At 56.9% G+C, this 56,342-nt stretch carries 45 protein-coding genes and 1 pseudogene (1 of these 46 only partly in view); 25 read left to right on the top strand and 21 right to left on the bottom strand.

The annotated features are described in order from the left end of the window. The first annotated feature begins 52 nt into the window (after window positions 1–52). The 10 genes and pseudogenes from GS614_RS20225 to GS614_RS20180 all read left to right on the top strand — a co-directional run bounded on the left by GS614_RS20225 (window position 53) and on the right by GS614_RS20180 (window position 10,683). A complete protein-coding gene (locus tag GS614_RS20225; RefSeq protein WP_371807921.1) occupies window positions 53–1,471 on the top strand; it encodes a mannose-1-phosphate guanylyltransferase/mannose-6-phosphate isomerase in 1,419 nt (472 codons plus the stop codon). Between the two features lie 52 nt (window positions 1,472–1,523). Continuing rightward, a complete protein-coding gene (locus GS614_RS20220) occupies window positions 1,524–2,807 on the top strand; it encodes a glycosyltransferase family 1 protein (protein ID WP_171727177.1) in 1,284 nt (427 codons plus the stop codon). A gap of 11 nt (window positions 2,808–2,818) precedes the next feature. After that, a pseudogene (locus GS614_RS20215) lies at window positions 2,819–2,941 on the top strand (transposase); the annotation flags it as partial. Between the two features lie 220 nt (window positions 2,942–3,161). Continuing rightward, window positions 3,162–3,929, top strand: coding sequence for a glycosyltransferase (locus tag GS614_RS20210; protein ID WP_216601227.1), 768 nt, complete (start codon window positions 3,162–3,164; stop codon window positions 3,927–3,929). 257 nt (window positions 3,930–4,186) lie between these two features. Beyond that, a complete protein-coding gene (gene gmd, locus GS614_RS20205) occupies window positions 4,187–5,224 on the top strand; it encodes a GDP-mannose 4,6-dehydratase (RefSeq protein WP_367397138.1) in 1,038 nt (345 codons plus the stop codon). After that, window positions 5,224–6,117, top strand: coding sequence for an NAD-dependent epimerase/dehydratase family protein (locus GS614_RS20200; protein WP_171120436.1), 894 nt, complete (start codon window positions 5,224–5,226; stop codon window positions 6,115–6,117). Before gmd ends, GS614_RS20200 begins: the two co-directional genes overlap by 1 nt. Before the next feature lie 184 nt (window positions 6,118–6,301). Beyond that, the gene (locus tag GS614_RS20195; RefSeq protein ID WP_171120437.1) at window positions 6,302–7,465 is read left to right on the top strand and encodes an FkbM family methyltransferase; all 1,164 of its coding nucleotides are present in this window, start codon (window positions 6,302–6,304) and stop codon (window positions 7,463–7,465) included. Between the two features lie 90 nt (window positions 7,466–7,555). Further along, entirely contained in the window at window positions 7,556–7,747 is a 192-nt protein-coding gene (locus GS614_RS20190) for a hypothetical protein (protein ID WP_171120440.1), read from the top strand. 70 nt (window positions 7,748–7,817) lie between these two features. Next, entirely contained in the window at window positions 7,818–9,005 is a 1,188-nt protein-coding gene (locus tag GS614_RS20185; protein WP_171617596.1) for a glycosyltransferase family 4 protein, read from the top strand. A 214-nt stretch (window positions 9,006–9,219) separates the two neighbouring features. Beyond that, the gene (locus GS614_RS20180) at window positions 9,220–10,683 is read left to right on the top strand and encodes a glycosyltransferase family 39 protein (protein WP_171727176.1); all 1,464 of its coding nucleotides are present in this window, start codon (window positions 9,220–9,222) and stop codon (window positions 10,681–10,683) included. A gap of 10 nt (window positions 10,684–10,693) precedes the next feature. Here the strand turns inward: GS614_RS20180 and GS614_RS20175 are convergent, their stop codons facing one another. The 6 genes from GS614_RS20175 to GS614_RS20150 form a co-directional block, all read right to left on the bottom strand. Continuing rightward, window positions 10,694–11,692, bottom strand: coding sequence for a glycosyltransferase family 2 protein (locus GS614_RS20175; RefSeq protein WP_171727175.1), 999 nt, complete (start codon window positions 11,690–11,692; stop codon window positions 10,694–10,696). Between the two features lie 52 nt (window positions 11,693–11,744). Then, a complete protein-coding gene (locus GS614_RS20170) occupies window positions 11,745–13,364 on the bottom strand; it encodes a glycosyltransferase family 39 protein (protein WP_171727174.1) in 1,620 nt (539 codons plus the stop codon). 221 nt (window positions 13,365–13,585) lie between these two features. Next, window positions 13,586–15,436: a glucosyltransferase domain-containing protein gene (locus GS614_RS20165; protein WP_171727173.1), complete on the bottom strand. Its 1,851-nt coding sequence runs from the start codon at window positions 15,434–15,436 to the stop codon at window positions 13,586–13,588. Window positions 15,437–15,484: 48 nt separating this feature from the next. Beyond that, on the bottom strand, window positions 15,485–16,312 hold the full coding sequence (locus GS614_RS20160; RefSeq protein WP_216601226.1) for a class I SAM-dependent methyltransferase: 828 nt from the start codon (window positions 16,310–16,312) through the stop codon (window positions 15,485–15,487). Window positions 16,313–16,487: 175 nt separating this feature from the next. Continuing rightward, a complete protein-coding gene (locus GS614_RS20155) occupies window positions 16,488–17,201 on the bottom strand; it encodes a bifunctional 2-polyprenyl-6-hydroxyphenol methylase/3-demethylubiquinol 3-O-methyltransferase UbiG (protein WP_170346957.1) in 714 nt (237 codons plus the stop codon). Window positions 17,202–17,470: 269 nt separating this feature from the next. Further along, entirely contained in the window at window positions 17,471–19,567 is a 2,097-nt protein-coding gene (locus GS614_RS20150; protein WP_171727172.1) for a right-handed parallel beta-helix repeat-containing protein, read from the bottom strand. 506 nt (window positions 19,568–20,073) lie between these two features. Here GS614_RS20150 and GS614_RS20140 point away from each other — a divergent pair. Then, the gene (locus GS614_RS20140; protein ID WP_171172421.1) at window positions 20,074–21,303 is read left to right on the top strand and encodes a right-handed parallel beta-helix repeat-containing protein; all 1,230 of its coding nucleotides are present in this window, start codon (window positions 20,074–20,076) and stop codon (window positions 21,301–21,303) included. Between the two features lie 115 nt (window positions 21,304–21,418). Next, a complete protein-coding gene (locus tag GS614_RS20135; RefSeq protein ID WP_171727170.1) occupies window positions 21,419–22,777 on the top strand; it encodes an O-antigen ligase in 1,359 nt (452 codons plus the stop codon). On the opposite strand, the gene GS614_RS20130 is transcribed toward GS614_RS20135, so the two are convergent. Genes GS614_RS20130 through GS614_RS20115 form a run of 4 tightly spaced genes read right to left on the bottom strand, consistent with a single transcriptional unit; the run spans window position 22,774 to window position 26,660 of the window. After that, window positions 22,774–23,454, bottom strand: coding sequence for a polysaccharide deacetylase family protein (locus tag GS614_RS20130; protein WP_171364623.1), 681 nt, complete (start codon window positions 23,452–23,454; stop codon window positions 22,774–22,776). The two genes, GS614_RS20135 and GS614_RS20130, sit on opposite strands and share 4 nt — an antisense overlap. Continuing rightward, the gene (locus GS614_RS20125; protein WP_171120468.1) at window positions 23,451–24,494 is read right to left on the bottom strand and encodes a GNAT family N-acetyltransferase; all 1,044 of its coding nucleotides are present in this window, start codon (window positions 24,492–24,494) and stop codon (window positions 23,451–23,453) included. Before GS614_RS20125 ends, GS614_RS20130 begins: the two co-directional genes overlap by 4 nt. Before the next feature lie 7 nt (window positions 24,495–24,501). Continuing rightward, on the bottom strand, window positions 24,502–25,704 hold the full coding sequence (locus GS614_RS22530; RefSeq protein WP_171617587.1) for a GNAT family N-acetyltransferase: 1,203 nt from the start codon (window positions 25,702–25,704) through the stop codon (window positions 24,502–24,504). Further along, complete coding sequence (locus GS614_RS20115) at window positions 25,701–26,660, bottom strand: glycosyltransferase family 2 protein (protein ID WP_171206925.1); 960 nt, start codon at window positions 26,658–26,660, stop codon at window positions 25,701–25,703. Before GS614_RS20115 ends, GS614_RS22530 begins: the two co-directional genes overlap by 4 nt. Before the next feature lie 156 nt (window positions 26,661–26,816). Here GS614_RS20115 and GS614_RS20110 point away from each other — a divergent pair, with 156 nt between their 5' ends. From GS614_RS20110 to GS614_RS20100, 3 genes are read left to right on the top strand one after another with little or no spacing between them, the layout of a single operon-like run. Then, complete coding sequence (locus GS614_RS20110; protein ID WP_371809421.1) at window positions 26,817–27,914, top strand: lipid II:glycine glycyltransferase FemX; 1,098 nt, start codon at window positions 26,817–26,819, stop codon at window positions 27,912–27,914. Between the two features lie 27 nt (window positions 27,915–27,941). Beyond that, window positions 27,942–28,574, top strand: a complete 633-nt coding sequence (locus tag GS614_RS20105; RefSeq protein WP_171206926.1) for a GNAT family N-acetyltransferase — start codon at window positions 27,942–27,944, stop codon at window positions 28,572–28,574. 14 nt (window positions 28,575–28,588) lie between these two features. Continuing rightward, on the top strand, window positions 28,589–29,752 hold the full coding sequence (locus GS614_RS20100) for a DegT/DnrJ/EryC1/StrS family aminotransferase (protein ID WP_171172434.1): 1,164 nt from the start codon (window positions 28,589–28,591) through the stop codon (window positions 29,750–29,752). Window positions 29,753–29,759: 7 nt separating this feature from the next. Here GS614_RS20100 and GS614_RS20095 read toward each other — a convergent pair whose 3' ends face one another. Then, entirely contained in the window at window positions 29,760–31,307 is a 1,548-nt protein-coding gene (locus tag GS614_RS20095) for an oligosaccharide flippase family protein (protein ID WP_171120482.1), read from the bottom strand. A gap of 375 nt (window positions 31,308–31,682) precedes the next feature. Here GS614_RS20095 and GS614_RS20090 point away from each other — a divergent pair, with 375 nt between their 5' ends. Beyond that, window positions 31,683–32,945 (top strand): nucleotide sugar dehydrogenase, encoded by a 1,263-nt coding sequence (locus GS614_RS20090; RefSeq protein WP_171120493.1) that lies wholly within the window; start codon window positions 31,683–31,685, stop codon window positions 32,943–32,945. Beyond that, on the top strand, window positions 32,932–34,188 hold the full coding sequence (locus GS614_RS20085; RefSeq protein ID WP_253284307.1) for a glycosyltransferase family 4 protein: 1,257 nt from the start codon (window positions 32,932–32,934) through the stop codon (window positions 34,186–34,188). Before GS614_RS20090 ends, GS614_RS20085 begins: the two co-directional genes overlap by 14 nt. Window positions 34,189–34,194: 6 nt before the next feature. Here GS614_RS20085 and GS614_RS20080 read toward each other — a convergent pair whose 3' ends face one another. The 7 genes from GS614_RS20080 to GS614_RS20050 form a co-directional block, all read right to left on the bottom strand. After that, window positions 34,195–35,295, bottom strand: a complete 1,101-nt coding sequence (locus GS614_RS20080) for an acyltransferase (RefSeq protein WP_171617584.1) — start codon at window positions 35,293–35,295, stop codon at window positions 34,195–34,197. Between the two features lie 44 nt (window positions 35,296–35,339). After that, entirely contained in the window at window positions 35,340–36,887 is a 1,548-nt protein-coding gene (locus tag GS614_RS20075; RefSeq protein ID WP_171617583.1) for a hypothetical protein, read from the bottom strand. A gap of 178 nt (window positions 36,888–37,065) precedes the next feature. Continuing rightward, entirely contained in the window at window positions 37,066–38,616 is a 1,551-nt protein-coding gene (gene xrtD / locus GS614_RS20070) for a VPLPA-CTERM-specific exosortase XrtD (RefSeq protein WP_253285470.1), read from the bottom strand. A 201-nt stretch (window positions 38,617–38,817) separates the two neighbouring features. Then, window positions 38,818–40,245, bottom strand: coding sequence for a hypothetical protein (locus tag GS614_RS20065; protein ID WP_171727167.1), 1,428 nt, complete (start codon window positions 40,243–40,245; stop codon window positions 38,818–38,820). Between the two features lie 156 nt (window positions 40,246–40,401). Further along, window positions 40,402–41,013, bottom strand: coding sequence for a polysaccharide biosynthesis/export family protein (locus tag GS614_RS20060; protein WP_170346999.1), 612 nt, complete (start codon window positions 41,011–41,013; stop codon window positions 40,402–40,404). A gap of 122 nt (window positions 41,014–41,135) precedes the next feature. Then, a complete protein-coding gene (locus GS614_RS20055; RefSeq protein ID WP_171727166.1) occupies window positions 41,136–43,589 on the bottom strand; it encodes a tetratricopeptide repeat protein in 2,454 nt (817 codons plus the stop codon). Window positions 43,590–43,658: 69 nt separating this feature from the next. Continuing rightward, the gene (locus GS614_RS20050) at window positions 43,659–44,249 is read right to left on the bottom strand and encodes a sugar transferase (protein ID WP_367397139.1); all 591 of its coding nucleotides are present in this window, start codon (window positions 44,247–44,249) and stop codon (window positions 43,659–43,661) included. Window positions 44,250–45,003: 754 nt separating this feature from the next. Here GS614_RS20050 and GS614_RS20045 point away from each other — a divergent pair. The 4 genes from GS614_RS20045 to GS614_RS20030 are packed head-to-tail and all read left to right on the top strand — an operon-like array spanning window position 45,004 to window position 49,128. Next, the gene (locus GS614_RS20045; protein ID WP_171120590.1) at window positions 45,004–45,861 is read left to right on the top strand and encodes an ExeA family protein; all 858 of its coding nucleotides are present in this window, start codon (window positions 45,004–45,006) and stop codon (window positions 45,859–45,861) included. A 1-nt stretch (window position 45,862) separates the two neighbouring features. Then, window positions 45,863–47,404 carry a lipopolysaccharide biosynthesis gene (locus tag GS614_RS20040; RefSeq protein WP_171120508.1) on the top strand — a complete coding sequence of 514 codons (1,542 nt, stop codon included), beginning with the start codon at window positions 45,863–45,865 and terminating at the stop codon, window positions 47,402–47,404. Window positions 47,405–47,435: 31 nt separating this feature from the next. Continuing rightward, window positions 47,436–48,263: a CpsD/CapB family tyrosine-protein kinase gene (locus GS614_RS20035; RefSeq protein WP_171172442.1), complete on the top strand. Its 828-nt coding sequence runs from the start codon at window positions 47,436–47,438 to the stop codon at window positions 48,261–48,263. After that, complete coding sequence (locus GS614_RS20030; RefSeq protein ID WP_171727165.1) at window positions 48,244–49,128, top strand: glycosyltransferase family 2 protein; 885 nt, start codon at window positions 48,244–48,246, stop codon at window positions 49,126–49,128. Before GS614_RS20035 ends, GS614_RS20030 begins: the two co-directional genes overlap by 20 nt. Before the next feature lie 59 nt (window positions 49,129–49,187). Here GS614_RS20030 and GS614_RS20025 read toward each other — a convergent pair whose 3' ends face one another. Next, window positions 49,188–49,754, bottom strand: coding sequence for a VPLPA-CTERM sorting domain-containing protein (locus tag GS614_RS20025; RefSeq protein WP_171120516.1), 567 nt, complete (start codon window positions 49,752–49,754; stop codon window positions 49,188–49,190). 632 nt (window positions 49,755–50,386) lie between these two features. Here GS614_RS20025 and GS614_RS20020 point away from each other — a divergent pair. The 3 genes from GS614_RS20020 to GS614_RS20010 all read left to right on the top strand — a co-directional run bounded on the left by GS614_RS20020 (window position 50,387) and on the right by GS614_RS20010 (window position 53,807). Further along, complete coding sequence (locus GS614_RS20020; RefSeq protein ID WP_171233828.1) at window positions 50,387–51,097, top strand: methyltransferase domain-containing protein; 711 nt, start codon at window positions 50,387–50,389, stop codon at window positions 51,095–51,097. A 200-nt stretch (window positions 51,098–51,297) separates the two neighbouring features. After that, window positions 51,298–52,785 carry a hypothetical protein gene (locus GS614_RS22525; RefSeq protein ID WP_216601225.1) on the top strand — a complete coding sequence of 496 codons (1,488 nt, stop codon included), beginning with the start codon at window positions 51,298–51,300 and terminating at the stop codon, window positions 52,783–52,785. Further along, window positions 52,782–53,807: a glycosyltransferase gene (locus GS614_RS20010; protein WP_171617578.1), complete on the top strand. Its 1,026-nt coding sequence runs from the start codon at window positions 52,782–52,784 to the stop codon at window positions 53,805–53,807. Before GS614_RS22525 ends, GS614_RS20010 begins: the two co-directional genes overlap by 4 nt. Before the next feature lie 38 nt (window positions 53,808–53,845). On the opposite strand, the gene GS614_RS20005 is transcribed toward GS614_RS20010, so the two are convergent. After that, window positions 53,846–55,231 carry a sensor histidine kinase gene (locus GS614_RS20005; RefSeq protein ID WP_171727163.1) on the bottom strand — a complete coding sequence of 462 codons (1,386 nt, stop codon included), beginning with the start codon at window positions 55,229–55,231 and terminating at the stop codon, window positions 53,846–53,848. After that, the gene (locus tag GS614_RS20000) at window positions 55,221–55,886 is read right to left on the bottom strand and encodes a response regulator transcription factor (RefSeq protein WP_171120414.1); all 666 of its coding nucleotides are present in this window, start codon (window positions 55,884–55,886) and stop codon (window positions 55,221–55,223) included. The genes GS614_RS20005 and GS614_RS20000 overlap by 11 nt, the downstream gene beginning before the upstream one ends. A gap of 157 nt (window positions 55,887–56,043) precedes the next feature. Here GS614_RS20000 and asnB point away from each other — a divergent pair, with 157 nt between their 5' ends. Continuing rightward, a protein-coding gene (gene asnB, locus GS614_RS19995) for an asparagine synthase (glutamine-hydrolyzing) (protein ID WP_171172394.1) crosses the window boundary here: on the top strand, window positions 56,044–56,342 show its beginning. It continues 1,648 nt past the right edge of the window; only the first 299 of its 1,947 coding nucleotides appear in the window; the start codon lies at window positions 56,044–56,046; its stop codon lies beyond the right edge, outside the window.

Below are 56,342 nucleotides of genomic sequence, written 5' to 3'. Positions count from 1 at the left end.
GGTGTTAAGTTGAGAGTAGAAACCTCTATTTACTGGCAAAGGTTGTTTGATCGTGTCCATCACTCCTGTTCTTCTCTGCGGCGGTTCCGGCACCCGCCTTTGGCCGCTGTCCCGGAAATCCTACCCAAAGCAGTTTGCCGCCATTACCGGGGAAGAGACCCTGTTTCAGGCCTCGGCCCGGCGCCTGTCCGGAGAGGGGTATGGCGTGCCCTTGGTGGTGACCGCGTCTGATTTCCGGTTCATCGTGACTGAACAGTTGCTGGCAGCGGGTATTGATCCAGGTGCCATTCTGATCGAGCCGGAAGGGCGCAATACCGCGCCTGCGGTTCTGGCTGCGGCCCTGCATGTGGCGGCATCCGACCCCGAGGCCCTGTTGCTGGTCGCACCATCCGATCATGTCGTGCCTGATGCAGATGCGTTCCGCGCCGCTGTGGCCGCAGGCGTGCCCGCGGCCCAGGCCGGGCAATTGGTGACCTTTGGAATCATGCCGGACCGCCCTGAGACCGGATATGGGTATCTCAAGCTGGCGGGGGCGCCTGACGGCACCGCGCCCGTCAAGCTCGACAGTTTTGTCGAGAAACCGGATGTGGATACGGCAACGGCGATGTTGGCCGATGGCAAACATCTGTGGAATGGCGGTATCTTTCTGTTCCGGGCCAATGATGTCATCGCCGCCTTTGAAACCCACGCGCCGGCGCTGATGGCCCCGGTCAAGGCAGCTTGCGAGGCAGCCACGACGGATCTTGGTTTCCTGCGGCTGGACCCTGAGGCCTGGGGGCAGGTCGAGGATATCTCGATCGACTATGCCGTGATGGAGAAAGCCGACAACCTGAGCGTCGTGCCGTTTTCCGCTGGCTGGTCTGATTTGGGTGATTGGGACTCGGTCTGGCGTGAAGCGGGCCCCGATGAAAACGGGGTTGTGGCGGCGGGCAGCGTTACGGCTATTGACTGCAGCGACACGCTTTTGCGTTCAGAGGCGGGCAATCTGGAAGTGGTGGGTATCGGCCTGAAGGACGTCATCACCGTGGCAATGCCTGACGCGGTTCTGGTGGCGGATAAATCCCGCGCGCAGGACGTGAAGAAAGCCGTCGAAGCGCTTAAGGCCAAGGGCGCAAACCAGGCCACTATATTTCCCAAGGATTTCCGTCCGTGGGGCTGGTATGAAAGTCTGGTTATTGGTGGACGCTTCCAGGTCAAACGCATCCATGTCCACCCCGGCGCGGCCCTGTCCCTGCAAAGCCATCACCACCGTTCCGAACACTGGATCGTGGTCGAGGGCACTGCGAAGGTCACGGTCGACGGCGACGTCAAACTGGTCACCGAAAATCAGTCTGTATACATCCCGCTTGGCGCTGTGCACCGCATGGAAAACCCCGGCAAAGTGCCAATGGTTCTGATCGAGGTGCAAACCGGAAGCTATCTGGGCGAAGATGACATCATCCGCTATGAGGACGTTTATTCCCGGGTCTAGAACGCTCCGGGAAGACAGCCTCAACTGAACGGATGATCGAACGGAAACGGGAATGGTGAAAGAGCTTAATGCAGCCGAAAAGCAGCAGGTTGTCTATGACCTGACTGAGGTTCTTTTGGCCTCAACCGGTAAGCTGCGCTACTACGGGATTGCCAGGGTCGTTGCCGAGATTGGCGCAGAACTGAAAAAACAGGGCACCGCCGTCAGGTTCGCCGTTTTCTCACAAGGTCATGATGAGCTGTTTGAAATCTTCCCAAGTCTGCGGGCAGATGGCGGGGTGGACCTGAACGTTCCCAGCGGAATCCGGCAAGTGCGTGTGCGCAGTCACCACTATACCAAATCCGTGTTGCGGGATCTGGCGCTTGCAGCTGTCCGGCCGCTGGTCATGCGCAGAAACCGCAAGGCCTGGGAAGCGATCGCACCGGGCATGACGCCCATAGACATGTCCGGCAAAACCCTGGTGAGCTGCGGGCGACCCAAGCTGATCGTCGAGATTCTGTGCGCACTGGATCGCAAGGACGTGTCTTGCGACATCATTCCCATGCTGCATGACATGATCCCCTTGCACGATTTTGAACACCGGCTGGCAAGCTTTCCGCGCAACTTCATCGGGGACAACCAACTGCTGGTTTCGCGGTCCAAAGCCTTGTTGGCCAATTCCGAGTTCACGCGGCAGGAGATTCTGGATTTTTCCCAAAAAGATATCCTGCCTGAAGCGCCAGAAACCTTTGCTGTGCCTCTTGTGCATGAATGTCCGGAAGGAACCGAACAGGCTGAGCAGGACGCCCCTGAGCAGCCCTATATTCTGACCGTTGGATCAATGCTGGGCCGTAAGAACCTGGATGTGGTCTTCGAGGCGATGCGCATTCTGAAACGGGATGGAAAAGACGTTCCCACGCTGGTTCTGGCCGGGGCGTTGCGCCACAAGACCACGGCCTATCTGCAATCGGATGAATGCAGCACAATCCGCGATCATGTGGTTTTTCGCGAAAACCCCAACCAGACGGATTTGGTAAATCTATATCAAAATGCACTGGCGCTTATCATGCCCAGCCGAATGGAAGGTTGGGGTTTGCCCGCAGGCGAAGCGTTGTGGTTCGGCACGCCAGCGCTCTGCTCTACCGCGGCCGCTCTGAAAGAAGTGTGCGGAGACCTTGGCGTTTATTTCGACCCGGATCGGGCCGATCAGCTTGCAGATCACATCACAAGGTTGCTGACGGATCCGGATTTCACCGAACAACTGCGCACGCGCATTACCGCACATAAACCGCAGCTTCGCACCTGGACGGACGTTGCCGTGGACTTGCGCGGGGTGTTGCAAAAACTGGGTTACTGAAACCGCCCGGGGCGGAGTGCCTGAACGCCCACTGGTTCATGAGCCTTGCGGATGCTCGGGAAAAGTTGGAGGATTGGCGTAGGCACTACAACGAGGACAGACCCCACAGCGCTATTGGATACAACGTCCCGATTGCCTGCATTATCCCGATGGCGTTACCAGCCCGTCATCATGAGACAGCCGGAAAATTCCAGCTCCCGGCGGTCCAAGGTTGGGGAGCAGAGCAACCAAACCCAAGGGCTCTCCGCCAGGTGGAGGAAACTTGGGGCTCAGGTCACGCAGCTTACAGCTGGAAGCATGCCTTACATATTCTATGACTGGCTTTTGACCTCTCGGGAATATACGAGCCGCTATATGACTATTTCCGAAGCCACCCGGCGCGATCTTTTACGCTTTTTTCAGGCGCATGACATCCGGCACAACGCAACAGCTATTCCTTTGGCGCAGGCGGGACTGTCCAAAACCGAACCCGCAGAGATCGAGGTGCAACAGCAAGGCCCCGTGTCTTCCCGGATTTCGTTTGACGCATACCCTCAGCTTGAAGATGCTCGCCACCTCAATGCCCATTTGCGGAAAATTGTTGGTGAACCCTACGCCCTTTGTGTTGGCACGGTGGAACTGCGCAAGAATATCTGGCGCACGGCGATGGCATGGAAATATCTGGTTGATCAGGGTCATACGGACCTGCCAAAGCTGATATTTGCCGGTCGCAGGGGCTGGGTGACGACAGAGTTTGATCTTCTGATGAAGGGGACGGGCGATGTGTACGGTTATGTCAGCGAAGTTAAGGGCCCAACGGACGAAGAGCTTCACGTTCTCTACAAGAATTGCCAGTTTGTATTGATGCCCAGTGTCTACGAAGGTTGGGGCCTGCCTGTGGGCGAGGCGTTGGCTTACGGAAAGTCCGCAGTTGTCGCCGAGAACAGCTCGCTTGTCGAAGTTGGAATGGATCTGGTTGAATATTGTGATGCAATGAGTGTCAAAAGCATTGCCGAAGCTGTCCTGAGGCTCAATGATCCCTCTCACCGGGCAACCCTGGAAGACAAAATCAAAGTCGCGGATCTGCGCAGCTGGTCTGATGTGGCTCAGGATATGGGGCAGGCTATGTACGCACCCAGATAATTCAACGCATATTGGAGAGTTTCAGGCGTTTGAGCCGGTCAGCCCTTGATCGAAAAGTTCGCCCCCCGGTTCAAAGTCCGGCTCAGAACGGTTCCCCTCCGATGCAAAATTTTGAAGGTCGCTTGTTCCGCAACGGGAGTTAAGCGAAATCACACCGCAGCGGCCATGTAGACATGGCGAAGTTGACAAAAAAGAGTATTGCTCATGTCGAGGTGTCTCATCCGATGGGCAATCGACAAAACAGAAAGGGATTAGGAGTGACAAAAACTGCGATCGTTACAGGTATCACCGGGCAGGATGGTGCTTATCTCGCACAGCTGTTGCTGGACAAAGGATACAAGGTCGTTGGCACCTTTCGCCGGGTTGTTTCCACGAATTTTTGGCGCATTGAAGATCTGGGAATTCGCAATCACCCCAATTTGGTTCTGTCCGAGCTTGATCTGACGGACATGGGGACGATGATCCGGCTTATTCAGCAGGTAGAGCCGGACGAAATCTATAACTTGGCCGCTCAAAGTTTTGTGGGCGTTTCGTTCGAACAACCGCACACGACGGCGCAGATTACCGGCATCGGTGCCCTGCATCTGCTCGAAGCCATCAGGATTGTGAACCCCAAGATCCGGTTCTATCAGGCGTCCACTTCCGAAATGTTCGGCAAGGTTCAGGAAGTGCCACAGCGCGAGACGACCCCGTTCTGGCCGCGCAGCCCGTATGGTGTTGCCAAGCTTTATGCGCACTGGATGACGATAAACTACCGCGAAAGCTATGGTATCTTTGGCAGCTCGGGCATTCTCTTCAACCACGAGAGCCCTCTGCGGGGGTTGGAATTTGTGACCCGCAAGATCACCGACGCAGTCGCCAAAATCAAATTGGGCCAGCTTGACTGCCTTGAGCTGGGCAATCTCGACGCGAAACGCGACTGGGGTTTTGCCCGGGATTACGTGGACGGCATGTGGCGTATGCTGCAAGCCGATGAACCCGACACGTTTGTGCTGGCAACCGGTCGTACCGAGACCGTACGGGATTTTGTCTCCATGGCATTCAAGAGTGCGGGAATCGAGCTGCGTTTCGAAGGCGAGGGCGAGAAGGAAGTGGCCGTCGACGCCGAAAGCAACCGTGTTCTCGTGCAGATCAGCCCCAAATTCTACCGGCCTGCCGAAGTGGATTTGTTGATTGGTGACGCAAGCAAGGCAAAACAAGAGCTTGGCTGGGAAGCCTCGACGTCCCTGGAGGACCTTTGCCAGATGATGGTTGAGGCAGATTTGGCGCGTAACGAGAAGGGCGTGTCCTTCTGATGTCTGCGCTCCGAGTTTTGATTACCGGACGCCACGGGTTTACCGGACGCTACGCCGCGAAAGAGCTTGCAAGGGCGGGATGGGATGTTTGGGGGACTGGGGCTCATCCGGCCCCTGAACCCGATCCCAATTACCTGGAAGCGGATTTAACCGATGCTCGCAGCCTTGAGCGGGTTATCACCAATGTTGCGCCGGACGCAGTGCTGCATTTGGCGGGGGTCGCTTTTGTGGCGCATGGGACAGCAGAGAGCTTCTATCAGGTCAACCTGATGGGGACGCGGTGCTTGCTTGAAACGCTGGCCAACACCGGGCACGGAAGCAAGGCCGTTGTTCTGGCCAGCAGCGCAAATATCTATGGCAACGCCACAGAGGCGTCCATCCGGGAAATCACTCGTCCGGCGCCGGTTAATGATTACGCGGTTTCAAAACTTGCCATGGAGCACATGGCCCGGCTGTTTGACGACCGCCTTCCTATCGTGATCGCGCGGCCATTCAATTATACGGGCAACGGGCAGGACCCCAAATTCCTCGTACCGAAGATCGTTTCACATTTTCGTCAAAAGAAGCCGCAGCTGGAGCTGGGTAATCTGGACGTCGCGCGGGATTTTTCGGATGTGCGCGACGTGGCGCGGATATACAGGTTGCTGCTTGAAACCGCGCCTCGGGGTGAAACCGTGAATGTCTGCTCGGGCAAGGCAACGGCGCTGGGAGAGATCTTGGATATGTGCCGGACCATCACCGGCCATGAGATCGAAGTGGTGTCCAACCCTGCTTTTGCGCGTGCTCAGGAAATAAAAATTCTGATGGGCGATCCAACACATCTGGAAAGTCTGATCCCGGTGGGCGTTCGCCACAAGCTGGAAGAGACGCTGCAATGGATGCTGAATACGTGATCCGTGATACCACCCTGAGTCAAATGAGGCCGGGCGCGGATATTCACCGGGCGTTGGCCATCCAAGACAAGGCTGTCGTTGCAGTGGGCAAAAGGGCTGGATGAAGATGTGCCGCTGAGTGCGAAAGTATCAGCGGTGCGCGGCAAAACCGATGAACTGCAAAAAAGAACTGAAGGCACTGTGAATGCAATCTGAGCGCAACATTCTGGAACGCCTGCTGTTCCGACCCTCAAACGGACGTCCAATACGTGCTTTGCGGAGGGTACTGTTTCACACCAATGGGAAACCGCGTGGGGTGTTTCGAAACTGGATTCTTGAGAGCGACGGATCCCCGAAGCACCCGTTCCGGCAGTGGATGAACAGCCCGGATTATCTGATGTTGCCCTGGCCTGCGAGCCAACATCCCGGCGCGTCGCCTGAACCGGCAACAGTGGCCAGCAACGAGACATCCTCTCTTTCGGAAGGCACAGACATCTCTGCACCATTCGAGCCCTTCGTGCAGAGCTCGGATCTTGTCATATCCCGTGGCGCGGCGGGAGGGTATTGGATCACGCACCGCAGTGATGCCGTAATTGGCTGGTCTATGCGTCAGGAAGGCCGTTTCCAGGAACAGGCCATCGACGATGTGATTCAAATGCTCAGGGAAAACGGACATGATGTTGCAACATCATGTTTCGTGGATATCGGCGCGAATATCGGATCCCATTCGATGCATGCGGCGCGACGCGGCTTTGACCGGGTTATTGCCTTCGAACCTGATCCGCAAAATTTTCGCCTTTTGCGCGCGAACGCGCTGCTGCATGACGTAGAGCATAAAGTAACCTGCCATCAGATGGCTGTGTCGAACCGGAACGGAACGATGCAGATGGAACTTTCTCCGTCCAATTTCGGAGATCACCGTCTGCGCGTTTCCGACGACACAGCCGCAAACCTGCATGACGAAGGTGACTGGAACCTTCAGGATGTGCCGGTTCGTACCTTTGACAGCCTGGTACAAGACGGCCTGCTGCCCGAAAACGGGCCAGACCTGATCTGGGTCGACACGCAGGGGCATGAAGGTCACGTGCTGAGCTGTGCACAGAGCCTGACCAGAATGCGTTGTCCGGTTGTGCTGGAGTTTTGGCCCTATGGTCTTGAGCGTTCAGGTGGCTACAAAATGCTGCGGGACGCGCTCGCGTTACGCGACGACGTGCAGATCATCGACCTTGGTGCCTCCGGCCCGGGACGCTTGGCTCATCGTTCTCTTGAAGCGCTTGATCAGATGTATGACGATTTGCGGCAAAGTGAATCCAAATCCGGATCTCCACATACTGACCTTCTGCTCATGCCAATCCACTCAAGCTCCTGATTGATCTTGCTGCTGTTTTCAGTTCAGCGAATACGAGTTCATTGAGTGGCTCGTCTCGCAGGGCAGGGCACTTGAAGTGGTCTGGCTTATATGACGGCACCTAAACCCCCTGAAAGGCGGGAAATCCGGGCGCTGCTGCATTCATTCCCCTTTATCGACGTCCCCAATGCCGACGATACCTTTGACGTATTGCGCACCTGCCATATGATGGCTGTGTTTCAACATGGCTCGGCCTCGTACCATATCAGATCAACGGTGCTGAACCTGCAATCGATTTGGTAAAACCTTTCCGGGTGGCGGGTTTGTATGACGTCCGCATGTGCCCCGGACAAGGGGGTAAGGGGTTTCGTCCATGGCCTATGTTTCAGGGCAACCAGAGCAGGATCTGGATATTGCAACCGGACGTTCCACCCGGCCGCTACGCGTTCTGCAATTGGGGCCAGCATTCGAACGAGGTGGAATTCAGCGCCATATTCTCGACCTGACAGATCATCTGCGGGATCGGGGGCATCATGTCGAACTGGGCGGATCGCCGGGCCCATGGGGCCGGGAAGGGCGTGATGTCGGGTTTCATGCGTTGGACCTGAAACGTGTATCGGAAGATGAGCGTCTCAGCATGACGAGACGGCTTGGAGCCGCCATGGGGTGCGCGCAAAAACTGCGAAAGATCGTAGCCCGCGGCCGTTTCGACCTTGTTCATTCCCACGAAACCGCCCCTGCACTTGTCGCCCGGCTGGCGCTTGCCGGTCAGCCGACCCGTCGCCTTTTCACCTTCCATGGTTCGACGCCCGAACGGTATGGCGGGGTGGCGCGCAGTGCTCAGTTCGCGGCGCATGTCACCGCCTGTCCCAGCCGTAAAACCCTTGATGAACTGATTGCGCGTGGTCTGCCACGGGCGCGCACCGCCCAGCTTGGGCTTGGTGTGCCGCCGCCACCGGATCAGGATCCCGCCGCAGTTCTGGCGCTGAGACAGGAGCTTTTGCGCGATGGGGAAGGCGTGCTGATTTTCAGTCCGGCCCGGTTGGATCCGCAAAAAGGTATCGACGTGATGATCGATGTTTTGGCCCGGCTGGTGAAGGTCCGGCGCGATATCGTGATCGCATTGGCTGGCCACGGTCCTCTGGCGGACGTGCTTTCGGACTGGATTGCTTCGGCCGGGGTTGGTGACAACATCCGGGTTCTGGGGCCGATCGATACCGTCCCCCTGCATATGGCCGCCGCGGATTTCATGCTGCTCACGTCCCGGTGGGAGGCTCTGCCGATTTCAATCGTCGAGGCCTTTCACGCCGGTTTGCCCGTGATAGCGACCGATTGCGGCGGTGTGAGTGAGCTTGTGTCGGACCGGGTTGGGCGGCTTTGCCCTGTCGGTGATGTCGAAGGGCTGACCGCTGCCGTTCTGGAACTGGCAGGGGACGAGGGGCTGCGTAAAACCTTGGGGGCCAACGCCCGCGCATTGGCACGTGAGGACCGTTTCGACCCAACCCATGTGCATGAACGGATCGAACAGATTTATCGGCAGATGCTGGATGGGGTGGCCTGACAGAGCGCAGGAAGTGGAAACAATAAGGGGATGTTTTGTATATTATCGAGTATTTGGGCTGCTTTGAGGTGAAACCGCCTGCATCCGAGCCTTGTGTCAGTATGCGCCCCGGATACGGTGGGATGCGAAAGAAGGACCGGCACCTGCATGCGCCGTGTCCAGGCCGACGATTTTGCCGGGTGCCTGACCTGAACCGAGTGGACTGGAGAAGCCCATGAAACAGCCTTCCCCCGCGCTTGACCGCAACGATCTGGCAATACTCCTGTTCATTCTTCTTCTTGCCGCAGTCCTCAGAAGCGCCGGGCTGAACGCGCCCTTGTGGTATGACGAAATCCGGACCGTCGATACGCATGTCAGCCTTCCGTGGAATGAGATGATGCGCGAATATTCGATGAACCATCATTACTTTTTCAGCATGAAGGCAAAGCTGGTTTCCCAGATCTTCGGAGATCAGGCCTGGGCATACCGGTTTCCGGCCGTCCTGTTTGGCGTCGGTCTAGTCGGGGTAATCTGGTGGCTGGCAAAAGAGGTTGCAGACAGTACGATTGCGCATGTTTCTGCCTTGCTGGTGGCCTTGTCCTATCATCAGGTCTGGTTCTCTCAGAACGCGCGCGGATATACCGAGCTTGCATTCTGGAGCACGCTTGGCTTCATTTTCTTTCTGCGGGGGATGCGCCAGCCAGCGACCGGCACCTGGGTTGCATTCGGCTTTACCGCCGCGGCCGCTGTTTTCACCCATCTGACCGGTGCATTTTTCTTTGTTGCACTGGGTCTCATCTGGCTGCTTTCCCTGGTGACCGGGTTCGGCCGGGGCACTTTGACCCGCGAATGGGTGCTGCATCCGCTGGTGGGTGTTGCGGTTGCGCTGGTTCTGGTCCTGTTCGCGTATCTGCCGATCTTGCCAAGCATAGCGGGCACGGTGAGCGAGGTTTCGGCGACATCCGCCGTGGACCCCATGCAGGAATACCAGAACCCGCTCTGGACAATTGTCGAAGGTTTGCGGACCGCGGTTGGGGATACCGGCCCGCTGATGTTGTTCATCGCGATCGGTGGGCTGGCCGTCATCGTCTTCGGTGCCGTGGGGGCGCATGCGACGCAGCCGTTGTTTTTCCCGTCCATCGCCATGCATATCGCCGTGACGCTGCTGCTTCTGCTGTCGCTTGAGATGCGGATCTGGCCGAGGTTCTTTTTCGTCGATATCGGGCTGATCATTATTCTGGCCGTTGTGGGGTGTCGATACGGTGCTGATGCGGTGGCACGGTGGGCTCAACAGCCCCGGTTTGGATCGCCGCTCTTTGCGTTGGGCGTTCTGGCGATGATCGTGGTGTCCGTGTTCTTGGTGCAGCGGAACTATTCTGCTCCGAAACAGGATCTGGCGGGGGCTTTTGCGCTTGTTGAAGAAACCCGCAGCCCGTCAGAACGGGTATATGCGATCAACCCGGGCGGCCCCCTTTTCGAAGACCACTTCGACGCCGACTGGGGAACCATCGGGGATGCGCAGGACTATTCCGAGGCCATGGCCCAACCTGGCCCTGTGGCGCTGGTTGTTCTGTTCCCAGACCGGATGTTCCGTGCCATTCCTGATCTGCAACGTGATGCGGAAGGGCGGCTGGAACGCGTGCATGAGTTTGCCGGGACACTGGGGGACGGGCAGGTTCTTGTCTACCGGCGCAGATGAGGCCGAGCGATCAGGATGAATGACCGTCCAGTGGCTCAAACCCCAGGCTGCTTTCGACAATGTAAAGCGGGCGTTTCTGAGCCTCTGCATAAAGTCGCCCCAGATATTCCCCGATGACGCCCAGCACGACAAGTTGCAGGCCACCGATCAACAGCACTGCAACCATCAATGAGGCATAGCCGGGTACATCCACCCCGTAGACAAGGGTGCGTGAGATCAGGAAAACACCATAGATGATCGCGGCCAACGCAGTCAGCATGCCGACATAGCCCGCAATCCTGAGAGGCACGGTGCTGAACCCGGTAATACCGTCCAGCGCAAAGTTCCAAAGGCGCCAGTAGTTGAATTTGGTCTGCCCCGCCGCACGCTCGGGGCGGTCATACGCCACCTCGGTGTGCCGAAACCCGACCCAGGCAAAAAGGCCCTTCATAAAGCGGTTGTGCTCGCGCAGCTGCCCTACAGCCTGAACCACGCGCCGGTCCATAAGGCGGAAATCGCCGGTATTGGCGGGTATCGGTACCCCCGAAAGCCGGTTGATGACCTGATAGAACTTCCGCGCTGTCCAGCGTTTCATCGCGGTATCGCTGTCGCGGTGGCGCCGGACGGCATAGACGACATCGAACCCTTCGCGCCATTTTTCCAGAAATGTCTCGATCAGTTCGGGCGGATCCTGCAAATCCGCGTCTATCGGAACAACGGCTTCACCCGCAGCTGCATCCAGCCCCGCCGTCAATGCGATTTCCTTGCCGAAATTACGTGAAAAGTTCAGCACCTTGATACGATCATCGCGCTCATGCGCCGCAGCCAGAATCCTGGCGGTCGCGTCTGTGCTGCCGTCGTTGACGCAGATGATCTCGTGGCTTTCCCCAAGCTGATCGAGGAATTGCCCCAAACGTTCGAACAGAACCGGCAGAACTTCTTCCTCATTGAACATAGGCACAATGATGCTGAGCGTCGGAGCGCTTTGGTCCAGAGCTTTTTCCCGGGACGGAGTTGTGGGTGTACTCATGTTCAACGTCACCATGACGCGGGCCTTTTTCCGTTCATTTGGGCACAGGTGATCATGGTTTTCCCTCAGGCTCAAAAAGTTCCGCCCGGGCGCGCAACTTTTCAATTTCCAGTGTCTTATCATAGTCACTCAATGCCTCACGCCGTGCATCGGTGATGACAAAAGCTTCTTCATGGGGCCAGGTGATCAGCCAGACGCGGGATGTGGGGTTGGCTTGCAAAGATGCATCATATTCCGAGACGACGAAATTCGCGTCATTGATGTAATAGAACAGCGGTGTATCGACCCAATCCCGGTTCCTCAGAAAAACAAGATCGCCGGATTGCATTTCAGATAACACGGCTTGCGCAATGCCCTGATAATCGTTCGGCGCGCCGGGCTTTCGGCTGGCGTAGAGTATGCTGGCAGCAAAGACGAGCAGGCACAGCCCTGTCGTTGCCAGCCTGAGGCGAATGTTCTGAAACAGCCAGACTGCCCCTGCTGCGCAGAGGATCAGCAGGTAAGGTACAAAAACCAGAAAAGCCTGCGGGGCAAGGACGGATACGAAATGGGATGCCGCAAAAAGGATCAACGGTGCGGCAACAGCCAGCAGCCACAAAAGCAGCGCCCGTTCCTGAGGGTGATGCGGGGTGTGCGATGGCGGACGGGGGACAAACCTGCCCCAGACCGCGCCCAGGACAGGGATGAGCAATGCCAGAAACGGCAAGATGGACATTGCCATCAAGGCTTCGTTCCGGCGATGTGCGATTGAGGCGAGCCAGAATATGAAACCGGCTGAGCAGACAGCCAGCAGGCCCGGAATCCAGACGGAAATCCGAGGGGTCGTGGCGAAAATCGGTGCTTCCCGCTTCGGGGCTTTCAGGCTGGCCGTCAGCAGCAGCAGAGCAAAGGCCAGCAGCAACCAGACCCAGACCTGCCCGATCTGTAACTGCGGAATTGTGAATTCGTCTTTGGCGAACAGAAATCCGAAAGAGAAGTATTCGATCAGAAAGTCCGGGGATGGATCAAGCGCTGCGCCCTTGCGCGCGCGATAGACTGCATGCACCAGCGCAGGGGCGGCAAGGATGAAGGCAAGGGACTGTATCTGAAACAGCCGGGGCCCCTGCCACAGGCCGATCCTGTGTGAAGAGCGGTTCGATACCAGCTCGGGCCGGGGCAGAACCAATGCTGCCCACAGCAGATGGATCATGATCAGGGGCCAGAAAAACTCGACTGTCAGCACTCCGGCCACAACTGAGGCGACATAAGCACACTCAAGCCAGGGCCGTGGTCTGGGTGTTCTCATCAGGCAGAGCAAAAGCCAGGTCGCTAGCAGGGAGAGGAAGGCACCGGCGACATACATACGTGCCGTTTGGCTCCAGAAGATGTGGAAGCCATGAAGCGACAGCAGCAATGCGGCCAGGCAGCCGATGGACGATCCGAATATGCTGCGTGCAATCAGAAAAATCAGCGGGATCGACCCCATGGCAAACAGGATGCCCGGAAACCGCAACGCGAAATGCGAAGTCCCGAATGTCTTGGTCCAGCCCAGCATGGCTGTATACCATCCCATGGGATGCGGTTCGTCATGGAAATGCCACCAGAGAGTTTCGGCAAGACCATGTCGCGGCGGTGGCTCGGAAATACCCGGAACCAGCTCGATGCCGGGGACATAGATTTCCGGATGGGACATGCTGCGTTCCTCAATCCCCCAGAGCCGCAGCAGGACGACACATGCAAGAGCAACACCAAGGGCGCACAGGACAGCATATGTGCGATATTCACGCCTGATTAGAAAAACGCTTTTCTCATCTGATGATGCCATTGCAAAATAGCCACTCTGAAACACAACTACTCGGAACGGTAATCCGGGAATGATACTACAGGATGTGGCTCAGGTCACTCTGGCACGCCTTATTCTGCGCTGTCGAATGGATATCGTGCCGCGCCGAGCGTCAGCTTTTCGGACCAGGTGACTGCACCATCCCCGCCAACCATCGACACGTCGATCACATCAGGCACCTCACCGTTCCAGCCTGCGGTATAGAAGCACCCGCCATGTATGGTGTGGCCACGGCTCTGAACGTCGTAAAAAGCGCTGCGGATGGTTGGCGTCGCGGTGTGTATCACGTCAATTCTGTCCCCCCGAACGGGGGGCGCACAGATTTCCGAGAACCGCAGAACCGCTGTTTGTGTGACGCAGACACGGCCGATTTCGGGCCTGTCACTATCGGCGCACATGAGGTTGCCGGAAAAGCCGGGGCTTCGTGACAGGCAGACATAGGCGGCACCTTGATACAAATAGACGGAATTCTCGGCCGGGAAGGCCTCGCAGGCCAGCGGTCCTTCATACAGCCCGCCCTCGGCGTACCAATCTAGATCGAACATGTCCTTGAAGATGCCCGGGCGGGAGTTGCCAGCGTGAAATACGGTCCAGCCGATCATGTCCCCCCAAGCCAGATCGGGGTAATCTGTATGGCCGACGATGCGGAATGGCGCGCCGTCATACCCTTCCAGTTCCGCGACCCGCGCCATGATTTTTTCGGCAAGCGCCTCATCACGGTCTCCCATTTCGGACTGATCGCTCCAGACGAAAGGCGCCATGAATGCGTATGTGAGGGCAACGATCAGGGGCAGGCCCAGAATGATGGGTGCCGTGAACCCTCTTGCCCGTATTTCGGCATCAACAGCCAGGTAGAACACCGCAGCCAGTAAGCCGACATATGCGACGGCCCGAGACGGCAGCCATGGCCCGTCATAGGCGAACCAGATCAGAAGAGGTAACAGGAGAATCCCGATCATACCCACCAGGATGCGCAGGGCGTTCATCCAGTTGCGCGGAGGGCGCGCAAGGACATGAATGCTCAACCCGACGCTCAGCAAAACCCCTATTCCGATATAGGCTGAGTTCAGAGTCTTGACCGCAAAGGGTATTCTCTGAAGCGATCCCCGCCAGATCTGGCCAAGCAATCTCAAGCTGTTTTCCAATTTGTCCTGCAACTCGTGCGCCGAGGCCAGGGCGACACGGTTGGTTGTGGGGACATGGTCATGCAGTTGGGCAGCCAGATGGGCCTGCGCAACATAGGCCAGAAGGCCAAGACATGCCCCAATTGCCGACAGCAGGATGAATGTGCCCACATCTGTGGTCTTGTATCGGTCGGTTCGGATCATCGAGACAAACAGGATCACGGCACCGAACGGGACAAAAGGTTGATAGAGTGCTGCACAAAGCGCGATGCATTGCGCACCGATCAAAAGCCAGATCACCCGAGCGCCAAACGCATGAAGGATGCCGCGTTCAAAACATTTGAAACCGGCAACGGAAAGCAGCAACGCCAGCGGGAAAGCAAACACGTGGCTCGAAAAGGTAAGGGCGTTGATCATATAGATGTGATGAACGCCAAGCGTGAAAATCAGGAAGGTCGCGAAGGGCCGGGTGTCACGATCGCTGGATTGCCGCGCCAGAACCCATGACAGCAGAAGAAAGGCGCCTGCCGCCAGACCAGTCTGCAAAACGGGCAGAAAACGTTCCTGGAGAACATGAACATACAGCACCTCCATCGCCCAGCGACCTTCCTCGGTCGTCCAGTTGAGAGGGAGCCCGCCTTCGGGCGCGCCATGGACCTGACGCCAGTCATCCGGGTTTCTGCCATCCCTGATCAGGCCCGGTGCGGTTGTGAGTGCATAAATGAGCAGGCTGGCGGAAATCGCATGCGGCCAGCGGAACCTGGTCGAGAGGATATGTGCGGGTCGTGCAATGCTCATGCTATACATTTCCCACAAGAAACGTGCACACAGCTGTCCCTGACCCGGTCAAAAATACTCTTTCAACCTGCGGGCGCGCTTCATGTTGGATGGCAGCGACACGATGTTTCGTACCAGCCTGGCTGCGGCACGCATCCCCGGAATGGCCTTGAGCGCCGAAAGCCCTTTGGATGTTTTCAGAAGAGCTTCATAGGTCTGATTGTCCGCATGCCTGAAGTCTTTGGCATGCAGGTCCTCGCCAGCGTTTTCTGTGGGTGTCGATGCGACCGAGGTCGCCTTGCGGTTCACGTCAAAGACGACGAAAGACTCAAAGAAGCTAATCCCCCAGGCACGCTTTTCCGAGGCGTCAGGCGTCAGTCGCGAGAACCGATGGTTGATACGGTCCACCATGTTCATGGCGTATTTGATGAAGGAACGGTGCCTGAGGCCGAACCCTTCCATGTAGGAGGTATGCGTGTCTTCGACCACAAGCATTCCGCCATCCTTGATGTGTGGCAACAGGCATTCCGTCGTAATGATCTGTTGTTCATAGGTGTGGCCGCCATCATCCAGAACGATGTCGATGTCCCCGACCTCCCTTACGATTTTTTCAAGGAAATCCGGGTCGCTCTGGCTGCCGATGAAAATCTCGAACCCTTCCTGTTCCCAGCGCTTTGCATCGGGGTTCAGCTCAACGCCGATGATGCGCGCCTGAGGGCCAAAGAACTCCCGCCACATGAAAAGAGATCCACCACCCAGAACGCCGATCTCAACAAACGTGATATCTTTCCCGATGTAAGGAGAAAAAAGTTTGTCATACACATCGAAGTAAGTGGAATGCTTACTGCTTTTGTATGGGCTGTTCATATAGGCCTGATAACTTTTCGACTCTAACATCTCTACGTCCTCGGATCTCAACTTGTCATGCGCTCCACCTGTCGAAGCGGGTATTCATAAACTGGGGCGTCAATTCCATTACTTCGTCTGTTTGGCTGTTTTGTGGCTCCGCTCTTTCCACAGCCTCAGGCCTTGGTGGCTTCCTGTCAAACGCCGTGGGCCCGGTCTGGGGCACTTACTTGCGCGTTACGATGATGGCATAGGAAGAATAGACCGCCCATTCGCGCCGGGCGCACAGGCGTGCCAGCCCGTTATCCAGCTGCCGCAGGCCGAAAATCTTATCATAGTAATGGTGCCCGTAATATTCATGTACTTCGATGCTCGAAAACCCGACATCCGCCAGCGCCTTTCGCATGTACGGTGTCGAGCCGCGACACAGTGAGTAGTAGGCGGGGAATTTGCCGGTATTCTGGCCATCAAAGCGCCGGGGCTGCAACAGTTGAACCGCCTTGCGTGTCAGTTGTTCGGGAAACAGCCAGTTGATCAGGAACGGTGAGGCGAAAATGGTCGGCACCAAGTGAACAGCAACGCCACCATCCGCCAGAAGGTGATGCATGTTTTTGTGGAACTGCTTGCCGTCGGGCATATGCTCGCCACAAAACTTGGACATGATCAGATCGAACCTCTGATCCACATGGCTGACATCGCCGCAGGCGTTGATCTGAAGGGTGTCGAACTCATCGGAAACATGGGAAAGTTCTTCGGCACTTATGTCACTGATCGTGAAGGATGTGACATGATCGGGCAGTGTCTTGTCGCCGGTCGATCGGCTGGTCGTGCCACCGATTTCCATGATCCGGGCCGGTTTTTCATCTGTTATGATGTTCCAGACCGTATCCAGATAATCCTGTCTGCAATCCGTGTGCCAGCGTATTTCTGACTGTACCATTTACTCTCCCAAAAAACCCGTAACCTTGCGCGGCATTTGAAACGGGGCCAATCGCGATAAAAAGACTTTTTGCAATACGCCTATTAAGGCAGTGACATGGCTGTTTGACCAATCTTTAGATGAATGCTGGCAGCATTCAAAGAACGTATGCACCCAAGTTTACATGACTGGCAATGCCAGGGGGCGGAATAGATATGGGCGGGTCCGAATTTTCGGTACCCGCCCATGCAGTGGTAATCAATAGGCTGTATTTTCAGCGATCTTTGCCGTTACGCGAACAAATCAGAATACGGCTCGACAAACGGGGCTTCTTCGCCGATCGCAAAGGCGTCAACGCTGTCACCAACGTACCAGTCTCTTTCCTGTCCGCCGGCGAAATCGAAATCCGTATTGGTTTCGTCCAGGACAACGGCACCATCGACCATAATCTGAAGGCGGTCGGTGTCCTGATCAACCATCAGGGTGACCTGATGTGTTTCACCGTCGTTCAGGTCGACATCCTTGATCTTGAAGCCTTTACGGAACCCGTCATCATTGTTGTCGACTTTTGCGACCAGATGCCCTTTCTTATTCATCTTCAGGCCGAAATTCGAGTGGTTCCATACAAGCCGTTCAGCACCCGTTTCACCTTCGTCACGGGTTATGTCGACCGAGAAGCTAACCTGCGAAGCGTCAGAAATTCCGTCCAGGGTTCCGATGTTCCCCCGGCTATTCTGATTGGATATGTCGATCATCGACAACTCGCTTTGCCAGCCGCCACCATGGGCAGGTTCAGAGCCGGAGTCAGGCTGCTTGGCGCTTGTATCGCCTTCGGCCTGCGTCTCATCGGCCGGAACATGGGTTTTACCAACGTAAGAAACCTCGTCCAGGCGTCCGATAGTCTCCGGGCTGTCCTGATGGGTTATGTCGATCATCAGTTCGCCCTGCGGGTCGGCACCAAGAACAGGCTCGGACTCGGCGTCGGGCTGCTCGGACCCGGTATCGGGCTGCTCGGACCCGGTGTCGGGTTGCCCGGACCCGGTATCGGGTTGCTCGGACCCGGTATCGGGTTGCCCGGACCCGGTGTCGGGTTGCTCGGTCCCGGTATCGGGTTGCCCGGACCCGGTATCGGGTTGCTCGGACCCGGTATCGGGTTGCCCGGACCCGCTGTCCGGTGTTGTGGGGTTGGTGTTGGGTTGTGATCCCCCGGGGGTAACCTGCTGCGGGGGGGTGGATCCCGTGGCACCGTGCGAGACGGCAGAGCCGGCGTTCAGTGTGTCAGCCAAGCTGCCCGGGACGACGACATATTGGTTGTAGCCATTCCCCTGTGCCGTTGCCTGATAGGTGAAGTTCTGATCGTACTCACTGGGCTGAATCAGGGCGTTGTTGGCTACGTTCCAGTCAGCCTGCCCGTTATACCCCACGATCTGAGACGTAATGTTCTGATCGATGGTGACGTTTTTGGAACCGGCGGAAACGTTGATGGCCGGGATTTCGATCCCGCCTGTCAGCGTCTTTTCGTCTACGTGCAGGACCGAATTTTTGGTGATCGTCAGCCCATCCACACCATAAAGAGAGATCCCGTGGAAGTGACCGTTGTAGATCGTGTTCCCTTCGATCAACACGTTGTGGTGGATCACGCTGGGATCGTCGATGTTCTTGCCGTCACCGCCAGCCCAGATGGTCTGAGTGAAATCCCCGGTGGCCATGTCAAAGAGGTTGTTGCGGATGGTGATGTTGTCGCTGCCGCTGCCATAGGCGCGCTGAATCTGGATCATGTCACGGTGATCGCCCGAGCCAGCCGCGCCGCCGAAATCGTGCAGGTGGTTGTTCTCGACCAGGATGTTGTCGACATTGTCAAAAACCAGACCATCGGAGCGGATCGTGTGGATGTCGTTGCCGGTGACATTGATCCCGTCGGAATTCACCGCAATGACAGCCTTCCACCATTGTGAGAATTCGGTGTTGTTGATGTTGATATTGGTCGAGCCGGCGATGTTCAGACCTGTGCCATAGCCGGTACCGTCTGCCGATGTTCCGGTGCCGCTGGCAACATCGCCGTCGAAGATCGAGTTGTTGAACGTAATGTTCTGGCTGTCGTAGACGCCGAATTTGCTTTGAAAGTGGTGGTCGCCACCACTGAAGCTGTAGTCAAACTTGATGCTGTCGAACGTGATGTTCGAAGATTGCTTGAGGTGCACATCCGAGAAGCTGGCTTTCGCATTCGGATCCGCAGACTGGATCGTCACGTTCGATGCGAAATTGGTATTGTGGAGGTTCAGTGACCCGTAGTCACCTGCAGTAAGGAGGATCGTCTCACCACCGCTGGCCTGTGACAAAGCCTGGTTCAGCTCTGCGGCGGAAGTTACAATGATAGTCGTCGACATCTTTCACCTGTGTTTCCAAATGCGCTTATCCCAAAGCGCTGAAGATCCCGCTCACCCAAGGGGTATGGAACAGTCGCACAAGGGCGACAGATTGGCCGGAATATGGCTATGTTTGGAAACTGTTGCCTGTATGAGGACAATTTTGCCCTTTTGCAGTCATTTCCGAGTGAACTCGATACTCGATACCGGGAATTGTTCCACTTCCCTTAGCGGTTGCCTAGGGTTTGGCGAATTGATTCCTCCAGGGCAACAATGGCCACAAAATAGCCATCATTCAGGCGTGTCCTTGCGTATGGGCGATAGGCATCGGCAATGAATTGCCCGGTGCCGTAAGGGAAACCTGGGCGTTGCAAGGGCCATTCGGACGTGCCATGGCGCCAGACGGGCAAGCAGGCGCGATAGACAGTGGAACCCGCCTTGCCTACACTTTCCTGCAAGTGTGGTTATCAGAAAGGTGCGTTATGGCCGGGTCCCGGATTCTCGTCTTGGCAGGGGCGCTACTGCTCATGTTGGGTTTTGATGTGGCGGCCCAGACCCCCTGTCAGGGGCGAGACGTGCGAACGCACCTTCCCGCAACTCAGACCAAGGGGCAGCCGGTCGCAAATGCCGCCGATCTTGGCGCAGCCCTGCAAAATGCCCAGGGCGGGGAAATCTTTCTTCTGGCGCCGGGGAATTATGGAACCCTTAGGATGAACACAGCATACCGGTCACCCGTGGTGATCCGGTCCGCCGATCCTGCCGCGCCGGCCTGTTTTACCCGTCTGGTTCTGGAAGGAGCCAGGAATGTGCATCTGGATGGTGTCTATTTCGATTACACCTACAATGCGGGCGACCCGCATTTCATTGCCTATTTCGTCATCCTGAACAGTACGGACATTGTGATATCGAATTCCGTGTTCGACGGTGGGACTGCAAGGGGAACAGGGTCCGAGGCGGACGGGTACAGTATCGGGATCGGCCTGAAAATCGAGCGGGGCGGGAACCTGACCCTTTCAGGCAACGAGTTTCGCAGATGGTGGACAGCAGTTCTGTCCGTGCAATCGCGGCAGTTTGTCTTTACGGGCAACAACATTCACACGATTCGGTCCGATGGGGTTGATGTGGATGCCGCAGATGGCCTGACAATCGAGCGGAACCGGTTTCACGATTTTGGCGGTGCGGCTGGATCCCAGGATCACCGCGACATGATCCAGATTATGCGGGTATCGCCCCGGGGGTCTTCGGACATAGTTATCCGTGACAATATATTCGACATGGCCGGTGGCGATTTCACCCAGACCATCTGGGCTGGCGGAGACGGCAAGGACCTCGGCAACCCAGTCATGCGACACCGCAATGTGCTGGTTGAAAACAACATGATCTACAATGGTCATATTCACGGCATTTCGATCCATGGCTCGGACAATATCTCGATCAGAAAGAACTCGGTGATCCATGTGCCCGGCGGTCATTCGGTTCCGGTCATCAACATTTCTCCGGATTCGACCTCGGTGGTCATTGAGCAGAATGCGGTGGCCAATATCATCGGGCACGAGAACCAGCGCGATTGGGTTGTGCTCAACAATGCGTTGATTCAGGATCAGACCCCCTCTCAGGGTGGGCATTATGACAGCCAGTTCATCTATTACGCGCAAGGCAGGAAAGACGGATACAACGAATACGGCGTGCGCCCCGGCAGCCAGATTGATCGCCTGAATGCGGGGTCCAGCTTGTCGCAATCCTACCCCTCGCGATGAGGACATTGCGGGCAATGTTGTGGAAAAGTGATTGGCTTCGAGCGCACGGCCAGAATACTGACAATATGTTAGTGCAATCTGTAATGTGTTATCCGTTTAAAGGCAGGAATTTTAGATGACAGCCGTTTTGTCAGCGAAAGCCAGCGCCCCGGCGACCAAGCCGATCGTTCTCGCCTTGCTCATTTTCTCCTTTGCGATGCCGTTTTATTTCCACTTGGGGGGGCTCAAGCTCAGCGGGTATCGGGTGATCCTGCTGTTGTTCATGTTTCCTGCGATTATCGGATGGCTGAGCGGCAAGGCTGGAAAGATCAGGCCGATTGATATTTTGGTGATTGCATTCAGCTTCTGGTCGGCTCTGTCCTTTTCAGTCAATCATGGTTTGGCATCGATGTGGCAGTTCATCGGAATGTTCATGATCGAAACTCTGGTGCCTTATTTCATTGCCCGCACCTATATCCGCAATCTGGAATCGTTTCGGTATTTTGTGAAATGCCTGTTCCTGCTCATCCTTATTCTTCTGCCTTTTGCTCTGTTCGAATCCTTTACGGGCAAGACCCCGCTGTTGAACCTGTTCGGCAAGGTTTTAAGCGTCTATCAGAAGTGGATTTTCGAACCTCGGCTTGGATTGCTGCGGGCGCAGACAACGATGCCGCATCCTATCCTGTTCGGCGTGTTCTGTGCGCCGGCCTTCGCGCTGACCTGGTATGTGCTGGGATGGCATAAATCGTTCTTCAAGAAGGTTGGCCTGACTTCGGTAGTAGGGGGTGCGGTGTTCTTTTCCCTTTCATCGGGTGCGTTTCTGAATGTCGTCATTCAGTTGGCGCTGATGGGATGGAATTGGGTCTTTCAGTTCCTCAGGAAAAAATGGAAAGTTCTGCTGAGCATATTTTGCGTTCTGTATTTCATTGCCGAAATCGGTTCGAACCGGAGTATGTTCCAGATCTTTGCTACTCATTTCACGCTGACACCTGGCACGGCATGGGCGCGAATCCACACATTCAACTTTGCGTCTGACGATATTTTACGGAACCCGATATTCGGGATCGGCCTGCATGACTGGACCCGCCCCCACTGGATGGTGCTGCTGAGCAGCGTCGACAATTTCTGGCTCGTGGTCACGTTGCGGCACGGCTTTCCGGCCTTGTTTCTGCTGGTGGGGGCCGTCATCGTCACGTTCTTTCAACTGGGCAGCAGAAATTTGACCGGGGCAACGGCAGATGCGCGCCTTGGATACCTGATTTCGCTGCTGGGCCTTTGCGTGTCGGCCGTCACCGTCCACCTTTGGGATGCCACGTTCTGTTTTTTGATGTTTCTGCTGGGGGCAGGGGTTTGGTTTTTGGATGCAGATGACGGGTCCGGTCAGGATGGGGACCAGGCCCAGGCCGAGGAAGGAGGGCGAAAGATGCGGTATACCCGGTTTCCCAAGGCCCTGCCCGGAGAACTGTCTATCGGGCGCGTCGCACGCACCCGCTAGCCGGTCGTCGTCCAGCGCCGTCTGGCCATTCCCAATGCACGCCGAAGGCGGCGTAAGGGCGCGACCCTGCCAGACAGGACCGCTTGTATCTGGTGATCAGTCATATCCTCGCGCAAGGATGTTCGGGGGCGCAGGAAAGCGTTCTTTTGCCAGGTTCCGCCATCGCTTGACCAGGCGGCCGTGTATCCGGCCATGCGCAGGGCGCGCAGTACACGAGCATCATACCGTCCAAAGGGTATGCCTGCCTCGGTTACCGGGAGTGCGCATATCATTTCCAACTGCGCGCGGGATTCGCTGAGTTCTCGGACCAGAGCAGCGTCATCCAGTGTCGGCCAGGCAAGATGGTCAATCCCATGGCTGCCGATTGTCATATCCGCATCCTGCAAGCGACGCAGATGGTCTGCATCCAGTGATCCGGCCTGTCCGATCCGCCCGGTCAGGACAAAGAACCGTGCCCGAAGCCCCCGGGCCGACAGCGCTGGCAGGGCGATGTCATGATCCGAAAGATTGCTGTCATCGAAGGTGATGGTGAACCGGTTCGGATCAGGGTCTGCGGCGATCCGGTCCAGAACCCGTTCGAATTGCTCGACCGAAAGCCAATAGGGGGCCTCGCCCGGTTCCAGAGGGCGTTTTGGTGTTCCGATGCCGTGAAAGTTGATACCGATGGGCTTTGTCATGAGCGCAGTTTCTTCAGGCGGGCGTGAATGGTTTCGGCGATGCTGATCAGGGTAGAGCTTGCGCCGGCAGGGCGGAACTCGTACGGGCCCGCTGCGCGCAGCTCTGTGCCGCCCGTGCGCAGCTTGTAACGTGTGACGGAAGGGTTGGCTTCAGGATCTATCCCGCCCAGGTCGAAATACTTCAGGCCCAGGTCGCGACAGCGCAGCATGGAATGCCACATCAGATAATGCCCGGCATTCAGGCGCCGCCCGGTGTCCAGAGTGGCCCCGAACAGATAGACGGCATTGGACCCAGCCCGTCCCAGCGTCATCGCGGCAATGTCGGTCCCGTCCTTGCGGGCAAACAGAACCTCATGGGCAAAATCAGCCCCCTCAAGGGCATAGTAGAATTCTGGCGGGATATCCGGCCGAAAGCCTTTGGCTGCCTGAACCTCGGTGTACATTGGATGAAACCGGTCGGCTGCCTGTGCAATCGGCACGATATCCAGATCAAGACCGGCTTTCAGCGCATTGCGCAGGGGGTTGCGCCATTTTCCGTGCAGAGCACGCATCAGCGTGTCTTCGTCCTGGGTACAATCCACGACCACGGTTCGATAGGTCGGGGATCGATCGGTGGGCAAAAACGCTTCGCTACGGGCCAGCTGATCCAGCAATGCAACATCATGCCAGGGTGTGGCCGGAAACCGCAGGCGCAGGATATGCCCGCTCTCCTGAGCATACGTACGCAGTGCGGCCAGCACGGCACGCAGTGTTGCAGCGTCGGGATCAGGCCGATCGACATGCTGCACCAGCGGTCCGGCGGCAAGCCATGCAATGCCACGCCGCAGGCCGGGAACATGTTTGATGCGCAGACATGCGGCGGCAACAGGCTGCCCGTCCGGGGTGGTGAGCATCAGGAACTGTACGTCTGCCCCGATCCGGCGGGCCGCCGCGCGGGCATAGGTCAGGCTGTGTTCAAGGGTCAGGTCGCGGAACGACGCGCTGAGGGCGGGCCACTTTTCTTCAGGCAGAACCCGTGCGGAGAGCTGATATGCGATCATATCCGCCTCATATTCTTGTTTTGATCCAGCTGGACCACAGCGATTTGTTTTTCAGCGGGATCACGGCCCTCAGCCGGGGTGCAACCCGCCCGAACCAGAGCCTGTAATAGACCAGGTGCAACACACGCGCCCAACCAAGGCAGAGCTTCAGCAAGACAGGGGATATTCCTGATCGCCTTGAGACGATCAGGCGATGAGTGGGCACCGATTCACCGCCATAGACCAGCTTGTAACCATATGCGCCAACCCCGGCTTCGATCCGCGTCACGCCTGCGGCGATCAGCTGTTCGATCATCTGAACCAGGCCGATTTTCCCAAGGCTGAGGCGTTCCAGTTCCGGGTCGGTCGATCTGGCGGGCAACCGCCAATGGCAGGTCTGCCCCTTGACCAGGCAGAATTGGGTGGCAAGGGGGCCGTCCTGGCCCTGCTGTTCGACAAACCAGGTTTCCTGCCCCTGCTGGGTGGCGTCTGCCAGATCGCAGTAGAAGGCGGCGCTGCCAGGCCAGTCCACGAAATGGCCTCCTTTTCCAACCTCCTGCCATTGCCGGTTGTGGAAGTCGACGAAATCCCCGAATTGATGCGCATCAGGATGGAGCATCCGTGTTGTCAGGCCGTGGTCATTCTGTAGGTGTTTCAGATCCCGCCGATACTGCCCCCGCCGTTTCTTGGACAGGTTGGCAAGATAGCCCTCAAACGTATCGGGCAGTTCAAAAACCGTATGGGTGCCAGCCGGCGTGTCGGTCAGCGCCAGCCCCGGTGCCACTCCATTGCGGATGGCTGCCAGCATGGTGCCGTGTTCCGAGGCGGGGGTGAAGCTGACCAGATGCGCCCGGCCATCGCCGAGAAGGCCGTTCAGGGCCTCGGCGCAGCTGTTCTTTAGCGCGGTTTCCGTGGCGGCCAGCTGGAAAATCACCGTGTTGGGATCGGTTGCGGCCAATTTGGCGATACGGACCCTCACAGGCCCCAGCCAAACCGGATAGATCATGAACGGCAGCAAAGCGACCAGCTGCCCCTGGGCGTCATATGCCACAAGGGTCCGGAGCGTTTTACCGCGCCCGAAATGAGCCCACCAGGTCAGCACCCAGACCGGAGCGGCATAGATGTCCGCGCCGGTCTGTCGGGCCAGTGCGGCCCACGCATCGGTCATGCGTTCAAGGCCCTTGACCCCATCAACCCATTTGAATGTCAGCCGGACGTCTGTGTCGGTCACTCTGTCGGCTCCTGGCTGGTCAGGTGATAGCGCAGCGAGGCCCGGGCCAGACGCCGCCGCGCGGCAGCTTCTTCCCGCTGATTTGCGACCGACATGACAAAGCGCAATACGGATGACCCCACAAATACCATCCGGCCGCGGAACAGGCCCCAAAGGCCATAATGTTTGCGCAGATAGATCATCTTGCTTTTCTGCATTTGAACATACATGCGCGAGCGGATCTGGGCGGTGCTTTTGCCGCCTCCCTCAAGGTGCAGGATGCGCGCTTCGGGGGTGAACACGCATTTCCAGCCTGCATCGCGGATGCGACGGCACCAGTCGGCCTCTTCCGAGTAGACGAAGAATGCCTCGTCCAGAAGACCCACGGCCTCGAAGACACGACGGGGCACAAGCATGAACATGCCCGAGACGACGTCGACCTCGCGTTGCGAACACCGATCCCAGTCTCCGTACTCGGCGCGGGCCAGAAGCGGATTGCGCCGAGACAGGCGGTGCAGCCCAAACTCGATCAGCGCCAGGTTTCCCGGACCCGGGTCGGCAAAACAGGTGCGCTGAATGGTGGTTTCATCTTCCAGGACCTGACATCCAGCGCAGCCGACATCCGGGTGCTGATCCAGCCAGTCCAGCATGGTATCGATCGCACCATCCAGAATGATGGTATCGGGATTGAGCAACAGCAGATTGTCACCCCGTGCGATTTCCAGACCCTGATTGTTGGCGGCGGCAAATCCCCGGTTCGCGTCATTGGCGATCAAGCGAACATCAGGGAATTCGTCACGGACAAGATCGACAGATCCGTCGCTTGATGCATTGTCGACGACGATGACCTCATGCGGCTTCCGGGTCTGCCGGGAAATGGATATCAGGCAGTCCCGAAGAATGTCCCGGGTATTCCAGTTCACGATGACAATGGAAACAGCGCACTCGCTCTGCGTGCCGTGTGACGGTGAAGTCATGAAACCCTGTTCTCGTTACTCGCTTACATTTTCAAATTGTTTAGCCATTGTTCTGATCTATGAATACACTCAACGTCATTAAGCGACGGCTGTTGTTAAATAGTAGCTGTGAAATTCAGAGCGAATAAACCGGTATATTGAGGTATTAGTTTGGCTGTGCAGGAACTTGAAGGGCAAGATAGTGTTGCGATTGAATGCACTGAAACCCTGACCGCAGACCGGAATGCCGAATGGATGACGTTTCTGAATGCGGCCCGGCATCAGCATCCGCGGCAATCTCCGTTGTTTACGAATTCGGAACAAAGATTGAATCGCAAGGTGATTTATGCCTCGGCGCGCCGGGATGGGGCGCTTGTGGGTGTCGCTCTGATCTCACTTGAACCGCACCCGTATCTGCCCGGCGCCTGGGCCCGGGCCCACTGCCTGAGCGGCCCGGTTTGCGACGATGCCGCCGACATGGTGGCGTTTCTGGATGGCCTGTGCCGACAGCCGGGGTTTTCAAGGGTCGGCAGCCTGACTGTCACCCCGTTCTGGACCGAAGAAGAGGCCGACACACTGGATGCCGCTCTGTCTTGTGCGGGTTGGCGCGTGGCTGAAGAAGATCAGTTTCGTGAAACCGGATGGGTCGACATATCGGTCACGAGCGAAGAGATCATGGCGGCGTTTTCCAAAAGCGCCCGTCGCGAGGTCAGGCGCGCCGAACGGCAGGGCGTGACGTTCCGAAGCGCGCAGACCCCGGAAGAGTTCCGCATTTTTCTCGAGAGCATGAACCGGTTGCGCGTTTCGCGCAGGCTGCCCGAGCTGAGCCTTCCTGCATATGAGGCGATGTTTGAAGATGTATTGCGGCCCGATGAGATTGGCACCGTGATCATGGCCTGGCAGCAAGAGGCCTTTCTTGCCGGGCTTTTGGTGTATCGCAGCAGGGACATTGTGCACGGCCGGCATTTCACCACCGAGCCGGATCATCTGCGGGCGGCGGGCAATCTGCGTATCGCCCCGGCCTTGTGGTTGGAGGCCATGAGATGGGCCAAGGGCAAGGGCTGTAGCACCCTGGATGTCGAGGGCTATCACGTACCGGTTTCGGGCGAGAAGAAGTTCAACATTCACAAGTACAAGTCAGAGTTCAATCCGCGCGTCGTGCAGCGGATTTCAGCACGTGAAAAGGTGTTGAACCGGTCTGTGTACCTGACGGGAAATGCGCGTGATCTGATCCGGGGGCAGTTGAAAAAGCTCAAGAGGGCAGCTGCGGGTTAGGTCCCTGAACGATTGGTAAGGCGAAGTATGAATCTGGCTAAGAAAGGCAAATTGCAACTGATCCGGGGGGCCGCGCGACGTGGGCCGGTTGTTCTTGTCCGGCAGCTTTGGCTGGCCCTGATGGACAGCTTTGTGCGCAAACGCCATCTGGTATTCCGGCTGGGCGCGACCAGTTGTGCTGCCCAATCACAAGCCGGGCAGGACGCGCAACAGGTGCGGGAAATCCGATCACGCGAAGACCTTACCAGTGACGAACTGGCCAGCCTGATGGACCCTGAGGCGGCGCATGACTGGGGAATGCTGGAATGGCTGGACGCCGGGTGGCAGCTTTGGGTGCTGACGGAAGAGGGGCGCATCCAGGCGGTGGCCTGGGTTAGGGATGCCGCGCATAGCCGCGATTTCTTTGTGCCCCTCACCGACACAGAAGAGCTGTTCTGGCATGTTTATGTCCTGCCAGAATACCGCGGCAGAAATTTGCAGGGCCGGCTTTGGGACACGATTGTTGCCAACAAAATATCCGCGGGAATCGACGGGTTTTATACCAATTGCCGGGATTACAATTTACCTTCCAGGCTCAATATCCTGAAAACGGGGTTTTCACCGGTTGGGCACTGCAATGAATACCGCCTGACACATCATCGGACTTGGCGGCAGTACTGAAATGCGGGGGTGGCATGAGCAGCGACACACATGAGACCGCGCTTTATTGCGGCGACCCGCCCATGCAGTTTGCCAATCTGTTTCGCCGGGACCCGGCAGGCGGATATACGGCCCTGTTTCGGAAACGCCCGGTTTTCTGGAGTTTCAATACCCGCGTGGCGATCCGGGCGGCCTGTGATCTTTTGGCCTTGCAGCCCGGGGACGAGGTTTTGGTGCCAGCCTATAATTGCGGCTCAGAGGTTGATCCGCTGATCGACGCGGGTCTTTCGGTCCGGCTGTATCCTGTCTCGGACAATTTACTGGCTGATCCGGATCGCATTGCACCGCTTATCACGGAGCGCACGCGGGCGATTTACGTGACGCATTACTTCGGCGTGATCCAACCCTCACTGACCGGGCTGCGGGCGCTGTGTGACCGGCACGGGTTGCGGTTGATCGAAGATTGCGCGCTGAGCCTGCTGAGTGGTCAGACCCCCGCCGAAGGCCGGGTGGGTGACGTTTCGGTCTTCTGTTTTTACAAGTTTGTTCCGGTTTTGGGCGGCGGCGCCTTGGTGATCAACGCGCCGGATCTGCATGCTGAGCATCCGTTTACACGCCCGCCCCCCCGCAAGATGGTCACCAAAATGCTGCTGCGGGCCGGGCTGGGCAATGTGCTTGGTACAGCGCGCCTGAAAGGGCTGGTGCAGGCGTTGCGGGGCGGCGGACAAATACCCGTGGACATGTGCCCTGAGAGAGAACTGGAAGATATTCCAAGCCATTACTACTTTGATCCGGCTCTGCGCAGCACTCGCATGAGCGCGTTTGCGGCCCGCCCCTTGCGGGCGTTTTCCGTATCCGAGGCCATCGCAACGCGCCGGGCAAACTGGGAAAGGTACCGTGAACTTCTGACTGATGTCGCGGGTGTGCGCATGCTTGTGCCCGAGCTGACGGTCGACACCTGCCCGCTGAACATGCCGGTGTTGGTGGAGGAGCGCGACCGTGTCGTGCAAGCTTTGCAACACGGCGGGATCGGGGCAACACCTTGGTGGGCGGGATTCAACCGTAATCTCGACTGGACCGGACAGGCCGAAGCGATGGCGCTTAAGAATGACGCCGTGTCACTGCCGCTGCACCAGTATCTTTCCGAGGCGCATGTCGATTACATCGTCTCGGAACTGAAGCGGGCATTGCAGGGGTGAGTGTGACTCAGGACACCCTGGCGACAATCCTGTTGCGTAGTTTCGATGCGAGTTCGAGCGTCAGGCTTTCAAATCCCTTTGGGCGCCCTGACAGCTGCCAAAGCAACAGGTGGGTCGCGATATAGGTGAACACGCCGACGATGACCTTGACGGCAAAGCGGATGCGCAGCAGGGGCAGGTCTTCGGCTGAATCGTAAGCCCAGCCGATTGCGTCGCCACTGCCATAGGCGCTGCTGACGATGAGAACCGCGGTGACCATTGCGATGGCCGCGGCGAAGGTGCGCCAGGCCATGAGAATGGGTGTAAGAAGCCCCCCGGTTCCAAAATCCTTGGCCATGACCAGCGCCAGCCCAATCGCGAACAGGCTGGCTGCGCCGGATCCGAGGATCGCGCCCACAAATCCATAGTTGGATCCCAGCAGCACCAGTATGGTTGTTACGACCAGCAGGATACTGTTGCGCAGGAACAGCCGTTTCGTGTCGCCCTGCACATAGCTTGCCGAACGGACATTGGCCTGTAGCGTTTCAATGGCCTTGAGCGGGGCGAGCACCCAGATGACCTGAGAGGCTGCCAGCCATTCATATCCGGCCACCACGACGATCAGGTGATTTGCAACCAGCGCCATTCCGACACTGACGGGAATGATGATGCCCAGCAGAATGGCATTGGCCTGTTCAAAGGCTTCGCGGTCGTTGCCCTGAGTTCTGGAGATGCTGGCGAGCCCGGGATAGATCACCCGCTCAAGTGGCCCGATGACCTGGCTGGTGAACAGTGACACAAGGCGAAAGCCGATTCTGAAAATACCCGCATCCGCCAGCCCCAACGTGGCTCCGATAATGATTTGCGGCATGTTGGTCGTCAGGAATTGCGTGATCTGTGCGCCCAGTGACCATGATGATACGTCGATACAGTCATGCCAGCATCTGAGCGTCAGCCGGGGCCGCATCGGCGCGACGGAAAAGGACCAGATGACGCGTGCGACCTGGGTCAGGAAATTGGCTGCCACAATGGCCCAGAAATCGCGCCAGAACCAGGCAAGGCATACTGCGAACAACGTATATGTGATGCGGCTGATGGCTTCTTCACCAGCCACGAATCCAAACCTGAGATCCCTTTCCAGCAAGGGAAACCGTGTGCTTTTGAGTGAACTGACGATGGCGATCAGACATAAGGCGGGTATCAGCTCGGTCAGGGCAGGCAAGCCCAGAAACCCCATCAGGGGTGCACTGATCCAGATCAGACCAGCGGCGGAAGTACCCAGCAGCAGCTGCATCGTGAAAACTGTATTGAGGTGCGCTTCGGTTACCTCGGGTTGCCGGATCAGGGTCATGGAAATCGCCCGCTGCGCGATTTCAAGCAAGGCCACTGCGATGACGAAATAGGCGATTACACCGAAATCCGTCGGGGTCAGCAGGCGGGCAGTGACGATAAGTGTCAGCAGGCCAAGAATCTGGCTGAAAACACCCGACGCAAACAGTGCTGCGGCCCCGACGACAAGGGGTGAGCCGCGCGGGACTGCGGCACCGGTCGGTTCGGATTTAGGCGAAGGCTTCAACAGCTTTGTCTTTCCACATTCAAAACAAACAACAGAATACCGGGTTAGTGTTTCCTTTTTATCTCCTCTATCAAGTATTCCAACCGGATAGAGAAGTGCCGTTCTGGCAATTGGGCGGGGTCGCTGTTACTCAAGGAAAACCGCACTTTTTTATGTCGAAATCACATGATTTTCTTTCAATGTCAGAAGGTTGTTTCATACTCGGTGATACCTGCGGGTCTAGTGTCCGAAAGTTATCTGCTGTTTCAAGGAGAATTTCTGGCCCAGTGTCTCAGATCAGGCTCCTCATGGGCAAGCGCGTCAAGTATGTGATGCCTGATATGTGTCCGGTGGCGGCCAGTGCCCAGAAGCCGGGGTTCAAAACGGTGTAATGGTATGAAGATTGCGATTTTTGGTCTGGGTTATGTTGGGTTCACGGCAGCATGCTGTCTGACCCGTGAGGGGCATGAGGTGATCGGCGTCGATGTGAATGCCGACAAGGTCTCGGAAATCAATGCCGGGCAGCCTCCGATCAAGGAACCCAAGGTGGCCGAGCTGCTGACCGAGGCGCTTGCAAAGAACCTGATCCGCGCAACGGTTGAAATCCCCGACCTGTCGGATGTGGATCTGGCCATCGTTTGCGTCGGCACGCCCAGTTCCACTGACGGCTCGCACAACATGAATTTTGTGGCCGAGGTGACGCGGCAGATTGCCAAGGCCATTTCGCCCGACCGCGCGCGACCGCTGACCGTGGCGTACCGATCCACCTTCCGGCCGGGCACGGTGCGGCAGCTGATCGAGCCGATCTTTCAAAGCTATCTGGGCGATCGGACGGGTCAGGCGGTCGAGATCGTCTATAACCCCGAATTCCTGCGCGAGGCTTCGGCGGTGGATGATTTCTTCAACCCGCCCAAGATCGTTGTCGGCACGGCAGACGGAGATCGCTCGGCGGTGATGGACGAAATGCACGAAGGGCTGGATGCGCCGGTGTTCTACACCGCCTTTGAAGAGGCCGAGATCACCAAATTCGTCGACAACACCTGGCACGCGACCAAGGTGGCCTTTGCCAATGAGGTAGGCCGCATCTGTCACAGCATGGGCGTGTCGGCCAAAACCATGCACGAGATTTTCGTCTCGGACACCAAGCTGAACATCTCGGCCTATTACACCCGTCCGGGGGGCGCGTTCGGGGGCTCGTGCCTGCCCAAGGATGTGCGTGCGTTGCAGCATATTGCCGGTGAGGTGGGGGCGCATACCCATCTGATCGACAGCCTGTTGCAGACCAATCAGGCGCATAAAACCTATCAGGCGCAGGATATCATGGCGCGGCTGCCCGAAGGGGGCCGGGTGCTGATGGCCGGGCTGGCCTTCAAGGCCGGAACCGACGATCTGCGCGAAAGCCCAAATGTCGATATTGCCCGGCGGCTGTTGCAGGCGGGCTATCAGCTGTCGGTCTATGATCCTGCGATAAAACCGGCCGATCTGCGGGGGCAGAACCTTGGTTATGCCTTTACCCACCTGCCCAACGTGGGCAGCCTGCTGGTGGACCGCGCCACGGCCGAGGCCGGGCCCTGGGATCTGGTGGTCGGTTCAAACCGGATCGTGAATGATCTGAACCTGGGTGACGCAGAGGTGGTAAGAACCTATGAATATGACTAGCCCTGTGCCCGCCGTTCAGCCGATTTCGTTCGAAGAGCTGCGCCAGAGCCAGCCCCTGAAGGGCCTCAAGGTTCTGATCGTGGTGGAAAACCTGCCCGTCCCCTTTGACCGCCGCGTCTGGATGGAGGCGCGCACGCTGGCCGCGGCCGGCGCGCTGGTCTCGGTCATCTGCCCCACCGGCAAGGGCCATGAGGAACGCGTGTGGGAAGACGAGGGCATCAAGGTCTATCGCCACCCGCTGCCGCTGGATGCCAGCGGGGCGCTGGGGTATCTGCTGGAATATGGCGCGGCGCTGTTCTGGGAAAGCTGGCTGTCGCTGAAGATCAAATTCACCCGCGGCTTTCACGTCATCCATGGCTGCAACCCGCCCGATCTGATCTTTCTGGTGGCGCTGCCCTTCAAGCTGTTTGGCGTGCGCTATCTGTTCGATCACCACGACATCAACCCCGAGCTTTACGAGGCCAAGTTCGACAAGCGCGGCTTTTTCTGGAAGCTGATGAAGACGTTCGAGCGGCTGACCTTCGCCTCGGCCCGGGTGTCGATTGCCACCAATGAAAGCTATCGCAAGATCGCCATCGAACGCGGCGGCATGGCGCCCGAGGATGTGTTTATCGTCCGGTCCGGCCCTGATCTGAGTCGGCTGCAGCACCTGCCGCCGAACCCGGCCTGGCGCAACGGGCGGAAATACATGGTGGGTTATGTCGGCGTCATGGGTGATCAGGAAGGGATCGACCTGCTGCTGGAATCCGTGGCGCATCTGGTCAAGGTTCAGGGCCGCGACGATATCCAGTTCTGCCTTGTGGGCGGGGGTCCCAGCCTGGACAAGCTGCGCGAACAATCTGCTGAAATGGGCCTGTCGGACTATGTCACCTTCACCGGCCGTGCCCCGGATCGGGATCTGTTCGAGATCCTGTCAACCGCCGATGTCTGCGTGAACCCGGACCGGGTGAACGAGATGAACGACAAATCCACCATGAACAAGATCCTCGAATACATGGCCTTCGAAAAACCCATCGTTCAGTTCGACGTGACCGAAGGGCGGTTCTCGGCGCAGGAGGCCTCGCTTTACGCCAAGGCCAACGATCCGGTGGATATGGCCGACAAGATCACCGACTTGCTGGCCGATGACGAACGTCGTGCCGCCATGGGCCGCTATGGCCGCGCCCGGGTCGAGGCGGAAATGGCCTGGCCCCATCAGGTGCCTGCACTGATCGCGGCTTATAAGCGGATCTGGAAGGGGTAAGATCTGCTATTCAGCAGCCTGTTTGGTCTTCAGGGGCTTTTGAGCCTTCCGGTGCCGCAATTGCATGGCTGGGGCCTCAACATAATGCCATGACAGCATCGCGCAGATCATCGTTAGTGGAAATGATATGGCCATGTTGACGATGGGGGTGGTGACCCCGGCCTGCGCCACCAACTGCTGGATGGGAAAGGCATAAATGTAGACCCCGTAGGAATAGTCGCCCAGCTTGTTGTAATGCAGCAGCAGAGGCGTTTTCGCGTAACCCAAGAAAAACACCACATATGACAGGCAGACGGCAAAGACCGGCAGAAACAGCGGCGTGAACCAGGCCACAATGGACAGCGCCGTTGCCGTGATGAAGAGGATCGGGGACAGCGGGATGTGCTGGCGCCAGATATAAAAGACCATCCCCGTGAGAAAGGGGAGTCCAAGCCGGGTGAGCTGCTCGATGCGCGGGTTCAGATCGGTCACCATGGCCACCGCATAGACGACCAGGAACAGCAGGGTAACAACCGCAAAGATTTTTTTCCGACCCAGAATGCCGAGGATGCCGCAGATCAATACACCGATATAGCAGGTGACCTCGTAAGACAGCGACCAGAGTGAGCCGTTGACTGCCGGGCCGTACGGGTTGGATTCGAACACGCCGGGCAACACGTATTGAATCTTGAACAGCAACATGTTGCGCACAAAAAATTCCCCGGCCTGCGCCCAGAAAACGGATGCAGGGGCCTGTGTCAGTATGAACCCGGCAACCAGAAGGGTAATCCCTGTCACGACCGCAAGTGCCGGAAACAGACGCAGCGCGCGGGCGATCAGAAATGAACTGGCAGACCGTTTTCTATCGAAGCTGCGTGTGATGAAGAATCCTGAAATGGCGAAGAAGATCCATACGCACACCATGCCCAGGGACAGCCCGTGAAGAGCAGTTTCAAACGGTTGACCAACCGCGCCACCCCAACTGAGCGGATAGGCGTGCGATACAAGCACGCCGCTGGCGGCAAGAATCCGGATCAGGTTGAAATTGTTGTCCCGCCCGTCTGCCCGGTCCGCGATATAGCAGCGCGCAGGATCGCCCGAGGCAGCATGCGCATCCTGGTCTTTCATCCGCGAGTCCTCTGGGTTGGTGGCATAAACATATGGGTCCGCAATTATTTGGAAGTTATCCTTTGATACAATATCCACGGTTCAGTTGCTGCAAGTATCTCGAAACCCTGAACCTGTGGCGGAAACGATTCCGTGGAACATGTCACGATTGTATCGGCTTTGGCGTTCGACAATGCATTCAAGGCCGATGGCAGCGTGTGATTGGCCTCCAACACAATTTTCTGAACTGTGCTTTGCACATGGGTGAGCGCTCCGGTGATGCGCAGCGGTTGTTGGGTGGGGTTGGCAAAGGTTGGAACGGCGGTGCCGTTGAAAATCATGAGAAAGGACAGGGGCCTGCAACTGGGCTTGAAGACCCATGCGTCCCGGGCGTCTTCAATATAAACCCCGGCCCCCAGGGTACGCGTATCGTGGCGGCTCAGCGCATCAAGATATGCGCTGTAGATCTTGCCATCCTGATACCATCCAACGGTCAGCATCAGGTTCCGCACCAGAAGCAGCCCGGCGATCGACGCAACGGCAGCCCGGCGTGAAATAGGTTTAGCGTCGGGGTTCAGGGACAGGCTTGCCGCCAAAAGCGCCAACATCAAAAGCGGAATACGTTCGCTCAGATGTCCGACACCGAACAGGTTCGGGGGTATGATCAGGATCAGCACCCCGCACAACGCTGCGGCAAGTTTCATACGCCTGTCGATCTGCAATATCCCGGCCAAAAGGCCACCGATCAGAAGGCCCCATAAAACCAGGCCAAAGCCCCAGTCGAAATTGCGCCATGTCGAGTCGGCAACACGCAGAATGCCATCCATTCTCAGATAGGCTTCGGTGCCCAGCCGACGCCATAAGGTGCCTTGCTCGGCATGAGCCAGAAGGTTGGTCACTGGCGTGATGACTCCGCCTCCTGCAGTTTTTGTCTGGATGAACAATAAAGCCGGCGCAACGGCGATCAGGGCCAGTCGGGCGGCCCTGCGGATCAGTACACGGGGGCCCATGTTGCCCGATGATAGGGCGAGGGACAGCTCGACCATACTCAGTAGCAGGCCCCACAACGCAAAGGCCAGCCCGTGAATGAAAAACAGGATCAGCCCCAGACAGGCCGTGACAGCCAGTTGCCGGACGGGGTGGTTCTGTGCCGCAATCCAATAGCCGGTTGCGCCCAGCAGAACCCCCAATCCAAGCAGAAAATTCGAAAACCCCCAGATCAGGATGTGGTTATACGCGACCAGACCGGCCAGCAGCACGCTGAGCACCGGGAGGTGACCGTGCAGAACACGTGACAGATACAGAATACCCACGAACGGGGCCGCAATGATCAGACCGGCGATTAGCTTGGCACCCAAAAGCGGGGGCAGCACTTTCATGACACCCGTGCCCAGAACATCCAGCCCGAGATTGGGCAGCAGTTGCCAGGCGGCTTCGTAGTTTTCCTGCAATACGTCAAAATCCGGCAGTTTGGCCAGAATGTAGTAGCGTGCGATATGGGCATAGAAATCCGTCAGCGGAAGAATTGGCGTCACGCAGAGCGGAACAAGGCTGACCAAGAGGGTCAGCGCCAGAACTGGACGCAAAGAACGGCTTTGAGGAGCAATATTCATTTCTGCCGCGGGCACATTTCTAACCATACACTTAAAAACTAAAAACCTGATCCCTTACTGTCAGAAGCACGTCATCATGCATTTTTTGTCGTGCCGCAATCATTTGAATCGGCGTGCCATGTTTTACGACACACGGTGTTGCGGGGAATGCTCTGATTGCGTGTTGTCCGGTCCCTCCTCAAAACGGTACAAAACGCGGCAGGCGGTTCAGGCTTGGCTCCATGAAACGTTGCAACCTTGCATCCGCATCCGCTTCGGTTTCACCGGGCAGGATGGGGGTCACAAACCGGACCAGAGCGCCATCGGTGCGCCCCATGGTGAAGCCGTCCTGAATGACGCTCATCTTGGCGCGGAAATCATTGACCATACGCTTGCCGCGCTGCTCGAACCAGTAATAGACCAGCTGTTTTGACAGCTCTTTCTGGATCACGGCGCGGTTGACCGTAAAGCTGCCATAAGGCGTGTTGCCCGGGTTGATCTCATAAGGTTCAAGGCTGAAGATTTCCCAGCCGCCCACCGGCAGGCACACTTCGGGCGAATGGATGCCGTCGCCGTCGGTCTGCTTGTCGTAAAAGGCCACGAACATGTTCACGAAGTCGCCCGATCCGGTATTGATATAGGTGGCATTGAGGTAATCGCTGGCCCCCAGAACCTGTTCAACCTGTGGATCCAACGTGGTAGGCGACCCGGACCAGGGGCCAAGCTGCCGTGGATAGAGAACAAACGGGTCACGTTCCACAGGCCGCACTTCGGAAGCGGGCCGCAGGGTCCAGGCGGTTGAAACCGCAAGCGTCAGAAGGGCCGCAACCGCCAGCGCCACCGATGCGCGAATGCCAAAGATACGCAAGGCAACAGAACCCAGCCCCTGGGTATCCAGATCAATGGTCTCGGCAAAGGGTTGCGGATTCGGCGCCAGGCGCTGCAAGCCGATGGCCATCAGGAACAGAATGGCGACGCAGAGCAGGAAGATGATCCAGCCTTCAAAGAAATGCATGAAGCCTTCAGCCTGCTCGATGCCGTGCTGATTGACCAGCACGCCGATCACGCCAATGCGGATCGAGTTCATCAGCACGGTCAGAGGGGCCGCCGAAACCAGCAAAACCACCTTGTGCCAGATCGGGCCACGGTAAAGCAGGGCAAAGAGATACGAGAAGCTCAGGATCGGGAACAGATAGCGCAGCCCGGAACAGGCCTCGGCCACCTGCAGTTTGTAGACCCCCAGATCGATGATGTTGCCTTCGATGAAAACCGAAACACCGGCCATCTGCACGAACCAGACGCCCAGCTCGGACGAAATCCATTGCAGGAAGATCGTGAGCTTCCAATAGATGAACTGCGGCAGCGGCAGCATGAACACCAGATGCAGCACGGGCAGCTGGTGGTATTTGCCCCGTTGCCAGCCGAACACGGTCAGCATGACGCCGCCCACCCAGATGATCATGGCATAGGTGACGATATCGGGAATACGGGCCAGGTTGCCCAGAATGGCAATGAGCAGGGCCGCGGCAATCACAAGCACGCCTGGCCAGCGATCATGCACAACCGGGTTGGGGGGCGGCATATCCCGCAATTCACGCAGGAACAGATACAGCGAGATGATCGGGATCAGCGGGCCATGGCTGTATTCGGGGGTGCTCCAGGCGGCGCCCAGAGACACGATCCCGATCCAGAAGACGGGTATCGATCCAAGCAGCAGCAGGACAAACCAGAACAGCCCGACGGTGTTCATGACCGGCAAGCCTCTTCTGGCCGCTTCAAGGATATTACTGCGGCTGTTTTTCGAATCGAGGTGATGCATCACGGTCCATCATGCACAATAAGGTGCGGCCTGAAATTATGACGGCTCAAGCTCCCGCTATTTTGATCCGTTTTCGGGACATTGGGCGCGGGATGTCCTGATTGTCGATATCATGAACCGCGTGAATGAGCGTCAGGGTTTGAGAGAAAAGCGCCGGCCCAAAGTCAGAAAGACCGAGTTTGAAGTTGCCTTAAAGCCGTTCTGATCGTCCATTTCATATTGGTACCCCACGTTTACGGCCCAGTCTTTCGTGACCGCCCGTGTATAGGACGCACTGAACGTACCGCGCTGGCGCGGGTTGGGTTGACCGGTTCCCTCGTCTTCCTGGTCGATGTAATCGATACTGAAAGACAGCCCCGATACCGGGTTGATGAAATAGTCATATGTCAGAAACACCAGTGTTTCGCGTGTTTCTATGCTCTGCGTACTGGTGCCGACCCGGCGCTGCACCGTTGCCCCGATCCGGGAACTGGCCAGCTGATAGCTGTAGTCGAGCTGCCCGATCGGTGTGACTTCGTCGAATGGTCCTCTGGTCAGGCCCACGTTGAAGCTCAACACGCCGTTGGCGCGCTGAAAACTGCGGCCGGCCGTTGCGTTTATCCGTGACCCATTGACCCCGAATGTCTGGTCAATCTGAAAATCCGCCGAGCCGTCTGGCAGGGTTTTGCTCCATGCGAAATCCCAGACGAAATCCTCGGTTACGGTGTTGGTATTGGTTGTGCGCTGCGTGTCATCCACCTGACTGTAACCGATATTCGCACTGACGGTGGTGACAGGGGATACGTCATAGGTCCCGCCAACTGTCACAACCGTTGTTTGCTCATCGGTTCGCACGTTGTCCTCTGCCGAGAAATCAGTGTAGCCGAGACGCAAGTTGGCCTGAAAAACCGGTGACACCCGCAATGTCGTGATCGCCGTGTAATTGCTTGACTTGTTGTCGAACAGGTTCGGATCGATTGTGTTTGTATAAGTGCGTTCGCTATAGCTGTAGATGAATTGGAACCCGATTGGATCATTCAGGCCGGTTTGCCAATTCAGGTTGCCCAAGGAGTTGACCTGATCCCCGATGGTTCCGATCACATCGGCGGCATCAATTCTGCCATCCAGATTGGTGTCGGTCAGTGAACGATTAAAAGCCAGATCCTGTTCGCGGTAATCCAATAGCAGGTCAAGCTGGCTGTTCTGGCGCGACCGCTGATACGACAGGCGGGCAGACGGGTCCGCAAAGCTGGAATCCGTCCCGATAATCGGCTCATTGGCGATCCGGTACAGTCCGGAAAGGTCAAGAGCCAATCTCGAATCCGAGGTCTGCTTCAGAATACCCAATGCCAGCGTATTCTCCCACCAGGTCGTGGACCCAAGCGAAGGATCGGTCAGGCGAAGATTGCTGTCATGTCTGAGCGACGAGAGATAATCCAGGGTCACACTCAGGCCGGTCCCAATCTGCTGACCGGTCGGCAGGCCGACCCTTCGGGCCGGGTTTCGTTGTGCCCGTTGTGCGATCAGTTGCTGGCTGGGTGTCTGCTGCACAACCGTCGGTGCGACGGTTGTCTGCTGCACGGATGTTTGCTGTGTCGAGGTTTGTGTTTGCTGCGCAGTCGTTTGCTGTGTCGAGGCCTGCTGCCCGACAGCTGGTGTAAACGAACTTATGACAGCGATCCCGCCCCCCAGAATGGTGGACAGCCTGCTCCTGGATTTCCCCACCTGTATCAGCCCCTATTCGAACAAGCGGCGTGCTGGTACGACAACAACGTCTCCGGGTCTAAGCACTGTATTGCCTTGGATGCCACCGCCCGAGCCTTTGTAGTTATAGGTGTATTTTCTCATCACGCCTGTTTTACTGTCAGCCCGGCGCAATTCGATGCGCTTGCGAGCCGCGAAATTGGTCAGGCCACCGGCCTGAGCCAAAACCTGGAGAATTGTTGTGCCTTCGGTTGCCAGATGCTTGCCGGGCACATTGACCTCACCCATGATGAAAACATCGATGGTTGGTCCGGATGCGGCCTGTCCGCCCAGAAGCGGCGGCGGAGCCAGCGACGCCACTGAAATAAAGACTGTCGGCGGCGTATTGAAATTCGAGGCCAACGCCGATGAGAGCGACGCGCTTAATCCGCTGGTCGACTGACCGGCCGCACGGATCGAGCCGGCAAGCGGAAAGTTGATGGACCCGTCCGGCAGAACCAGAATGGTCCGATTCAGGGTGGGGTCTTCGAGAACTTCAACCTGCAGCGCATCACCCGGTTGGATTTGATAGGATTGCGCCCATGATGCGGTGGCCACGATCATGGTAATGACAAGTGCGGTCAAGGACCCGATGACTGTACGCATATTCAAATCTCTCACTTTTTCCTACTTATGCCTTCCCACAAGCTGCAAAACAATCAGCAGGGAGTCTGATACATACAAGATGCGGCAGAAATGCAGCGGCGGCGCGCGTGCACTCTGTGCGCTTACTGACCTGCGTTGCTCATCGTGACCAGCCGTTCGATCTCGGCCTCTATGGATGAGGCAATCTCAGCCGAGGCTGCCCCGGTCGCTTCAGCTGCACGAAAACTGCGCAAAGCTTCTTCGTGCCGGTCCAGAGCGGCGTATGTTTTGCCCAGATGGTACAAGACCAGAGGATGCCCAGAGAAAACCTGTGCCGCAGATTCCAGGTACTGGACGGCCTCTTCATAGTTGCCGACCTGATACGCCACCCAGCCATAGGTATCTTGAAAGGCGGGCTCTTGCGTGCCCCGCAGACGCTGCGCCAAAACATGCGCTCGTTGCAGGCTTTCGGCATCGTTGCGCTGGGTTGTCAGCAGGCTGGCAAGGTTGTTGGCAACCAAAATCGACTGGCCACTGAGGGGGTAGAGCTTTTCGTAAACGGCAATGGCCTGCTCCATATCGCCGGCCTGTTCGTGAAGCGCTGCCTGCACAAATAGCAGATCGGGATTTTCGGGCAGGGCAATCAGTGCCTCGGCCAGGACATCCTGGGCTTTTTCGATATTGCCACGCTCGGCTTCCAGCATGTGAAGCGCGACCCATGCCCGTGTTATGTCAGGGCGCTCATCGATGATCGCGCGATAAATCTGTTCGGCCTTGTCAAGTTCCCCTTCTTCCGCCAGCGCACGTGCCTTTACAAAGCGCAATGGCAGGGAATCCGGGGTTTCCGTAAGTTTCTGATCGATCCGGGCAAAGGCTTCTTCGTGTTTGTCCTGAGCCAGCATCAGTCGGATAACCGCGATATCAGCGGGCAAGCCGAATTGGGGATCTGCGGCCAATTCGTTGAGAAATTCCATCAGGTCGTCAGAGCGGTTCTGGGAGGCCAGCATGTATGCCCTGAGCTCGTTCGAAAGGCGTTGCGCGTTGGGGTCTGTCAGCGCTTCGAGCGACTTCAGAACAGCTTCAAGGCGGTCCCAGTCCTGCTGACGCATGTAGGTTTGGGCAAGCAGAGACAGCAGGTCCGGATTTTGCGGGCTTTTGCGCAAGGCATCCAGCAACACGCTCTGGGCGATTTCCAAGTCATTTTTTGACAGCAGATATTGACCATAGCGCGCAGCCTCGGTTCCTGCGTTCTGGGACATCTCCGCAGCCAGGGCAAGCATTTCGCCCATCAGTTCGCGATCGCCGTTGCGCTCGTGAGCATTGGCCATAAGGGTCATCAATTGCGGATCGCGGGGGGTCTGGCTCAGGGCTTCGCGCAGCAGGATAATCGCATCACCGGTCTGATTATCCTCAATCAACCAGGCAGCCTTGAACTTGAGCGCCCCCACCTGTTTCGGATCTTCTTCAAGAATCTTTTCGACCAAAGCGCGAGCTTCTTCAGATTCCCCCTCGCTGAACAGCATCCGGGCAAATTCTACTTCGTTTTCCCGGGTTTGTGCGGTTCGCTCTGCATCTGCCAGAAGATTGCGCATTTCAGAAAGCGCGGTTTGCGTGTCCCCGCTGTGAAATTTCAAAGTGGCCCGCCATGCGCGGAGCTTTGCGGCGTTTGTACTATCCTGCGCGATGATTGCATCAATTTCGTTGATAGCGGCTTGGGGACCGCGATGGTCGTTCAGGAATGCAATAAGGCGTTGAGTTGGCATGTGATCTTCGGCCTGAGGGTCGATCTTCCCGCGCAGAATATCCTCAGCCGCATCCAACTCGTTCCAGTCGATGTAATGCTGAACCAGCATCGCCTCGACGCCCTCATCCTCGGGGTAAAGCTGAAGCATGCCTTTGAGCTGCAAAGCTATCTCTTCGTGTTTGTTCTGAGCCTGTAGGGCACGCAGTCGGATCGCGTACAAATTGTCCTGCTTCGGCACTACGGCCAGTGCGGCATCAATCTCGTTGACCGCATCATCCCAGAGTTCGTTGCGGACAAGCCAGTCGATCACGATTTTCCGCGCGCTCATCAGATCGGGTTTTTGGTCGATCATTTCGCGTGCGGTCCGAATGATGGAATCCGTTCTGGCCACATCCCCGTTACGGATCGAGTCGGTATAGGCCAGGCTGTTATTGATGGACTCGACCTCTATATTGTCGGGTTCCAGTTCGGCGGCTATCGCACCATGGCGTCTGACAGCGTCCCAGTTGCCCAAGTCAAACGCCATCTCGGCCAGTGCGAAGTGGCTTTCGAAATTGTCCGGGTATTGTTCGACCAACAACAGGTACTGGCCGAATGCGACTGGGATGTTCTCTCGATCACGCTCAAGCCGGGCATAGGTCAGGCGCGCCTCTTTGTGCTGGCCGTTCAGTTTGAAGACGTTGCGGAATTCGACCAGAGCGCGCTCGACGTCGCCCTCTTCCAGCAAGGCCAGCCCGGCCTGATAATGTTTCTCGGCCCGCTCTTCAGCGGTGTCACAGGCACTCAGGAACAGGAACGCAGCACACAGAAGCGATGCAAGACGTGGGAGACGAGAAAAGACGGACTGGTTCATGGGTAGGTTTCCACACGATCTGGGCGCAACAAGGATACAGCCATCCCAAAAGGCTACAAAATGACCGTTTCAGCAACCGGTCCCGCGCAGAACCGCAAAAATTGTCCGAAACAGGATATGCATGTCCGTCTTGAGCGACATATCCTTCCAGTATTCCACATCATGCTGCGCGCGCTCGGCGAATGTCGAGTTGTTCCGGTTGGAGACCTGCCATGAGCCGGTAATCCCAGGGCGCATTCTGTAGTACATGTTGTTTGGATAAAGCTCTTTCTGGCAAACCATCATGGGGCGGGGGCCAACCACGGACATTTCGCCAACGAAAACATTCCAGAATTGCGGCAACTCATCCATCGAGGATTTGCGCAGGAATGTCCCGAACTTGATGATGCGCGGATCATTCCGCAGTTTCTGGTCGCGATTCCATTCCTCACGGGCTTCAGGGTTTTCTTTCAGATGTTCTTGCAGCACATTTTCGGCGTCATGCACCATTGTGCGTAGCTTGATCATCTTGAACGCCTTGCCGTTCTTGCCCAGCCGTTCCTGCCGATAAAACGGAGTCACGCCCTGGAATGCCAAAAATGCGGCCAGCATAAGAACAAAAGGCACAACGAAAGGTGCTGCGAGCAAAGCGAACGCAATGTCAAAAAGACGCTTGCCCACACTTCTGTACACCCCTCGACACGGCAACGGAGTGGGTACAACAGAAATACCGGAGTAGCCCGCGCCAGCGTTGGCCACTTCTTTCGAATGACTTGTCACTATTTAAACCCCCAACACACACAATTACTCACGAACCACTCACCAAACTTACGAACCGAACACGCTCGACCTCAACCACATATATTTAAAATCTTATATTTTTATACCACTTCGACCCTGCACTTACTCACTTGCGAGGCCGCTTTCCCGTATCCAACTGTTAACAAATTCCACCTGCCTTGCAAAACATTAATGCTGGCGAACGTGTTCTCTGGTCGCTGAATACAGGTGCTTTTTTACAGTATCGTGAAGATGCGATCAGCTGATTGGCCGCAAATTCATGAACTTTCGTTTCCCCGTGGGACACAATGGGCGAAAATTTCACCCTTTAGGTTTGATTTCCGCCCTTAGAATCTTTTTTAATGTGTGATCACATCAGGTTCTGGTCGCCTCTTTTTTGGTCAACCTAATAAGGACACAACGGAAACAATCGCACCGATCACTTCAGATTGAGAAAGCGGGAAGGTCAATTCACCGCGTGTGCAGTTTAGTGGTGCCTGCTATCTTGATTTTGTGACAAACTAGTACCCAAGTACTTTTTGTTTATGTGATGTGTTCGTTGTGTAAGGGATTTCTGGTGGTTCAGAGTATGAGTTTGGATAATCTCCGGGGGGCCAGTACGAGGTTTGACAAGGCAGAAGGCAACCGAGGTGCAATGGCGTCCAGCGACGGGTTTTATCTAGATTATTTCGGGCTTGACCGACGGCCCTTCACGCTGCTTCCGGATCCCGGATTCATGTACTGGTCGCCGCTGCACAAGCGCGGTTACTCGGTCCTGCAATTCGGCATCATGAGCTGTGCGCCCATCACCGTGCTGACCGGGGAAATCGGGGCCGGGAAAACCACCCTGATACAGCATCTCCTCAGCGAGATGGAGCAGTCGATCACGGTTGGGCTGATTTCGAATGCGCAGGGCGGTCGCGGAGAGCTGCTGCAATGGGTCCTGCACGCGCTGGGTCTGCCGATCGAGGCGGATGCAAGCTATGTACAGATATTCCGGGCACTGCAGGATTTCCTGGTCGCGGAATATGCCGAGGGCCGGCGGGTGGTTCTGATCTTTGACGAAGCGCAGAACCTGACCGTCGAAGGGTTGGAAGAAATCCGGATGCTGACCAATATCAACTCGAATACGGATGAGCTGATCCAGCTTGTTCTGGTTGGTCAGCCTGAATTGCGCGACATGGTTCTTGATCCCAAGATGCGCCAGCTGACACAGCGCGTTGCCGCAAGTTTTCATCTTGAACGGATGGATGAGTCTTCGGTCAAAGCCTATATCAGACATAGGATGAAAACGGCTGGCGGTTCAGGCGATGAGTTCACCGAAGAGGCCTGCAAGCAGATTTTCACACAAACGCGCGGTGTTCCGCGACTTGTAAATCAGTTCTGCGACTTTGCCCTGCTTTATGCCTGGACGAATGAGGCCGAGAAAGTGGATGAAGAGGTTGTGGAGCAAGTGGTCAAAGATGGCGTGTTCTTTGGCGGAAACTCACTCGAGAAGGAGCTGACAGTCTGATATGGGCCCGGTTCGCTATTACTTTTCCATTTTCCTGAGGCGGTTTCCGTATTTTCTGATCGTCGCGCTCATTGTCTCTGTGGCATCGATCATCATAGCACGGGCGCTGCCCCCGACCTACCTGTCTCAGATGCGCCTGATCGTGGAATCGCCCCAGATTCCAGGCAGCCTGGCCGCGAGTACTGTGACCACACCTGCAGCAGAGCAACTGCAGATCATCGAACAGCGCCTGCTGACCCGGCCGGTCCTTCTTGATATCGCCCATGAATTTGAGGTTCTGCCCGATCAGGACGAGGCAACCCCCGATCAGATCGTCAACGCCATGCGCAAGAGCACCTCGATCTGGATCACCGGGGGTCTCAATCAGGCCAATCTGATGACAATCACCTTCGAGGCGCGCAGTGGCCAGATTGCGGCAGGTGTGTTGAACAGATACCTGACGGAAATCCAGAAGCTGGATGTCACCTATCGCAAGGAACGGGCCACAGATACCCTGGCTTTCTTCGAGCTCGAAGTAGAACGGCTGAGCGACGAGTTGAGCCGGCGCAGTGCCCGTATCCTTGAGTTCAAGAATGAAAACTCCAGCGCCTTGCCCGACAGCCTACAATTTCGGCTGGCGCAGCAGGGGGCATTGCAGACCAATCTTGAACAAACAGACCAACAGATCTTTTCGCTCAAAGCGCAGCGCGAAAAGCTGGTGAATATCTTCAGTTCAACCGGTCAGGTTGTCGGGGTCTCCCAGCAGAACCTGTCCCCTGCGCAACAACAGCTGAGCCAGTTGCGGAATCAACTGGATAATCAGCGTGTGATTTATTCCGAAAACAACCCTCAGATTAAGCTGTTGCAAGCCCGGATCGAAAAGCTCGAGGAAGTGGTTGCCGCCGAACAGGCAACAAACCCAGCCCCGGTTGATGTACAAACAGGCAACTCGGCCCTTGATCTGCAACTGGCCCAGGTCGACTCGCAGATTTCGGCGTTAGAGGACCAGAAACGGGTTATGGAAGACCGTCTTAACGCTCTGACGTTGACCATCGATCAGACGCCGGCCAATGCCATCACACTGTCTGAACTGCAGCGCGAACATGACAACATCCAAACCCAGTACAATGCCGCAGTCAGCCGTCTGGCCGCAGCCTCGACCGGGGAACGGATTGAGGTCACGTCCCAAGGGCAACGTATTTCCGTCATTGAGCATCCCTCTACGCCAAGCGAGCCTTCGAAACCCAACCGCCTGATGATTGCCGGAGGGGGATCGGCCTTTGGTATCCTGCTGGGGCTGGGGCTGGTGGTTTTGCTGGAGGTCCTGAATCGGTCCGTGCGTCGGCCCGAAGACCTGATCAACAAGCTTGAGGTCTGGCCGATCGCCACTATTCCCTATGCTCCATCACGCGGTGAAGTGTTGATGCAGCGCGCGGTATGGGGTGGGATCATACTGGCTATTCTAATCGGAGTACCAGCCGGGGTCTGGGCGGTGCATACCTATTACCTACCCCTCGATCTTATTACCGAGAGAGTGATGGATAAACTGGAGACATACTGGTGAGTATTGTTTCGATTGATTTGGTGAATGTGTGATGGACCGTCTTCAGAAAGCGATTCAAAAGGCGCGCGAGGAACGGCAGAGCCGCGAAAGCCCGCCGCCGGTCATGGAACAACCGCCCCGTCACGCCCCGTCAGAAGACGCTTGTGACGCCCGGTGGCAAAGCGTACCCGAGATACAGATCGACCCAAAGCTCGCAGTGCGCAACCGGCTTGCATCGCTTGCTGGCGGCGGAGACGCCACCCCCTATGACATGTTGCGGACCAAGATGCTGCAACAGATCTTGTCCAACAAATGGCGCAGGGTGGCATTGACCTCCCCGTACAGCGGGTGCGGCAAAAGCACGACGACGGCCAACCTGGCGTTCAGCCTGGGGCGGCAGGAAGATCTGCGGACGATCGTGATCGATTTCGACATGCGGCGCAGGGGGCTGGCCGAGATTCTGAAGCAAACCGGCAACCACAGTATGGCCGACGTCATTCAGGGGTCGGTGCCGTTTCACGAACATGCGCTGCGGTATGGCAAGAACGTGATCTTCGGGCTGAATTACACGCCCACGCGCAATCCGGCGGAGATCTTGCAAAGCCGACGGGCAATCGAATTTCTCGAACAGCTTGAGGCGGATTACAAACCCGACGTCATTCTGTTCGACACGCCCCCCCTGATGATGAGCGATGACAGCCACGGCTTTCTCAGGAACGTCGATTGTGCCCTGCTTCTGGCGGCCGCCGAAGAAACCAGCATTGACCATATTGACGTTGCCGAACAGCAACTGGCGGAACTGACCAGCGTCATGGGGATCGTGCTGAACAAATGCCGATACATCAGCGGGACGTTTGGCAATGAGTACGGATCCTACTGATACGGCCCCGGCCGATGCAGTGATCATTCCCCATTACAACGATTTGCCCCGGCTGGAACGATGTCTTCTTGCCCTGAGAGAGAATGATCTGACGGCAACTGAAATCGTTGTCGTTGACAACAACTCTCCGGTTTCGCTGGATACGATGCGCCAGGCCTTTCCCGAGGTGCATTTCGTGGTGGAAACCCAAAAGGGCGCGGCCCATGCCCGCAATCGCGGAGTTGCAGAAACCAGGGCGCCCCGACTGTTTTTCATTGACGCCGATTGCGTACCCGCGCCGGACTGGTTGAGCGTCGGGCGTCAGGTCGCGGATCAGGCCGATCTGATTGGTGGCCGGGTAGATGTCTTTGACGAAACCCCACCCCCGCGCAGCGGCGCAGAAGCGTTCGAGGCTGTTTTTGCATTCAACTTCCGCAGGTATATCGAGGTTCAGGGGTTTTCCGGCGCCGGCAACCTGCTGACCCGACGCGATGTGTTCGATGCGATCGGCGGGTTCATCAACGGTGTCTCGGAAGATCGGGAATGGACCATGCGCGCGGTCGCGCGCGGGTATAGCCTGATCTACCGGGACGACTTTCGTGTCAGCCATCCATCCCGGCAGAATTGGCCCGCGCTCAAGGCCAAATGGCGGCGCACGACACAAGAGGCATATCTGCTGCATGGCACCAACGCCGCCGCGCGCATGCGGTGGGCGATCCGTGGATTGGCCATGCCAGCCAGTGCAATTGTGCACACCCCGAAAATCCTCAGAAGCGACAAGCTGTCCTCGGCGGGCGAAACCAGTCGGGCGGTCATCACATTGTTCCGGCTCAGATGTCAGCGGATGATCTGGATGTTGCGCCAGGCGGCAGGTGGCAACATCTGATCAAAAGAAAAGGGACCGCGAAACGGCCCCTTGTCCTGTTTGTCAGGTTTGTGTGTCGCTTAGGCGGCCTTGCGGCGACGCGTCAGAGCCAGACCACCAAGCGCGGTCAGAAGCAGCAGACCACCGGCGGGCAGCGGAACTGGTGCGACGTCGAAATCAAACGTAACCGGCACCGGCTTGCCACTGGCATCGGTTGCCCCTGTAGAGTTGGCCCAGCTAAACACCAAATTCTGGCTCAAGGTGTTCGGACTGACGCTGCTGAACAGCGTGCTGAGTGTCGTCTGAACACCACCCAGAACCGACGTCGATGCCAGCACGTTGGCCGGATTCAAGGCGTCGACCCAGCTCACTGTCAGACCTGTGAACGTGCTCAGCAGATTGATGGTGATCGAAGCGTTCGCAACACCAAAAAGAGGATCAATGGGCGACTGGAAGTTGATCATGTAAGCCCCGGGTCCACCCATCGTGGAAACCGTACCGGAGAAGAGCGTGTCGGAGGTGATGTCATATCCACCCCCCGGAAGAGGACCACCACCCGCTGACACCGAAGTCAGAGCGCTGGCCGATCCGGCCATCATCACAGCAGTAGCAAGCCCCGCCGCCATCATTTTAAAAGTTCTAAACATACAAAGTCCCACCTTTGATTTTTATACACACAACCCGCTCGAAATCTCGGCAGGGCACCTACTGCAATCATTAATAATTCATTTCTATTTGATTGCGAAGGATTTTTCTCAGAATTGTGGCTTTTTATGGGCACAAACGCCCATTGGCCGGCACAATGGATGTCTGAGTTACCGTTTGTTTCCCCATCGTGAACCAGAATCACCCGAATAAGGCGAATCTGCGTCTGGAGAACATACCGACTTTCCGGCGATTCCGAGCGTTTTCACACTGCACCAAGCATAATCCGAACCGGTTCGGGCGATGCAGAACCAACCCCGATCACTCTGTCATAAAATGCAACCGGCACGCCTTTTCACATGACGGGCGCCCCCGTTCTGCGCAAGGCAAGAAACAATACAAACCATTTCAGCGCACTGTCTACTTTCTGCCCGGCACAAGGGCCCTGCGGATCGCGACAGAAGGGAAAAAGGCCACAAACCCGGGTTCCGCCATATTTATTCTTCGACGGTCCGAAAGTTTCGTGTAGCTTTGGGTTGTTATTGTACCAAGTTCAGGCACGCATTTTCAATCGGAAGTCGTTGTTTAGCCGTTTGTCTATTGTGCCTGCCTATTTAGCGAGGAGACATTGCGCATGGGTGTTGGCCAGAACATAGCCGCTGAGAATGCGAATTGGACCTTTGGGGGCAGTGTTCCCGATACGTTTGTCGACCACATCAAATTGTCTGTTCCTCTTTATGAAATGGGTCACGGCCTGATCTGTCAGGTTTCCGATTTCTTCGTCCGCAATGACAGTCTCTGCTATGAAATCGGCACATCGACCGGGGAGTTGATCCGCAAACTGGCAGAACATAATGCGGGAAAGCCTGACGCACGCTGGATCGGGATCGATGTCGAACCTGAAATGGTGAAGGTCGCCGAAGCTCATTGCGCGGATGTCCCGAACATTTCCATTCTTCATGACGATGCCCGTCATATGGAGATGGAAAAGGCGGACATGATCGTCAGCTATTATACAATGCAGTTCATCCCGCCCCGGTACCGGCAGGAACTGTTCACCAAGATCTACAACACCCTGAACTGGGGCGGTGCGTTTGTCATGTTCGAAAAAGTCCGGGGGCCGGATGCGCGGTTCCAGGATCTTGTGACTCAGCTCTACAACGAATTCAAAATTAGTAACGGATTCTCAAGCGAGGAAATCGTCGAAAAGGCGCGCAGCCTGAAAAGCGTGCTGGAGCCGTTTTCCACCCAGGGCAATCTGGATCTGCTGGGCCGGGCCGGTTTCAAGGATGTGATGAGTATTCAGAAGTATATTTGTTTTGAAGGTTTTCTTGCTATCAAATGATTGCTTAACGCCATGCCGGCAGAGACCGGAGTGGGATAACACCGCTTATGGCCCGATTGATGGAGGCTGCCGAGGACGCTGATGAACGCGCCTGATTTTGATCCCTGTGAAATGGCACTGGAAGACGGACTGAATGCAATAGTTGCTTGCTTTCAGCACACCGTACTTGCGGCGAAGCTGGTCGCCGAACGGATATGACCGTGTCGGCTCTTTCGGATAAGCCATCTTGGACGGTCGGGGCTTTCCTCCTGTTGATCGCGGCGCTGTTGGTCTGCCTGTCCGTTCTCATAATCAATGGCGGGCCGCTTTATTACTTCGATACCGGCAGTTATATCCGGCAGGGAAATGTGGCCTTGAGCAGTTTCCTTCCGCCGACAGCTGATAGCGTTGCGGCAGGTGTAACCCACAACGCAGATGAGGATAACACCGCAACCGGATCACGGTCACTGATCTATGGCCTCATCATGGCTGCGCTTGTTCGGGTCGATGCCCTGTCCATCCTTCCGGTATTGCATCTGGCTGCCACGCTGCTGGCCGTCTGGATGCTGGCGCGAACCGCTGGCCGGTCGCCGGGTGGAACGCCGAACACAGTCATGATGACTGCGGTGCCTTTGTTGTTGGCGGCCAGTACCTCTTTGCCGTTTTATATTGCCTACATGATGCCGGATATTTTTGCCCCGGTGTTGCTGATCGTGATTGCCTTGCTGACGGCTTTTGGGCGGATAATGCAGACCTGGGATCTTTTGTTGATATCCGCTCTGGCCCTGTTCAGCGCCCTTCTGCACCCGTCTCATCTGGCGGTTGCGGCGTTAATGATACCCTTTGTCGCTTTGGCCGCGCTCTGGGGGAAAAGACCACGACGCTGGCGCGCGACAATCTTGATGATGATGGTTCTGGCGCTGGCACTGGCCGAGCGCAAGGCCTTTCAGGTCACCGTGGAAATCGCCACCAACAAAGAGGTCGTCTATACGCCGCATATCACTGCGCGGCTCATCGTTGACGGGCCGGGCATGGATTATCTGGACGAGGTCTGTCCGAATGCCGAAGTGCCCACCTGCGCACTACACGAAGCGCTGTCGTGGTCAGATGATCCCTACAGGCTGACACCCTCCCATATCATTTTCGAACGCTCCCCCAACCTGGGTTCATTCCGGCTCATGTCACCCGAAGATCAGAAACGGGTTGCCCTGTCCCAACGGGAATTCGCCAAGGCGGTTTTCCTGTCCCGGCCTCTTTCCACCTCGTTGGCACTGGCCCGGAACGGCTATCAGCAGGTATTGCGCTATAGCATTGCCATGACGATCCCAACGGCTGTGGAACTGGAAAACGCCCGCTGGTTGGCCAGAATGGAAGATATCCGGCCCGATATGTTCCAAGGCGGTTCATTGTCTCAGGACAGGGGCTGGATAGAAACGGCCAATATCGTGCACGGCGTGATCTATGCCGTCTCTTTTGCCTTTATCGTTTTCATTCTGCTGCGGCCGGGTCGTGTGTCGCGTGACATGAAGCTGTTTGCGCTGTTCATCCTGATCGGAATAGCGGTCAACGCTCTGGTCTGCGGAGGAGTATCACAACCCGCGGATCGTTACGGCGCGCGCGTGATGTGGTTGTTGCCCTTTACGGCGGCCTTTCTTTTCCTTGTTCAGCGCTCAGGCGCTTCGCGTATCATTGCCGGAGATCCTTCGTGAGTTCAGATCACCCCCTTTCCATCAGCGTGGTCATGCCGGCCTACAATGCCGAACATCTGCTGCCGCGCGTTTTGCCGCCATTGATTGAAATGCTGAATACCGGTCAGGTGCAGCAGGTTCTGGTGGTGGATGACCAATCCCCCGACGGCACCGCGGCGCTGGCACGGGAAATGGGCGCAACCGTGTTGACCACGCCCGTCAATGGCGGCCCCGGAGCGGCCCGCAACCTGGCCGCCCAGCAGGCCACGGGCGATATCCTGTGGTTCGTGGATTCCGATGTCATCGCCTGGCCGGACGGCCCGGATCACATTCGCCGGGCGATGTCCGAAGACAATGTGGGCGCCGTGTTCGGATCCTATGATGACGCCCCGGACGGGCAGGCCTGGTTTTCACGCTACAAGAACCTTCTGCACCGCTATCACCATCAACGCGCCCGCCGCGAGGCGCGCACCTTCTGGGCCGGGTGTGGCGCCATCCGGCGCGACGTGTTTCTTGAAGTTGGTGGCTTTGATGTCAAAACCTATGAGGTGCCTTCGATCGAGGATATCGAACTGGGTTACCGGATCGCGGCCACCGGCAGACGTATCCTGGTCGAGCCGCTTTTGCAGGGCAAACATCTGAAGGTCTGGACCATCCGCAACAGCCTGAGCACGGATATCTTCTGCCGCGCCTTGCCCTGGGCCCGGCTGATGATCTCGCGCGAGGGGTTGACCGATGACTTGAACACCTCGATGGCCGAGCGGGCACGGGCCGCAATCGCCGGGCTGTTGCTGCTGTCGCTTCTGGCCCTGCCGTTCTGGCCGGGAAGCTGGCCTTTGCCTTTTGTGTTACTGGCCGCGGCCTTTGTCGCCAATCTGGATCTGGTGCGCGCCATGTCCGGGCATGGCGGGCCGTGGTTTGCGTTCAAATGTCTGCTCTACCACCAGGTCTATTACGTCTATTCGGCCACCATCTATGTCTGGTGCCTGTTCGAATATCACATGCTGGGCAGACGGCATAACTTGTCGGTCAGACGAAGTTAACCTGTCAGGTTTCACCCGCCGAAAACCGGGCAAACCGATCAGTTTGCCCTGCGCAAGTTTCCTTTGAGGGACCGCGTTCTGGGCTTTCTGGCAGCTTCAATCTGGCCCGGCAGCGTTACCGAAACGCGCGCACCACCCAGAGAGGATGTTCCGATACTGACGGATCCGCCGTAAAGTTCAGCGATATCCTGCACGATCAAAAGCCCCAGCCCATGCCCCTCGGTCTCATCTGTATTGTCTTTCTGAGCCGCCCCCTCTGATTTACCCGCCCCCATCCCGGGGCCATCATCCTCGATACTCAACGTGATCAAGCCCGGTTCGGGTGCCGTCACGGATATGCGCACATGGCTCTTGGCCCAGAGACAGGCGTTTTCAAGCAGATTGCCCAGGATCTCCTGAATGTCGGCCTCCTCGCCCCAAAAGGTGGTTCCGGCGTCTATGGCGTTTTCGATATGCGGCATCCTGTTTCGGAGTGTGATGCCAAGTGCAAACGATACATCTTCGGCGCAGGCATGCACCGGAGAGGATTTTCCATAGGGGCGTTCGGTACGCGCGCGGCTGAGGTTGCGTTTGATGACACCGGTCATACGCCCCACAAAATCCGTTATCTGATCTCTTTTATCTCCCTCAAGCTCTTCGGCAAGGCGCGCCAATGCCGCCAGCGGCGTTTTCAGGCCATGCGCCAGCTCTGCGTTTTTTCGACGGTGTTTTTCGATGATCGTGCCGTTGCGCCAGTGCAGCTCGCGCAGTTCCTCGACCACGGGAACCAGATCGGGCGGCCATTTCTGATCGTCTATGATGGTGTCGTTTTTACGCATGACCTTCACGGAATTGCTGAGCCGCTTGAGCGGCATCAGCCCCCTGTTCACAGTGATGTAGACCGAAACCGAAACCACTATGGCAAGACCAATGAAAATCAATGCAATCAGCTTTGCAGCCCGGTTGGTTTCTTCCGTGACATGCATCAGTGGGGCCGCAATCCGGAAGGTCAATGTCTCATCCGGTACCATCCCGGGAAACGCAGCCCGCCTTCCACGCAGAACATCTCCGCCCGGGATTACGAAATTCCCCCCGGCTTCCGGGACGTCCAGAACCCAGCTTTCTGCGGTGACAGGGCCAAGTGACGGGGATTGCAGCAGGATTTCGTCAGACCCGTCACGCGTCAATTGCCAGAACCATTGCTCATTGGTCAGGTCATAATAGCTCGGGCCAACGCTCTCGAGCAGTTCAGCCTGTGCCCCGTCATAGGCGACCCGCCGGGCTTCGATCAACAAATCCTGCCCAAGCAGCAAATCCATTTCGCCGATTTCATGAGCCCGGTAGACCTGAATGCAGATCATGGCCCCGATACCCAGTATGGCGCAGCAGATCGCTATCGTGGCAATCGAAACGCGACGGGGGATCGTAGCCCAATTATGCGTCATCTACCGGAATCCGATACCCATGCCCACGCACGGTTTCCACCATTCCCGCCGCAGTTTTCCGACGCAAACGTGAGACAAGAACATCGATGACGTTCGATTGCAGATCCATATCCTCGGCATAGATATGTTCGATCAGATCTGCCCGGCTGACAACAGATCCCGCATGTCGGGCGAGATGCTCCAGCGCCCGGAACTCGAAAGCGGTCAGCGATACGCTGCGCCCTTTGAAAAAGGCAGCTTTTTCATCCGGCAGAACCGAAAGATCTCCGACATCGATCGAGGGCGTGCCACGCCCGCTTGCACGGCGCACCAAGGCCTCGAGCCGCGCCAGAAGTTCTTCTGAATGAAAAGGTTTTGACAGATAATCATCAGCCCCGCTGCGCAGCCCGGAAACGATATCGTTCCAGCTGTCACGCGCCGATAGGATCAGAACCGGTGCTGCAACCTTGCGGCTGCGCCATTCCCGCAGGATCGACAACCCGTCCAGCCCCGGCAGCCCCAGGTCCAGCACGATCGCGTCCCAATCCTCGGTCTCTCCCAGAAACAGCGCATCATTGCCGTTTCCTGACAGTCTTACGATATCACCCCGGGCGCGCAGCAAACATTCAAGATCACCGCGCAGCGTATCGTCATCTTCCGCAACCAGTACCTTCATAACCCCTCATACGGGACAAACGGCCCAAACGTGAACATAGCATGACAAGACCCGACATGCGGCGTTCACCCCACCTTTTATATATTTGACCTGATCGGTTGTCGAAAGCGATCCGTTTCAGAACCCAAAATTTAGTTTTAGCGATTTGAGGTGCCGGATGTGCGGTCTGTTTGGAATTTTCCCAGAGGATACAACCTCATCCCCTGATGTCACACGGCTTCGTCAAAGCGGTTTCGCCATTCGGCACCGCGGCCCCGATGCCGGCAATATTCTGAGCGAGCCCGGTCTTGGCCTGGCCCATCAACGCCTGTCTCTGGTTGATACCGACACCCGGTCGGATCAGCCATTTACGGACCCAAGCGGCCGCTACATCCTTGTCTACAATGGCGAAGTCTATAACTTCAGAACCCTGCGCGCTGAACTTGAGGCACTGGGCATCCCGTTCCGCACCACCTC

The organism is Ruegeria sp. HKCCD6604 (assembly GCF_013110635.1).
In the GTDB taxonomy this organism is placed as follows: Bacteria; Pseudomonadota; Alphaproteobacteria; order Rhodobacterales; family Rhodobacteraceae; genus Ruegeria.
The sequence above is the reverse complement of the archived record's forward strand: the minus strand, read 5'-3'. Positions and strand labels throughout refer to the sequence as shown.

What these genes read in the sequence shown, in the direction of transcription:
- GS614_RS20220 (WP_171727177.1), top strand. Translation starts at nt 1,524, where the DNA reads ATGGTGAAAGAGCTTAATGCAGCCGAAAAGCAGCAGGTTGTCTATGAC.
- GS614_RS20210 (WP_216601227.1), top strand. Translation starts at nt 3,162, where the DNA reads ATGACTATTTCCGAAGCCACCCGGCGCGATCTTTTACGCTTTTTTCAG.
- GS614_RS20200 (WP_171120436.1), top strand. Translation starts at nt 5,224, where the DNA reads ATGTCTGCGCTCCGAGTTTTGATTACCGGACGCCACGGGTTTACCGGA.
- GS614_RS20195 (WP_171120437.1), top strand. Translation starts at nt 6,302, where the DNA reads ATGCAATCTGAGCGCAACATTCTGGAACGCCTGCTGTTCCGACCCTCA.
- GS614_RS20190 (WP_171120440.1), top strand. Translation starts at nt 7,556, where the DNA reads ATGACGGCACCTAAACCCCCTGAAAGGCGGGAAATCCGGGCGCTGCTG.
- GS614_RS20185 (WP_171617596.1), top strand. Translation starts at nt 7,818, where the DNA reads ATGGCCTATGTTTCAGGGCAACCAGAGCAGGATCTGGATATTGCAACC.
- GS614_RS20180 (WP_171727176.1), top strand. Translation starts at nt 9,220, where the DNA reads ATGAAACAGCCTTCCCCCGCGCTTGACCGCAACGATCTGGCAATACTC.
- GS614_RS20175 (WP_171727175.1), bottom strand. Translation starts at nt 11,692, where the DNA reads ATGAGTACACCCACAACTCCGTCCCGGGAAAAAGCTCTGGACCAAAGC.
- GS614_RS20170 (WP_171727174.1), bottom strand. Translation starts at nt 13,364, where the DNA reads ATGTCCCATCCGGAAATCTATGTCCCCGGCATCGAGCTGGTTCCGGGT.
- GS614_RS20165 (WP_171727173.1), bottom strand. Translation starts at nt 15,436, where the DNA reads ATGAGCATTGCACGACCCGCACATATCCTCTCGACCAGGTTCCGCTGG.
- GS614_RS20160 (WP_216601226.1), bottom strand. Translation starts at nt 16,312, where the DNA reads ATGTTAGAGTCGAAAAGTTATCAGGCCTATATGAACAGCCCATACAAA.
- GS614_RS20155 (WP_170346957.1), bottom strand. Translation starts at nt 17,201, where the DNA reads ATGGTACAGTCAGAAATACGCTGGCACACGGATTGCAGACAGGATTAT.
- GS614_RS20150 (WP_171727172.1), bottom strand. Translation starts at nt 19,567, where the DNA reads ATGTCGACGACTATCATTGTAACTTCCGCCGCAGAGCTGAACCAGGCT.
- GS614_RS20140 (WP_171172421.1), top strand. Translation starts at nt 20,074, where the DNA reads ATGTTGGGTTTTGATGTGGCGGCCCAGACCCCCTGTCAGGGGCGAGAC.
- GS614_RS20135 (WP_171727170.1), top strand. Translation starts at nt 21,419, where the DNA reads ATGACAGCCGTTTTGTCAGCGAAAGCCAGCGCCCCGGCGACCAAGCCG.
- GS614_RS20130 (WP_171364623.1), bottom strand. Translation starts at nt 23,454, where the DNA reads ATGACAAAGCCCATCGGTATCAACTTTCACGGCATCGGAACACCAAAA.
- GS614_RS20125 (WP_171120468.1), bottom strand. Translation starts at nt 24,494, where the DNA reads ATGATCGCATATCAGCTCTCCGCACGGGTTCTGCCTGAAGAAAAGTGG.
- GS614_RS20115 (WP_171206925.1), bottom strand. Translation starts at nt 26,660, where the DNA reads ATGACTTCACCGTCACACGGCACGCAGAGCGAGTGCGCTGTTTCCATT.
- GS614_RS20105 (WP_171206926.1), top strand. Translation starts at nt 27,942, where the DNA reads ATGAATCTGGCTAAGAAAGGCAAATTGCAACTGATCCGGGGGGCCGCG.
- GS614_RS20100 (WP_171172434.1), top strand. Translation starts at nt 28,589, where the DNA reads ATGAGCAGCGACACACATGAGACCGCGCTTTATTGCGGCGACCCGCCC.
- GS614_RS20090 (WP_171120493.1), top strand. Translation starts at nt 31,683, where the DNA reads ATGAAGATTGCGATTTTTGGTCTGGGTTATGTTGGGTTCACGGCAGCA.
- GS614_RS20085 (WP_253284307.1), top strand. Translation starts at nt 32,932, where the DNA reads ATGAATATGACTAGCCCTGTGCCCGCCGTTCAGCCGATTTCGTTCGAA.
- GS614_RS20080 (WP_171617584.1), bottom strand. Translation starts at nt 35,295, where the DNA reads ATGAAAGACCAGGATGCGCATGCTGCCTCGGGCGATCCTGCGCGCTGC.
- GS614_RS20075 (WP_171617583.1), bottom strand. Translation starts at nt 36,887, where the DNA reads ATGAATATTGCTCCTCAAAGCCGTTCTTTGCGTCCAGTTCTGGCGCTG.
- xrtD (WP_253285470.1), bottom strand. Translation starts at nt 38,616, where the DNA reads ATGAACACCGTCGGGCTGTTCTGGTTTGTCCTGCTGCTGCTTGGATCG.
- GS614_RS20060 (WP_170346999.1), bottom strand. Translation starts at nt 41,013, where the DNA reads ATGCGTACAGTCATCGGGTCCTTGACCGCACTTGTCATTACCATGATC.
- GS614_RS20055 (WP_171727166.1), bottom strand. Translation starts at nt 43,589, where the DNA reads ATGAACCAGTCCGTCTTTTCTCGTCTCCCACGTCTTGCATCGCTTCTG.
- GS614_RS20045 (WP_171120590.1), top strand. Translation starts at nt 45,004, where the DNA reads ATGGCGTCCAGCGACGGGTTTTATCTAGATTATTTCGGGCTTGACCGA.
- GS614_RS20040 (WP_171120508.1), top strand. Translation starts at nt 45,863, where the DNA reads ATGGGCCCGGTTCGCTATTACTTTTCCATTTTCCTGAGGCGGTTTCCG.
- GS614_RS20035 (WP_171172442.1), top strand. Translation starts at nt 47,436, where the DNA reads ATGGACCGTCTTCAGAAAGCGATTCAAAAGGCGCGCGAGGAACGGCAG.
- GS614_RS20030 (WP_171727165.1), top strand. Translation starts at nt 48,244, where the DNA reads ATGAGTACGGATCCTACTGATACGGCCCCGGCCGATGCAGTGATCATT.
- GS614_RS20025 (WP_171120516.1), bottom strand. Translation starts at nt 49,754, where the DNA reads ATGTTTAGAACTTTTAAAATGATGGCGGCGGGGCTTGCTACTGCTGTG.
- GS614_RS20020 (WP_171233828.1), top strand. Translation starts at nt 50,387, where the DNA reads ATGGGTGTTGGCCAGAACATAGCCGCTGAGAATGCGAATTGGACCTTT.
- GS614_RS20005 (WP_171727163.1), bottom strand. Translation starts at nt 55,231, where the DNA reads ATGACGCATAATTGGGCTACGATCCCCCGTCGCGTTTCGATTGCCACG.
- GS614_RS20000 (WP_171120414.1), bottom strand. Translation starts at nt 55,886, where the DNA reads ATGAAGGTACTGGTTGCGGAAGATGACGATACGCTGCGCGGTGATCTT.